Source organism: Streptomyces sp. 8L (assembly GCF_020176795.1).
Lineage (GTDB): Bacteria > Actinomycetota > Actinomycetes > Streptomycetales > Streptomycetaceae > Streptomyces.
Genome location: NZ_JAIUKE010000017.1, coordinates 1 through 51,441 on the forward strand (window position 1 = coordinate 1; position 51,441 = coordinate 51,441).

43 protein-coding genes and 5 pseudogenes are annotated in these 51,441 nt (G+C 73.2%); 26 read left to right on the top strand and 22 right to left on the bottom strand.

The window, feature by feature from the left end; translation table 11 throughout:
* Both LCE31_RS02385 and LCE31_RS02390 read right to left on the bottom strand, forming a co-directional pair.
* Window positions 1–525, bottom strand: a pseudogene (locus LCE31_RS02385) (M56 family peptidase); the annotation flags it as partial.
* Window positions 526–666: 141 nt separating this feature from the next.
* Window positions 667–1,308, bottom strand: a complete 642-nt coding sequence (locus LCE31_RS02390) for a DUF5134 domain-containing protein (RefSeq protein ID WP_225012288.1) — start codon at window positions 1,306–1,308, stop codon at window positions 667–669.
* A 347-nt stretch (window positions 1,309–1,655) separates the two neighbouring features.
* Here LCE31_RS02390 and LCE31_RS02395 point away from each other — a divergent pair, with 347 nt between their 5' ends.
* Complete coding sequence (locus tag LCE31_RS02395; protein ID WP_225012248.1) at window positions 1,656–2,924, top strand: glycoside hydrolase family 71/99-like protein; 1,269 nt, start codon at window positions 1,656–1,658, stop codon at window positions 2,922–2,924.
* Window positions 2,925–3,056: 132 nt separating this feature from the next.
* Here the strand turns inward: LCE31_RS02395 and LCE31_RS02400 are convergent, their stop codons facing one another.
* Window positions 3,057–5,429: an ROK family protein gene (locus tag LCE31_RS02400; protein WP_225012249.1), complete on the bottom strand. Its 2,373-nt coding sequence runs from the start codon at window positions 5,427–5,429 to the stop codon at window positions 3,057–3,059.
* Entirely contained in the window at window positions 5,422–8,706 is a 3,285-nt protein-coding gene (locus LCE31_RS02405; RefSeq protein WP_225012250.1) for an alpha-mannosidase, read from the bottom strand. The genes LCE31_RS02400 and LCE31_RS02405 overlap by 8 nt, the downstream gene beginning before the upstream one ends.
* 76 nt (window positions 8,707–8,782) lie before the next feature.
* Between LCE31_RS02405 and LCE31_RS02410 the strand changes: the two genes are divergently transcribed.
* Together LCE31_RS02410 and LCE31_RS41490 are read left to right on the top strand one after the other, a co-directional pair.
* Window positions 8,783–8,971, top strand: a complete 189-nt coding sequence (locus LCE31_RS02410; protein ID WP_225012251.1) for a hypothetical protein — start codon at window positions 8,783–8,785, stop codon at window positions 8,969–8,971.
* Window positions 8,972–9,023: 52 nt separating this feature from the next.
* Window positions 9,024–10,097: pseudogene (locus LCE31_RS41490) on the top strand (IS630 family transposase).
* A 34-nt stretch (window positions 10,098–10,131) separates the two neighbouring features.
* Here the strand turns inward: LCE31_RS41490 and LCE31_RS02425 are convergent.
* Together LCE31_RS02425 and LCE31_RS02430 are read right to left on the bottom strand one after the other, a co-directional pair.
* Window positions 10,132–10,725, bottom strand: coding sequence for a short chain dehydrogenase (locus LCE31_RS02425; RefSeq protein ID WP_225012252.1), 594 nt, complete (start codon window positions 10,723–10,725; stop codon window positions 10,132–10,134).
* Window positions 10,722–11,183 carry a nuclear transport factor 2 family protein gene (locus LCE31_RS02430; RefSeq protein ID WP_225012253.1) on the bottom strand — a complete coding sequence of 154 codons (462 nt, stop codon included), beginning with the start codon at window positions 11,181–11,183 and terminating at the stop codon, window positions 10,722–10,724. Before LCE31_RS02430 ends, LCE31_RS02425 begins: the two co-directional genes overlap by 4 nt.
* 105 nt (window positions 11,184–11,288) lie before the next feature.
* Between LCE31_RS02430 and LCE31_RS02435 the strand changes: the two genes are divergently transcribed.
* The gene (locus LCE31_RS02435; RefSeq protein ID WP_225012254.1) at window positions 11,289–12,212 is read left to right on the top strand and encodes a LysR family transcriptional regulator; all 924 of its coding nucleotides are present in this window, start codon (window positions 11,289–11,291) and stop codon (window positions 12,210–12,212) included.
* Between the two features lie 94 nt (window positions 12,213–12,306).
* Here the strand turns inward: LCE31_RS02435 and LCE31_RS02440 are convergent, their stop codons facing one another.
* From LCE31_RS02440 to LCE31_RS40740, 4 genes are all read right to left on the bottom strand, one after another.
* Window positions 12,307–13,389: a Gfo/Idh/MocA family protein gene (locus tag LCE31_RS02440; protein ID WP_225012255.1), complete on the bottom strand. Its 1,083-nt coding sequence runs from the start codon at window positions 13,387–13,389 to the stop codon at window positions 12,307–12,309.
* The gene (locus tag LCE31_RS02445; RefSeq protein ID WP_225012256.1) at window positions 13,374–14,033 is read right to left on the bottom strand and encodes a ThuA domain-containing protein; all 660 of its coding nucleotides are present in this window, start codon (window positions 14,031–14,033) and stop codon (window positions 13,374–13,376) included. Before LCE31_RS02445 ends, LCE31_RS02440 begins: the two co-directional genes overlap by 16 nt.
* Window positions 14,030–15,325, bottom strand: a complete 1,296-nt coding sequence (locus tag LCE31_RS02450) for an enolase C-terminal domain-like protein (RefSeq protein ID WP_225012257.1) — start codon at window positions 15,323–15,325, stop codon at window positions 14,030–14,032. Before LCE31_RS02450 ends, LCE31_RS02445 begins: the two co-directional genes overlap by 4 nt.
* 484 nt (window positions 15,326–15,809) lie before the next feature.
* The gene (locus LCE31_RS40740; protein ID WP_225012258.1) at window positions 15,810–16,595 is read right to left on the bottom strand and encodes an IclR family transcriptional regulator; all 786 of its coding nucleotides are present in this window, start codon (window positions 16,593–16,595) and stop codon (window positions 15,810–15,812) included.
* Window positions 16,596–16,794: 199 nt separating this feature from the next.
* Here LCE31_RS40740 and LCE31_RS02460 point away from each other — a divergent pair, with 199 nt between their 5' ends.
* The 5 genes from LCE31_RS02460 (at window position 16,795) to LCE31_RS02480 (ending at window position 21,675) form a co-directional block, all read left to right on the top strand.
* Window positions 16,795–18,204: an ABC transporter substrate-binding protein gene (locus tag LCE31_RS02460; protein ID WP_225012259.1), complete on the top strand. Its 1,410-nt coding sequence runs from the start codon at window positions 16,795–16,797 to the stop codon at window positions 18,202–18,204.
* A complete protein-coding gene (locus LCE31_RS02465; RefSeq protein ID WP_225012260.1) occupies window positions 18,201–19,199 on the top strand; it encodes a carbohydrate ABC transporter permease in 999 nt (332 codons plus the stop codon). Before LCE31_RS02460 ends, LCE31_RS02465 begins: the two co-directional genes overlap by 4 nt.
* Entirely contained in the window at window positions 19,196–20,086 is an 891-nt protein-coding gene (locus tag LCE31_RS02470; RefSeq protein ID WP_225012261.1) for a carbohydrate ABC transporter permease, read from the top strand. The genes LCE31_RS02465 and LCE31_RS02470 overlap by 4 nt, the downstream gene beginning before the upstream one ends.
* The gene (locus LCE31_RS02475) at window positions 20,086–20,928 is read left to right on the top strand and encodes an NAD-dependent epimerase/dehydratase family protein (protein WP_225012262.1); all 843 of its coding nucleotides are present in this window, start codon (window positions 20,086–20,088) and stop codon (window positions 20,926–20,928) included. Before LCE31_RS02470 ends, LCE31_RS02475 begins: the two co-directional genes overlap by 1 nt.
* 135 nt (window positions 20,929–21,063) lie before the next feature.
* A complete protein-coding gene (locus LCE31_RS02480) occupies window positions 21,064–21,675 on the top strand; it encodes a GNAT family N-acetyltransferase (RefSeq protein WP_225012263.1) in 612 nt (203 codons plus the stop codon).
* 123 nt (window positions 21,676–21,798) lie between these two features.
* On the opposite strand, the gene LCE31_RS02485 is transcribed toward LCE31_RS02480, so the two are convergent.
* On the bottom strand, window positions 21,799–22,449 hold the full coding sequence (locus LCE31_RS02485; protein WP_225012289.1) for a glycerophosphodiester phosphodiesterase: 651 nt from the start codon (window positions 22,447–22,449) through the stop codon (window positions 21,799–21,801).
* A 289-nt stretch (window positions 22,450–22,738) separates the two neighbouring features.
* Here LCE31_RS02485 and LCE31_RS02490 point away from each other — a divergent pair, with 289 nt between their 5' ends.
* From LCE31_RS02490 to LCE31_RS02500, 3 genes are all read left to right on the top strand, one after another.
* The gene (locus LCE31_RS02490; protein ID WP_225012264.1) at window positions 22,739–24,160 is read left to right on the top strand and encodes a DUF6421 family protein; all 1,422 of its coding nucleotides are present in this window, start codon (window positions 22,739–22,741) and stop codon (window positions 24,158–24,160) included.
* A 70-nt stretch (window positions 24,161–24,230) separates the two neighbouring features.
* A complete protein-coding gene (locus tag LCE31_RS02495; protein ID WP_225012265.1) occupies window positions 24,231–25,070 on the top strand; it encodes an SDR family NAD(P)-dependent oxidoreductase in 840 nt (279 codons plus the stop codon).
* Entirely contained in the window at window positions 25,040–26,152 is a 1,113-nt protein-coding gene (locus tag LCE31_RS02500) for a threonine aldolase family protein (RefSeq protein ID WP_374118382.1), read from the top strand. Before LCE31_RS02495 ends, LCE31_RS02500 begins: the two co-directional genes overlap by 31 nt.
* Window positions 26,153–26,506: 354 nt before the next feature.
* On the opposite strand, the gene LCE31_RS02505 is transcribed toward LCE31_RS02500, so the two are convergent.
* Window positions 26,507–27,232, bottom strand: coding sequence for a lysophospholipid acyltransferase family protein (locus tag LCE31_RS02505; protein WP_225012266.1), 726 nt, complete (start codon window positions 27,230–27,232; stop codon window positions 26,507–26,509).
* A gap of 223 nt (window positions 27,233–27,455) precedes the next feature.
* On the opposite strand from LCE31_RS02505, the gene LCE31_RS02510 reads away from it, so the two are divergent.
* From LCE31_RS02510 to LCE31_RS02535, 6 genes and pseudogenes are all read left to right on the top strand, one after another.
* A complete protein-coding gene (locus LCE31_RS02510) occupies window positions 27,456–27,785 on the top strand; it encodes a thioredoxin family protein (RefSeq protein WP_225012267.1) in 330 nt (109 codons plus the stop codon).
* Window positions 27,782–28,327, top strand: coding sequence for a flavin reductase family protein (locus tag LCE31_RS02515; protein ID WP_225012268.1), 546 nt, complete (start codon window positions 27,782–27,784; stop codon window positions 28,325–28,327). The genes LCE31_RS02510 and LCE31_RS02515 overlap by 4 nt, the downstream gene beginning before the upstream one ends.
* Window positions 28,328–28,511: 184 nt before the next feature.
* Window positions 28,512–29,297 carry an electron transfer flavoprotein subunit beta/FixA family protein gene (locus tag LCE31_RS02520; protein ID WP_225012269.1) on the top strand — a complete coding sequence of 262 codons (786 nt, stop codon included), beginning with the start codon at window positions 28,512–28,514 and terminating at the stop codon, window positions 29,295–29,297.
* A gap of 90 nt (window positions 29,298–29,387) precedes the next feature.
* Window positions 29,388–30,350, top strand: coding sequence for an electron transfer flavoprotein subunit alpha/FixB family protein (locus LCE31_RS02525; RefSeq protein WP_225012270.1), 963 nt, complete (start codon window positions 29,388–29,390; stop codon window positions 30,348–30,350).
* Between the two features lie 205 nt (window positions 30,351–30,555).
* Window positions 30,556–30,828, top strand: a pseudogene (locus tag LCE31_RS41495) (DUF6986 family protein); the annotation flags it as partial.
* Between the two features lie 178 nt (window positions 30,829–31,006).
* Window positions 31,007–32,017 (top strand): annotated as a pseudogene (locus LCE31_RS02535) (DUF6986 family protein); the annotation flags it as partial.
* Window positions 32,018–32,047: 30 nt separating this feature from the next.
* Here the strand turns inward: LCE31_RS02535 and LCE31_RS02540 are convergent.
* The gene (locus LCE31_RS02540; RefSeq protein ID WP_263631332.1) at window positions 32,048–33,034 is read right to left on the bottom strand and encodes a LacI family DNA-binding transcriptional regulator; all 987 of its coding nucleotides are present in this window, start codon (window positions 33,032–33,034) and stop codon (window positions 32,048–32,050) included.
* Between the two features lie 222 nt (window positions 33,035–33,256).
* On the opposite strand from LCE31_RS02540, the gene LCE31_RS02545 reads away from it, so the two are divergent.
* Complete coding sequence (locus LCE31_RS02545; protein ID WP_225012272.1) at window positions 33,257–34,216, top strand: ROK family protein; 960 nt, start codon at window positions 33,257–33,259, stop codon at window positions 34,214–34,216.
* A gap of 118 nt (window positions 34,217–34,334) precedes the next feature.
* On the opposite strand, the gene LCE31_RS02550 is transcribed toward LCE31_RS02545, so the two are convergent.
* Window positions 34,335–34,715, bottom strand: a complete 381-nt coding sequence (locus tag LCE31_RS02550; RefSeq protein WP_225012273.1) for a hypothetical protein — start codon at window positions 34,713–34,715, stop codon at window positions 34,335–34,337.
* Window positions 34,712–34,915: a hypothetical protein gene (locus LCE31_RS02555; RefSeq protein WP_225012274.1), complete on the bottom strand. Its 204-nt coding sequence runs from the start codon at window positions 34,913–34,915 to the stop codon at window positions 34,712–34,714. The genes LCE31_RS02550 and LCE31_RS02555 overlap by 4 nt, the downstream gene beginning before the upstream one ends.
* 159 nt (window positions 34,916–35,074) lie before the next feature.
* Between LCE31_RS02555 and LCE31_RS02560 the strand changes: the two genes are divergently transcribed.
* Window positions 35,075–36,109 carry an NUDIX hydrolase gene (locus LCE31_RS02560; protein ID WP_225012275.1) on the top strand — a complete coding sequence of 345 codons (1,035 nt, stop codon included), beginning with the start codon at window positions 35,075–35,077 and terminating at the stop codon, window positions 36,107–36,109.
* Between the two features lie 326 nt (window positions 36,110–36,435).
* On the opposite strand, the gene LCE31_RS02565 is transcribed toward LCE31_RS02560, so the two are convergent.
* Complete coding sequence (locus LCE31_RS02565) at window positions 36,436–37,818, bottom strand: dipeptidase (protein WP_225012276.1); 1,383 nt, start codon at window positions 37,816–37,818, stop codon at window positions 36,436–36,438.
* Window positions 37,819–37,977: 159 nt separating this feature from the next.
* Between LCE31_RS02565 and LCE31_RS02570 the strand changes: the two genes are divergently transcribed.
* The 3 genes from LCE31_RS02570 to LCE31_RS02580 all read left to right on the top strand — a co-directional run bounded on the left by LCE31_RS02570 (window position 37,978) and on the right by LCE31_RS02580 (window position 41,480).
* Complete coding sequence (locus LCE31_RS02570) at window positions 37,978–39,303, top strand: geranylgeranyl reductase family protein (RefSeq protein ID WP_225012277.1); 1,326 nt, start codon at window positions 37,978–37,980, stop codon at window positions 39,301–39,303.
* Window positions 39,304–39,480: 177 nt separating this feature from the next.
* A complete protein-coding gene (locus tag LCE31_RS02575; protein ID WP_225012278.1) occupies window positions 39,481–40,818 on the top strand; it encodes a sensor histidine kinase in 1,338 nt (445 codons plus the stop codon).
* Window positions 40,815–41,480, top strand: coding sequence for a response regulator transcription factor (locus LCE31_RS02580; RefSeq protein WP_225012279.1), 666 nt, complete (start codon window positions 40,815–40,817; stop codon window positions 41,478–41,480). The genes LCE31_RS02575 and LCE31_RS02580 overlap by 4 nt, the downstream gene beginning before the upstream one ends.
* Window positions 41,481–41,583: 103 nt before the next feature.
* Here LCE31_RS02580 and LCE31_RS02585 read toward each other — a convergent pair whose 3' ends face one another.
* Window positions 41,584–42,888: an MFS transporter gene (locus LCE31_RS02585; protein WP_374118383.1), complete on the bottom strand. Its 1,305-nt coding sequence runs from the start codon at window positions 42,886–42,888 to the stop codon at window positions 41,584–41,586.
* Window positions 42,889–42,962: 74 nt separating this feature from the next.
* Between LCE31_RS02585 and LCE31_RS02590 the strand changes: the two genes are divergently transcribed.
* Together LCE31_RS02590 and LCE31_RS02595 are read left to right on the top strand one after the other, a co-directional pair.
* Window positions 42,963–44,180, top strand: coding sequence for an ROK family protein (locus LCE31_RS02590; RefSeq protein WP_225012281.1), 1,218 nt, complete (start codon window positions 42,963–42,965; stop codon window positions 44,178–44,180).
* A gap of 450 nt (window positions 44,181–44,630) precedes the next feature.
* A pseudogene (locus LCE31_RS02595) lies at window positions 44,631–44,901 on the top strand (SHOCT domain-containing protein).
* 114 nt (window positions 44,902–45,015) lie between these two features.
* Here LCE31_RS02595 and LCE31_RS02600 read toward each other — a convergent pair.
* On the bottom strand, window positions 45,016–45,543 hold the full coding sequence (locus LCE31_RS02600) for an ATP-binding protein (protein WP_225012282.1): 528 nt from the start codon (window positions 45,541–45,543) through the stop codon (window positions 45,016–45,018).
* A gap of 254 nt (window positions 45,544–45,797) precedes the next feature.
* On the opposite strand from LCE31_RS02600, the gene LCE31_RS02605 reads away from it, so the two are divergent.
* Window positions 45,798–47,021 carry a PLP-dependent cysteine synthase family protein gene (locus LCE31_RS02605; protein WP_225012283.1) on the top strand — a complete coding sequence of 408 codons (1,224 nt, stop codon included), beginning with the start codon at window positions 45,798–45,800 and terminating at the stop codon, window positions 47,019–47,021.
* Between the two features lie 100 nt (window positions 47,022–47,121).
* Here LCE31_RS02605 and LCE31_RS02610 read toward each other — a convergent pair whose 3' ends face one another.
* The 4 genes from LCE31_RS02610 to LCE31_RS02625 form a co-directional block, all read right to left on the bottom strand.
* Complete coding sequence (locus LCE31_RS02610; RefSeq protein WP_225012284.1) at window positions 47,122–47,595, bottom strand: SRPBCC family protein; 474 nt, start codon at window positions 47,593–47,595, stop codon at window positions 47,122–47,124.
* A 63-nt stretch (window positions 47,596–47,658) separates the two neighbouring features.
* Window positions 47,659–49,629: a hypothetical protein gene (locus tag LCE31_RS02615; protein ID WP_225012285.1), complete on the bottom strand. Its 1,971-nt coding sequence runs from the start codon at window positions 49,627–49,629 to the stop codon at window positions 47,659–47,661.
* A gap of 178 nt (window positions 49,630–49,807) precedes the next feature.
* The gene (locus tag LCE31_RS02620) at window positions 49,808–50,251 is read right to left on the bottom strand and encodes an SRPBCC family protein (protein WP_225012286.1); all 444 of its coding nucleotides are present in this window, start codon (window positions 50,249–50,251) and stop codon (window positions 49,808–49,810) included.
* The gene (locus LCE31_RS02625; protein WP_225012287.1) at window positions 50,248–51,090 is read right to left on the bottom strand and encodes a DeoR/GlpR family DNA-binding transcription regulator; all 843 of its coding nucleotides are present in this window, start codon (window positions 51,088–51,090) and stop codon (window positions 50,248–50,250) included. The genes LCE31_RS02620 and LCE31_RS02625 overlap by 4 nt, the downstream gene beginning before the upstream one ends.
* Window positions 51,091–51,441 lie beyond the last annotated feature (351 nt).

Sequence of the window (51,441 nt, forward strand, 5' to 3'; positions counted from 1 at the left end):
GGCCTGGCGGCGACGCCGCGCCGCCGGCGGATCCCCCGGGGGGGGGGCGGCGCCGCCCCCCCCCCCGGCGGGGGGGGGGCCCCCCCCCCGCCCCCCCGGGGGGCCCCCCCGGGGCCCCCCCCCCGCCAGGACGGGGGAGCGGACCAGCAGTTCCCCGCGCCGCTGCCTGCGCCTGCTGCGGGAGCGGTGGATCTCGCGGGTCAGCATCGCGGCCGTCCACAGCCCGCCGCTCGCCAGTACGATCGCGAGCGCGGCGGACCAGGTCCTGTGGCCGTCCAGCGCGTAGGCGCGCACGACGCCCTGCGGCGCGCTCGCGAAGACCTGCCCCCTGACGGACGCCCAGGTGGCGGCGGCGCTGAAGACCATCGAGAGCGCGAAGCTCAGCAGGACCGCGGCGACGACGCACTGCCAGACCCACAGCGCCACCACCGGCTCGCGCTCCCGCCAGTCGGTCCGCGCCAGCAGTCGCGGCGCCACGACGGCGGCGAGCGCCCCGAGCAGCACCAGCGCCAGCGAGACCATCATGGCCCCAGCCTATGAGGGCCGCGCCGCCGCGGATAAGGGCACGGACGGCAAGTGACGCAGGACACGTCCGCCGTCCCGCGTCCGGCGCGGCGCGGCAACTCCCGCGTCACGCAAGGGAGTCCCCGCTCCCGGGCCGGCGCGTCACAGCGTGAGGAGCATGGCCAGCATCGCGGTTCCCATGGACAGGCGGCACGCGAGCGCCAGCTCGGGCCGGTCGGCCCAGCGCTCCCCGGCCCCCGGGGGAGCCGTCCCGCAGGGGAGAGGCGCCGCACCGCCGGGGGCGCCCGGGCCTCCCGCTCCCGTGCCGGCGGCCACCGGCATCAGCCTGGCTCCCGCCCACAGCACGTAGCCGGCGAAGTAGAGCAGCAGCAGCCCCGTGACCAACGGCGATCCGACCGTCGCGCCCGCCATGCCCGCCATGCCGCTCATTCCGGCACGGCCCGCAGGGACAGCCGCCATCGCCCACGCCATGTAGGCCATGGCCGCCATGCCGAGCAGGTGGTGCAGGTGGTGGCCGGGGCGCCCCCGGCTCAGCGCCAGCGTCCCGCAGGCCGCGACCGCACCCGCGCCGAACACCGCCGCGTATGCCGTCCAGACCCAGCCGGGCGGCGCGAGGACCGCCGCCGGTACCGCCATCGCCGCCATGCCGAACCCCATCAGGGCCTCCCCGCGCGCGGACACGCGCCGCGCGGGCGTCGCGCTGCGGGCGCGGAGCACGCAGTACGCCCCGGAGGCCGCGCACAGCGCGACCAGCAGCCAGCTCACCAACAGCGGCGCGTGCACCCCGGCCGAGCCTCCCTCGACATGTCTGCGGTCCTGGCGGACGTTCCAGGGAGAGCTGCCCTTCCGGAGCGGCGCGCACACGCGCACACCGAAACCTCAAGGGGCGTGCCGGACGGCGCGCCCACCCCGCTCGTCCCATTCCGTAACAAACGGAAATCGTCAAAGAATTAGGCTGACAGGGCCCTGAATTCCTCTGCCGATTCCGCTCGTTCCGCGTCTTGTGCCGGGCTCCGTGCCCGACTACGTTGCACGGGCGTCCCCTTGGGAGCCGGGTTGCCGCCTGAAAATCCCCCCACTCCTATGGATATTCGCATTCACTGGCAGAATTCGACCGGAGGAACGCATCGGTGAGTATTTCAAGACGGCACGTCATCGCGTCCGCGCTGGGTGCGAGCGCGGCCCTCGGCCTCGGCGCCGCGCAGCAGGCCGCCGCGGCGGCCACCGCTCCGGACGCCGGGGCGGTCCCCGCCGCCTCGGGCCCCGGCGACGTGGTCGGGAAAGTCTCCGTCGGGTATCAGGGGTGGTTCGCCTGCATCGGCGACGGAGCCCCGATCAACAGCTGGTGGCACTACAGCCAGAACGGGTCCCAGGCGCCGTCGCCCAGCAATACGACCATCAAGTCGTGGCCCGACGTGAGTGAATTCAGCAACACCTATCAGACCGCCTACGCGAACCTCAATGGCGGGCAGCCCGCGAAGCTTTTCTCGTCATGGGACCAGCGGACCGTCGACACGCACTTCCTGTGGATGCAGCAGAACGGCATCGACACGGCCGCCCTCCAGCGGTTCAACCCCAACAGCCCCGAGGGGCCCACGCGTGACGGAATGGCCCAGAAGGTCCGCCAGTCCGCCGAGGCCAAGGGCCGGAAGTTCTACATCATGTACGACGTGAGCGGCTGGACCGCCATGCAGTCCGAGATCAAGACGGACTGGACGAACAAGATGAAGGCGCACACGGCGTCGTCCGCGTACGCCCACCAGAACGGCAAGCCGGTCGTCTGTGTCTGGGGCTTCGGCTTCAACGACGCCAACCACGACTTCAGCGCCGACGCCTGCCTCGATGTCATCAACTGGTTCAAGGGCCAGGGCTGTTACGTCATCGGCGGCGTCCCCACCCACTGGCGCACCAACTCCGACGACTCGCGGGCCGGGTTCTCGGGCGTATACCACGCCCTCGACATGATCTCCCCCTGGATGGTCGGCAGGATCGGCACCATCGCGGACGTCGACAACTTCTACGCCAACGTCCAGACGCAGGACCTCGCCGACTGCCAGGCCAACGGCGTCGACTACCAGCCCTGCGTCCTGCCCGGCGACCTCCAGGAACGCCAGCGCGCCCACGGCGACTTCATGTGGCGGCAGTTCTACAACATGTGCCGCCTCGGCGCCCAGGGCATCTACATCTCCATGTACGACGAGTTCAACGAGGGCAACCAGATCGCCAAGACCGCCGCCAACGCGGCCGGGGTACCGTCGGGTTCCGGCATCTACGCGCTCGACGAGGACGGCACGTCCTGCTCGTCCGACTACTACCTGCGCCTCACCGGCGACGGCGGACGCATGCTCAAGAAGCAGATCGGCCTGACCGCGACGCGGCCCACCCCGCCGACCGCCTGACGCCCCGCGCACGACGCACGGGCCCGGCCGGCGCCGGCCGGGCCCGCGCCCCCCCCCCTACGCCTCCGGGCGGGCGGGGGGCGCGAAGCCCGCGCTCTCAGGTCCCGCGCCCCACACGGACGGGCCGCCCGCTCAGCCGTACGGCGTCGCGCTCCGCACCGTGCGCCCCTGGCGCCCCCGCAGCCTCGGCGTGAACGTCGCATGGAAGATCGTCGACGCCGCGCCCACCGCCGCGGCCTCCGCACTCAGCACCGACGGCTCCACCTCGACCCGGCGCAGCCGCCTCGCCGTCGGGAACGCGTTGACCGCCCTGCCGATCTCCTGCAGGTAGAAGTCCGCCACATCCTCCGTGTAGAACGGCCCGCCGAGCACGATCAGATCGATGTCCAGCAGGTCCACCAGGCCCAGCGCACCGCGTCCCACCGCCCGTGCCACCTCCCGCACCGCCGCCTGCGCCGCCGCGTCACCCGCCGCGGCGGCCCGGCCCACGGCCAGGTACGCGGCCGTCGAGCCCCCGCCGGGCGGCGCGGGCCGCATCCCGCCGTGCGCCGCCAGGTCCGGCACCGACACCGGGGGATTGCACTCGGGCAGCAGCTCCGGCCTGCCGTCCGCACCGACCCGGCCCAGCGCGATCGCGCAGAGCTGGCCGAACTCCCCGGCGTTCGCGCTGACTCCGCGGTACAGGTCGCCGTTGAGGTAGAGGCCGGTGCCCACGCCCGTACCGAGATAGAGGTACGCGAAGTCGCGGGCCCTGCGGTCCCTGCCGATCCACCGCTCTCCCGCCGCGGCGGCCGTCGAGTCCTTCTCCATCAGGACCGGGCAGGGGAAGTGGTCCTTGAGGAGGTACAGCAGCGGCAGGTCGTCCCATGCCGACATCAGCGGCGGGCCGAGCACCGTGCCCGAGGCGATGTCCACGGGGCCGGGGACGGCCACCCCGATGCCGAGGAACCCGTCAGGCCGCACCCGTCCGCGGGCCTGCGCCAGCGTCTCGCGCCCCAGCGAGGCCACCCGCTCCACGAACGCGGCCGGCTCGATGTCGGCGGTCACCGGCCGCGTACGGGTGCAGACGATCGCGCCGTCCAGATCGATGACGACCGCCGTCAGCACCTCCGGGTCGATGTGGATGCCCAGCGCGTGCGCCGCCGTACCGGACAGCCTGACCGGCGTACGGGGCTTGCCGGAGGTGGCCCGCCGCTGGGCGTCCTCGATGAGGATGCCCCGGTCCAGCAGCGAGCGCGCGATACGCGACACCGACTGCTGGGTGAGGCCGGTGCGGTGCGCGATCTCGCCGCGGGTGATGGTGCCCGACAGCCGTACGGTCTCGATCACGACGCACTCGTTGAAGGAACCCAGGTCGATCTGGTTGACCCCGCTCCACGACTGGCTCCGCGACGCGTCCCCGGCGCGCCCCGCGCCCAGATGCCCGGCCACGCTCTCCCGCAGCCAGCGCACCGCGGGGCGCCCCCGGCCCGGCGCGCCCGGCGGGTCCTGCGCGTCCGCGCCCTCCGTCCGGGCCCGTGCGTAGCGCTCCAGCGCGGTCGCCAGGTCGAGGTACACGCGGCGCGACGACTCGGGGTGGCTGGTCGAGTCGAGCGCGATCATCGCCCGCAGGAAGCTGCGGTGTCCCGCGCGTGCGGGCATGCCGTGCAGGCTCACACGGCCCGTGTCGGCGGCAGTCGCGGAGGCGAGCGGGCGCGCCGGGGCGGAGCCGTCCGGACCGCCCCCGCCGTCCGCGGTGTGCCAGAGCGTCACCGCGTGGAGGGCGAGGTCGGGGTGGCGCCGGCGCGCCTCCGCCAGATACGCCGTCAGCTCCCCGTCCGCGTCCGCCGCCCCGCCGGGACCGTCCGGGCCGCCGTCCCCCGCGCCGCCGGACGCTCCGTCACCGGGGAGCGGTGCCGCTGTCGCGAGGGCCGCGTCCAGGGCGCTGTCCAGCCGCGCCAGGACGTCCGCACCGATCACCGAACCGGCGGCCGCCGGCGAAGCGGGCGCTCTTCTGGTGCCGACCAGCAGTACTCCGCGCCGTACGTCCACGTACAGGCCCATCACCCAGACGTCCCCGGCCGGCAGCGGCGGCCGGGTCGGCACGCAGGGCGCGGACGACTCGTCGGGGCCCAGCCGCCAGCGCCGCCGCACCCCCGCCACCGTCGCGTGCGAGAGGCCGAGGTCGCGGGCGAGCGCGCGGGAGGCGCCGCTGCCGCCGGGCGCAAGCAGTGATCTGGTGATGATCTCCGCCTCGTCGACGGTCGCGGGCCGCCCGGTGCGCGGCCGGTGTGCGAGCCCCTCGATCCCGGCGCTCGTCCAGCGCTGCCGCCAGGCGCCCACCGTCTGCCGCGACACACCGAGGCGCCGCGAGATCTCGGCGTCCCGCAGCCCGTCGGCCGCCAGCAGGATCACCCGCGCCCGGATCGCCAGCGGACCGCCGGTCTCGGCCCAGTCGCGCAGCACCGCCCGGTGCTCTGACGGCAGGAGCTCGGATCTGGCACCGCCGACGCGCGGCTCAGGCATCGCCCGTCCCCGTCCCGCCGTTCCCCGCCCGGTCGTTCTCCGCCCGGCGCTGTCCCGCTGGCTCGTCGGCACGTACCAGCCGCAGGGTGCGGATCTCGAAGGGCCGCAGAGACAGCTCCACCGCGTTCTCCCGCAGGGGCAGTTCACCGCACGGCCGCTCCAGCAGGTCCGTGACCTCCGCGCGCGCCACAGGGAAGGCCGCCGTGAGCGTCGTACGGGCCCGGCCGCCGCGTGCCTCGTAAAGGCGTACGACGACATCACCGCGACGGTCGTCGGCCAGCTTCACCGCCTCCACCACCACGTCCTCGCCGCTCACCGCCACCAGCGGCGGCCACCCGGGGTCGGGGCCCGGCCGCAGCGGCAGGTTCACCGCGTATCCCTCGCCCAGCGCGTCGGCGACCGAGGCGCCCGGCCGTACCGTGTGGCGGAAGCGCTGCGGCCCCCGGTCCGCGTGCGGGTCGGGCGTACGGGCCGACCGCAGCAGTGTCAGGCGCACCGTCGTGGTGGTGCCGCCGTCCCCCCGGGTGCGGCACGACGCGTCGTACCCGTAGCCGCAGTCGCCCGCGAACGCGACACCCCAGTCGTGCTCCCCGGCGTGCAGCCAGCGGTGCGCCCACCGCTCCACGCCGGCCCCCGGTGCGGCGCCCGCCGGGCGGGTGGGGTGGGCGGTGTGCCCGAACTGGATCTCACCCGTGGTGTGTTGTGCGCGCACGTCCAGCTCCCATCCGCAAGTGAGCACCGTGTCCCGCTCGCGCCAGTCCGCCTCCGTCTCGACCGTCAGCGCCCGGGCGCCCGCCGCGAGCGACAGCCGCTGCTCGACGGTCGAGGCGCCGGTGGTGTGCACGACCCGCACCGCGGCGAGCAGCGGACCGCGCTCGACGACCTCGACCGGGCCGGCCCGGCCCAGATCACACGGGGGCGCCCCGCACCGGCCGTCCCTCTCATGGGCGCCCCAGCGCGGCGGATCGTCCCGCCACAGCTGGAGCAGGTTCCCCGCGCCGCCCGGCGCGATCGCGTCCCGGCCGCCGGCCGACTCCACCGCGGACCGCACAAGACCCCGGCCGTCCACGGCCACCCGCAGCAGCCCGTTGTCCAGCACCACCGATCCGTCCGGCTCCTCCGCGACGTGGACCAGGGCGGGCTCGTCGAGTGGTGTCACCACCCGGCCTGCGCCGAGGGCGGGGGCCTCGGCGAGCACCGCGATCCGCCCGTCCGAGAGCGTCTGGCCGCCGCCCGAGCGCGCGTGGACCGCCGTGTCCAGCCTCTCGTCGACCACCACGACCTCGCGGCGCGACAGCGGCCCCGCGTTGAACACCGCCGCTCCGGCGACGGCGGGCCGCGCGCCGGGTCCCGCGGTGGCACGGCCGATCAGCCGTTCGAGAGCCCGGTGGACCCGGTCGTGGGCCAGTTCGGCCTCCTCGTGCACCCAGGCGATCGAGGTGCCGCCGAGGACGGGCGCGGACTGGAGCCGCAGGACCTCCCGCCAGAGCGCCTCCAACTCCTCGTACGGGTAGGGGACATGGTCGAACACCGCCGCCGTGGCCGACCACAGCTCGGCTTCGCGCAGCAGGGACTCGGCGCGCCGGTTGCCGCGCTTCGTACGGGCCTGACCGGTGTACGTGCCCGGGTGCGTCCCCGGGAACAGCTCGCCGCGCAGGACGGGGGCGCCCCGGGCGGGGCGTTCCCCGGGCCCGTCGGCGCGGCCGGAGCCGGGTGCGCCGTGACCGGGGGCCGCGGCGCCGTGTGCCTCCTGGGCGCCGCGGGTGTCGCACTCGCCGTACTCCCGCAGGGCGTCCCGAAAGAACCGGGCCGGGTGCTGGAGCACCACTCGCGGTGAGCCCTCCAGATCGGCGAGCCTGCGGGTCCGTTCCAGCATCGAGGGCGTGGGACCGCCGTCGCCGCCGAACGGCGCGAGCGATGCCGTGGTGTCGCCCTTGTCGGCGAACGCGGCCACGGCGGCAGCCAGTTCACCACCGGTGAGTGAGGAGTCCGACCCGTCCACACCCGGTGGCAGCGGCGGCACATGGGTGAACACCCGGGTGCCGTCCAGCCCCTCCCACCAGAAGGTGTGATGCGGAGGCAGGCCGGCCTCCGCACCACCCGGCGGCTGCCGTGCGAGCAGCCACCGCGCCCCCGCGAGCGCCGCGAGCTGCGGAAGCGCCGGGCTGATCCCCGAGGCGCCGCCGAACCACACGCCGTCCGTCTCGGCGCCGAGCTCCTCGCGGCAGAACCGCATGCCGAGCACCAGTTGCCGCGCCAGCGACTCGCCTCCGGGCAGCACCCCGTCGGGCTCCGCCCACATCCCGCCCGCCGGGACCCAGTTGCCGTACGCCACCGCTTTCCTGATCCGCTCGAAGACATGCGGATGGGTGTCCTTCATCCACGCGTGGTGGTGCGGCGCACCGGCCGCCACCACCAGTTCCGGGTACTCCTCCGCGAGCGTGGCCAGACCGCTGAAGTCGCGTGCCGCCTTGCGCACGGACTCGCGGTGCGGCCACAACAGCCCCCGGTTCGGGGCCGGGTGGCCCACCGCGGCGACGGTGTGCGCCGACGCGTACGCCCCGCGGGCCAGCACCGGTGCGAGGAGGCTGCGGGCCACCGCAGCCGTGCCGGGCACGTCCCGCGGGTCGACGGCGTCCACGGCGTCTTCGAGAGCCCGCAGGATCTCGTGCCGGCGCGGGAGTTCGGGGGGCAGCGCCCGCATCAGGCCGTCGAGGACGTCGACATCGTGCAGCAGGTGCCACACGTCCTCGTTCCGCACGACGAGATCGGCGCGCACCAGCCGGTGCAGGGGGTCGTTCCCGACGGTGACGGGGGAGCCGTAGCGGCTGCCCGCGCCGGTCGCCGCGTCGATACGGGGGGTGGCGGCGGCCTCGACCAGCAGCCGCACCCGTTCGCCGCCGCCCGCCGCCGCCGTGACGTTCACCGTGTCCTCGCCCGACCGCAACCCCGTGAGCGGCGTGCCGCGTTCGTCGTGGACGAGGCCCTCGGCGCCGTCGCCCAGGTCGAGGACCGCGTCGACCCGGCGGCCCGCCCAGCGCGCCGGTATCTCGGCTGCGAGGCTGAACCAGGTGGTGGACCAGGGCGCGCCCCACCGGCCGCCCGGCGCGAACGGCGCGTACGAGGCGCGCAGGGCCGTCCCGACCGGCACGGGCTCGCCCGCGATGTGCCAGGCCCCGATGTCCAGGGGGAGCCGTTCGGGACGCAGGGCGTGGCGCAGGCGGTCGGCGAGGAAATGGGAGATCCGTGCCTCCCCCGACGAGATCCGGTCCAGCATGGCGGCCCCTCCTGTCCCAGCTTTTCCGCCATGTAAAACCAAGAGTGTTATCAAGTCAACGTTCTCTCCTGATCCCTTGTTCTGGCAGGTGGAAGCGGCAGGTCAGACGTTTGTCAGGCTAATTGATTTCCATTTCGCGAGGCTTATGGAAAATAAGAGCACTGACATTGTGGGTACGCAGAAACCCGCCGATGCCGACGGCGGTCGGCGCTTCCGCATAAAGACGGCGCTTTCGCGCAAGGGAGTACTGAACGTGATCGGGTGATGTCGGGCTGTTCGCCGGACAGCGTGCTCGTCGCCTCGGTAGTTCTGGTGTCGTGAGATATCCGCAGGGTGGCGGCTTGACCGACGCCGATAGGGCCGTACGGGAGCGGGTCCGGCTTCAGGCCGTGGCTTGCTTCGAGAGTGGGACGAAGAACCGGGAGGGTCGCTGCCGCGTTGCGGGTCTCGGAGCGGTCGGTGGAACGCTGGCGACGCCAGTGGCGCGAGAACGGCCATGCCGGGGTGGCGTCAAAGGGGTCACCAGGTCGACCTCGGCTGTTCGACGCTCAAATGGCCACGCTAGAGCGTGAGTTGGAGTGTGCGCCGCTGGCACACGGGTGGGCCGACCAGCGATGGACCCTGGCTCGGGTGAAGACGATGATCGGCCGACCGTTCCACGTCTCCTAACCTCGTGGAGGGCACGTGGCGTTTGCTTCGGCGCTACGGCTGGTCCTGGCAACAGCCCGCCCGACGCGCGATCGGGCGTGACGACGACGCGGTGGAGCTCTGGAAGCGGGAGGTGTGGCCGCGGGTAAGAGCACCGCGGCGGCGAACGGCGCCTGGGCGGTCTTCGAAGACGAGGCCGGCCAGTCGATGACGCCGCCGCGCGTCAGGACGTGGGGTCACAAGGGCAGCACTCCGGTCATCCGGGTGCGCGGACGGGGGTCGGGCCGTGTGTCGATGGCGGGCATGACCTGCTACAAGTCTGGTGAGCGGTCCCGTCTGATCTAGGCGATCCGCGAGTACAGGGGCCGCAAGGAAGAGCCGAAGGGCTTCGGATGGAAGGACGATCGCGACCTGGTCATCCGTGCCCGTACACAGCTGGGCGGACCGATCGTTCTGGTGTGGGACAACCTGCGCATGCACCTGGTCGCGCCGCTGAGGGAGTTCTTCGGAGCGAGCGCCGAGTGGCTCACCGTGTTCCAGCTACCGACCTAGGCACCAGACCTCAACCCGCAGGAGGCGTCTGGTCCCTGGTCAAACGCGACATTGGTAACCTCGCCGCCGCGGACCTCGGCCAGGTCATCCGCGCTGTGAAGCGCAAGCTCAAGATGGTGCAGTACCAACCGGAGGTGATCGACGGCTGTCTGGCGGGCACGGGCCTGACCATGCGCGAGCCGGTTCCGTAGCGATGTCCGGTTCGTTTGCCGACACTCCGGTCGGTCAGCGGGGCGAAGGGGTCAAGGTCTGGCCCTGCATCTGTCCTATGACTGCCTTGATGTAGGCGTGGGCGACGACTCCAACCGGTGTGCCTCCCCTGGGGTCCAGACCGAGCTTTTCGAGCGTTTCCGTCACCCATCCTGGGCTGACGACGTTCACTCTCAGCCCGCGGGGCAGCTCGATGGCCGCGGCCCGGACGAACGCCTCCAGTCCGGCGTTGACAAGAGCGCCGAACGAGCTGCCCGGGGTGGGCTCCTGAAAGATGCCGCTGGTGAGGGTGATGGATCCTCCGTCCCTCACGTGATCCACCGACCGGCGGAGCAAGGCCACCTGTCCCAGCAGTTTGCCTTTCAGTCCGAGAGTGAACGCGTCGTCCGAAGGTGATGCCAGTGGGGTCAGCTGACCGCTGGCTGCGCAGCAGATGACCGCGTCCACTGTGCCGACGGTGGCGAAAAGGACGTCGAGGGAAGCCGGTATTTCCAGGTCGACCCGTGTGCTGCCGTGGCGTGAAGCCCGTATCACCTCATGCTCGGTACCCAGAACGTCTGCTACCGCACGGCCGATGGTGCCGGTCGCCCCGATCACGAGGATCTTCATGCTGATTCCTTCTGTCCTTGGGCGAGACGGGCTGGAAGGGGGGTTAGCGGGAAGTTGGCCCAGACGTAGGTGTCCATCTGGTGTTGGTCACCGCTGAGGTTGTCCACTCGATCGACCTGGCCGTCGGCGTCGAAGTGCCACACCAGCGCCCATATCGTGTCGACTTGGCCCACGCCTTGGGTCGTCCAGCCGCGGTGGATGTCGACGACGTACTCGCCGTTGCTGCCGACGAATATGGGTTCGGCCTGGAAGCCCGCCTTGCCGAGTTGGTGGAAGAAGCTGACCACTTCGTCGAGTCCGCGCTTGGTGCCCGAGAGCGGGTGGTGGCCCGGGATGGTCCACTCGATGTCCGGACCCAGCACCGCGCTCATCGCTGTGACGTCGTTGGCAGCATAGGCAGAGAAGAAGTGATTGATGGCTTCGATCTTGGGGTCGGGCACAACTTCACTCATCGTCATCTGGTTGCTCCCCGTAGGCTCGGTACCGGGCTGTCCCGATCGCGTGATCAACGCTCTCAGCAGCCCGCCGTAGGCGTCCAATACCTGCTTCCATAACCTGGCGGCATGGACGTCGACACCCGCTTGCTGCGGTACTTCGCCATGGTGGTCGAGGAAGGCAACCTCACGCGGGCCGCTGCACGGCTCTACATCTCTCAGCCCGCGCTGACGAAACAGATACGGCAGCTGGAAGCACAGCTGGGGGTGAAGCTGTTCGTCCGTTCCCGCGCCGGGATGGCCCCTACCGAGGCCGGTGAGGCTCTGGCCACCCATGCCGGCGCCGTGCTGACCGCTTGGGAGAACGCGCTGCGCGTCACCCGGGCCGTAACGACCCGGGCCACACGCACGCTACGGGTCGGTTTCGTGGCCAGCGCCGCCAACGAGTACACGCAGCTGATCATCGCCGACTTCGCCCGACGGCGCCCCGGCTGGCGGGTCCAGATGCGGCAGACCGAATGGACCGACCCCACCGCCGGACTGGCGATCGGCGACGTTGACGTGGCGCTGCTGCGCCTGCCAGTGCCAGCCCAGAGCGGCTTCGACGTCGAGGTGCTGCTGATCGAGCCACGGTGGATAGCTCTGCCTGCGGGGCATTACCTCGCGGGGGAGGACCGGATCCGGTTCCAGGATCTGTACGACGAACCGTTTGTGGCGACTCCTGCCGAGTCGGGGGAGTGGCGCGACTACTGGCTCGCGGCCGACGAGCGCGAGGATCACCCGGTGCGAATCGGCGCGGTCGCGCACCACCCCGATGAATGGCTCAACGCGATCGCCCACGGCCAGGGCATCAGCCTCACCCCCGAGGCGACCGCCCGCTTCTACCAGCGCCCCGACATCGTTTACCGGCCCGTTACGGGCGTCAGCCACAGCCTAATCGGTGTCGCCCGGCCCCATACCCAACGGGACGACGCGGTCGATGCCTTCGTCCTCAGCTGCCGTGCCGTATGCAGAGCCGGCAGCCTCGCGGCCAGCCTGACAATGGACAGCTGACCACGACCAAACCGACATGACTCATTCAAGTTCAGTAGTCACCGCACGCTCCGGCCCCCGGACGCCCGGCGCCCGTCTCCGCGTGCTCGTACGCTCACACCGTCCGCACGGCCTCCGGCCGTTCGCAGGTGCTGCCGACGGGGAGGGCGCGGCCCTCGCCTGCCGCGTCGAGCAGGGTGAGCATCACGTCAAGGACGTGGCGCGCCAGTTCGGCGGACGCGCGGTGCGGACGGCCCGTCGCCAGGGCGTCGGAAAGGTCGGCGAGTCCCGTGCCGCGACCGCCGTCCGGGTAGCCGGCCGAGACCGGCAGCGTCTCCCAGGAGCCGCCCGCGGCGAACAGGTCGACGGCGCCGTCGAAGCCGTTCGGGTCCGGCACGGACAGGGACCCCTCCGTGCCGTGGACCTCGATGCGCGGCAGCCGGGCGGCGTGCACGTCGAAGCTCATCACCAGGGTGGAGAGCGCGCCGTTCGCGTGCTCCAGCACACCGGTGACGTGGGTCTCCACCTCGACAGGGAACGCCGTGCCCGCCCGGGGGCCGCTGCCGACGACGCGCTCCGCGCGCGGACGGGACGAGGCACCGGTCACCCTGACGACCGGGCCCAGCAGATGGACCAGCGCCGACAGGTAGTACGGGCCCATGTCGAGCAGCGGCCCGCCACCCGGCCGGTAGTAGAACTCCGGGTCCGGATGCCAGCGTTCGTGCCCCGCCGTGGTCATGAACGCCGTCGCCGCGACGGGCCTCCCGATGAGCCCGTCGTCCACGGCCCTGCGGGCCGTCTGCGTACCGGTGCCGAGGACCGTGTCGGGCGCGCAGCCCACCCGCAGCCCGGCCGCCCCGGCGGCGCGCAGCATCGCGTCCGCCTCCTCGCGGGTCGCGGCGAGCGGCTTCTCGCCGTAGACGTGCTTGCCCGCGGCGAGCACCGCGGCCGCGACCTCCGCGTGCACGGCCGGGATCGTCAGGTTCAGGACGGCGTCGACGTCGTCCCGTACGACCAGGTCGGCGAGCGAGTCGGCGACGGCGGCACCGGGCACCCGGTCCGCCACCGCCTTGGCGCGGGCGGCGTCCAGGTCGGTGACAGCGGTCAGGACAACGTTGTCCAAGCGCTCCAGCGTGTCGAGATAGGCGCCGCTGATCTTGCCCGCGCCCACCATGCCGATCCTCAGCGGCTCGCCCACAACAGGCCCCTCTCGGTGAGTGTGCGTACCTCGGGTACGTCGAAGTCGTCGGGCTTGTGGCCGATGGTGGACACGAAGACGCGCCCCGCCTCCACCGTCCTGGTCCACACCGCGGGCATGGTGACGGCATGCGGGCGGCGCTCGTCCGGCTCGAACTCGGTGGTCGCGAGCACGTCGATGTCCCCGTCGGTCGCCATCCAGTACTTCTCGGTGTGCACCCGGAAGTCGCTGAGGCCCGAGATGACGGGGTGGTCGGCGCGCTCCTTCACCAGCGTCACCGCGTGGTCCGAGAAGCCGTGCGGGTGCATCAGGAACTGGCCGCCCGTCAGCAGGGTGTACTCGATGTCGCCGCGGAAGGCGTCCACGATCCCGCCGTGCCATCCGGCGAACCCGGTTCCCGCGCGCACGGCCGCGGCCAGTCCCGCGCGCTGCTCCCCGGTGATCTCGCCCATCGTCCAGCACTGGACGACCAGATCGGTCGCGGCGAGCCTCGCGGCGTCCTCGTAGACGGCGAGGGTGTCGGAGATCTCGACCTCGTAGCCGTTGTCGCGGAGGAAGGGCAGGAACAGGTCGGTGATCACCACCGGCTCGTGTCCCTCCCAGCCGCCACGGACGACCAGGGCACGTTTCGGTTCGGTGGTCATGCGCGTTGCACGCTCCCATCGGTGTTGCGCAACAGAGCCCAGCGGTCGTGCTGGAGCGGTTCGGGTACGGGGTACCGGGCGGCGGCCGCCTCGTCGAAGTCCACGCCGTGCCCCGGTGTCTCACGGGGCGAGAGCCCGCCCGCGGAGGCGGTGATCGTACCGGGGAAGACCTCGTGGACGGCGGGCTTGAAGACGGCGGCCTCCTGCACGCCGAAGGCGTGCGAGCTGATGTCCATGGCGAGAGTGGCCGCCTGGGCCACCGGGCTGACGTCGGCCGGCCCGTGCGGGGCGAGCCGGACACCGCGCAGTTCGCAGTACACGGCGAGCTTGCGAGCCGGGGTCAGACCGCCGAGGGTGGGCACCCGGATGCGCGCGAAGTCGATCGCGGGTCCCTCGGCGCCGTCGAGGAGCGGCAGGAACTGGGCGATGTCGTGGAAGAGTTCGCCGACCGCCAGGGACACGGGGGAGGTCTTGCGCAGCGCGGCGAAATGGCCCGCGTCCTCGGGCGCCAGCAGGTCCTCCACGAAGTACAGGCCCGCGCCCTCGACCCTGCGCAGGAACTCCCGTGCCTGCCGTGGGTCGAGCCGCTCGTGTACGTCGTGCAGCAACTCGACCTCGTCGCCGACCCGTTCGCGCACCGCGGTGAGCACCGGCGGGACGGTGCGCAGATAGGCGGCGGAGTTCCACGGGACGGCGCGTCTGCGGGCGGCCGCGGGGTCGTTCGCGCCGCCGCCCGCCGCGCCGTAGGTGTCGGCACCGGGCACGGCGGCCTGGATGCGGACGTGCCGGTAGCCGCGTTCGGCCGCGGCGGTCACCTTGTCGGCGATCTCCGCCGCGTCCGCGCCGTCGACATGCGTGTAGGCCTCGGCGTAGCGCCGGACCCGGCCGCCGAAGAGCTGGTGGAGCGGGACTCCGAGGCGCTTGGCCTTGAGGTCCCACAGGGCGACGTCGACGCCGCCCAGTGCGTTGCCGGTGACGGAACCGCCGCGCCAGTAGGCGCTGTTGAGCATGAGACGGTGGATGTCCTCGATGTCGTCGGGGTCGCGCCCGACGAGCATCGGCGCGAGGTAGTCGTCGAGGACGGAGCGCACCGCGAGCGTGCGCTGCGGGTCGCTGGCACAGCCCAGGCCGTAGAGGCCCGGATCGTTGGTCTCGACGCGGACGATGAGGTGGGGACAGCCGTGCGGGGCCGTCAGGAAGGTACGTACGGCCGTGATGCGGACCTTGGCGCCGCGCTCCTCGGCCCAGGGAGCGGGCGCGAGGACCTCGGGGCAGGCATCAGGCTGAGTCATGCACACTCCAGCGCGTACAGGTAAACGGATGATGTGCTGCTACTTGAACGTATGGAGGTGAGGATTAATTTGTCAATGACCTTACCGAATAGGCTGGTGCGTGTCTGCCCCGCGGCAACGGCCGGCGGGGGTGCGCGCACTGTTCGCGCCGCGGAGACCGCTCGGGCTGCTGGGGCCGCGAGCCGCGCGAAGCTGCCGGGCTGCCGGGGTCGCGCGGAGCGCCGGGGTCGCGCTGACCGTGGGGAGGCCGCCGGGTTGCTTGGGGCGCCGGTGGCGCCGGGGCGCGCGGACCGCCCAAACGGCTCGGGCCGCCGCGAGGTTGCCGACGTCGCTCACACGACCGGGACTGCCGGGGTCGCTCGAGCCGTAAGAGGCCGCCAGGACCGCCTACGCCGCGCGGACCGCCGAAACGGCTCGGGCCGCCGGGGTCGCTCGGGCCGCCGCGAGGTTGCCGGCGTCGCTCGAACCCCCGTGCCCGGCGCGGTCAGTGCTGCCCGATGCGCTTGAGCAGGGTGCGCAGCGAGTGCGCGGCCTCGGTGACGAGTTGGGTGATTTCGCGCGCGCGGGCGTCGTCCATGCGGCTCCTGGGCGCGGAGCAGCTGATCGCGTCGTCCGCACCGTGCCCGCTGCCGAGCGCGACCGCGACGCACCGGATGTCGGCGGAGTTCTCCCCGTCGTCCATGGCCCAGCCGCGCAGTCTGGCCTCGGCGAGCTGTTCCAGCAGCTGGTCGGGGTCGGTGACGGTGTCGGGCGTGAGCCGCTCCAGTGGCCAGTCGAGCCGCATGCGCACCTCGGCCGCGTCGTACTGGGAGAGCATCGCCTTGCCGAGGGCCGTGGCGTGCGCCGGCAGCCTGCGGCCGACCGCCGAGTACATCCGCAGGGCGTGCCGCGACTCCCGTTTCGCCAGGTAGACGACGTCCGTTCCGTCGAGCCTGCCGAGGTGCACCGACTCGCCCGTCTCCTCCGCGAGCGCGTCGAGCACGGGTCCCGCGAGCCCCGTGACGTCGTCGCTCTCCAGATACGCGGTGCCCGTGAGCAGGGCCTTGAGGCCGAGGCTGTAGCGGGTGCCCGACTGGTCCAGGTCCACCCAGCGGTGCGCCTGCATCGTGCGCAGGATCGCGTGCAGGCTGCTCTTGGGCACGGACAGGGCCGACGCCATCTCGGCGAGCGACAGCTTCGCCCCTTCCGCGCCGAGGAGTTCGAGCACCTTCAGGACCCGGGCGGCCGACTTGACCTCCTCGGGACCCCGTTCCCGCGCTGCTGCTGCCACCGATTCCACGGCACCTCCGCATCCCCGCGACCGGCGCCCCTCGGCGATCCGGTTCCGCCCGATTCTCCACTTCGTCTTGACGCTATATCACCACGACCATAAGTTCAGTCACTCCAACACCATTCGGCCTTCTGAACGCCGAACCCATGACCGATGGCGATGTTCATCGTCATCGACGGCTGAACCTGAGGTAGGGGCGATGCGCATCCCATTTTCACGGAATGTCCGGCTCGCGGCGATCGCCGGGGCGACCGCGCTGTCACTGACCACCCTGTCCGCCTGCGGCGCCGGCAGCTCCGGCTCCGGCGGGAGCGGCTCCAAGACCCTGGAGATGTGGACCTTCAAGCAGTCGCACGTGGCCGCGCTGCGCAACGCCGCCAAGGCGTTCAAGAAGCAGACCGGCATCACGGTCAACGTGGACGCGTACACGCCGGACGACGCCTTCAGCACCAAGGTGCAGAGCTCGGCCAAGTCCGGCGGCCTGCCCGATGTTCTGGAGACCCACTCGGACGGCGACGACCGCGTCTTCGGTGCGGCGGGCATCACGAACGACATCGAGGACCAGTACAAGGGCGACTGGCTGGACTCGATCCAGCCCGCCGTGCGGAACTCGGGACGCGTCACCGACCCCGTCTACAAGACCGCCCAGAACCCCGAGTCGAAGGACCACGGGATCAAGAAGGGCGCCCGCTACAGCGTCCCGCTGACCGTCGGCACGTTCGGCATCGTCTTCGCCAACAAGCGGATGCTCGCCGCCGCGGGCATCACCAGGCCGCCCGCCACCTGGGAGGAGTGGATCGCCGACCTGAAGGCCACCACAGGGAAGAACCCCAGGACCGGCGGGCTCTCCCTCGGACTCCAGGTGGCGGCGACCGGTCTGACCTGGCTGCTCCAGCCCATGGCCTTCGCCGACCTCGGCAAGCAGGGCTACATGGACCTGTTCCTCAAGGACAAGTCCAAGGACTTCAGCTCCCCGAACGGCATCAAGGTGCTGGACAAGTACAACGAGCTGACCCCGTACTGGATGCCGGGCACCCAGACCCTCACCATCGACCAGGGCGACCAGGCGCTCGCCCAGGGCAAGTCGGCCTTCGACGTCGGAGGAACGTTCACCCTCGCCTTCCTGGAGCAGAACGGGATGAAGGACGACAACATCATGGCCTTCCCGCTGCCCGAGCCGAAGGACGCCAAGGTCAAGGACATGGCGCTCGGTCCCATCGCGCTCACCAGCATGAGCGTCACCTCCACCAGCAAGCAGCCGGACAACGCCCTCAAGTGGATGCGGTTCCTCTCCGGGCCGAAGGTCGCCGCCCAGTTCGCCAAGGACTCCAACGACCTGCCCGCGGCCCAGCTCGGCGCGGAGTCCGCGAGCGTCCTCGGCCCGACGCTCACCGCGCTGCAGAACAGCTTCAAGGGCACCCCGGAGACGACGTACGACCCGAACAACGGCGGTGTCGACTTCCGCGCGCCGGGCTACGAGCAGGACGACGCCGGCGCCGCGCTCGCCGACCTGACGCCCCTCAAGCGCACATCGGTGAAGGCGACCGCGGACCGGCTGAGCCAGATCAACCAGTCGGCCTGGTCCAAGGCCGCGGCGGCGCAGAAGTGACCACCGCATCGCACCGGGCACCGACCGGTGCGGCGGGCGCGGCCCCCCCCCCGCCCCCGGCCGGGGACGGGGCCCCCGACCGCGGGCCCCGGCGCCGCCAGAAGGTCTACGAGGCGCTGACCGGCTACGCGTTCATCGCCCCCGCCGTCGTCCTGTTCTGCGTCATGGGCCTGTACACCGTCGGGTACGGCTTCCTCCTGTCGTTCGCCACCTGGAACGGCTTCGCGCCCCACTGGACCTGGTACGGCCTGGGCAACTACGCCGACCTGCTCTGGCGCGACCCCGTGTACGCGCCCCGGGTCCACCACGCGGCACTCAACACCCTCTGGGTGATGATCTTCACCCCGCTGCTGACGGTCCTGGTGTCCTTCCCCCTGGCCATCCTGCTCAACCAGGCCAAGCGCCTGCAGGGAATCCTGCGCTCCGTGTACTTCCTGCCCTATGTGACCAGCGGGGTCGCGATCGCCTTCGCCTGGCAGTACATCCTCCAGCCGGACGGCGCGGTCAACTTCCTGCTCAAGTCCCTCGGGCTCGGGTCGCTCAGCCAGCCCCAGGGCTGGCTCGGCAACCCGACGACCGCGCTGCCCACCATGATCGTGGTGACGGTGTGGGGCGCGGTCCCGGTCTCCATGCTGCTCTATCTGACCGGTCTCCAGGGCATCGACCGCAGCCTCCTGGAGGCCGCCCAGCTCGACGGCGCCGGCTGGTGGCGGACCACCACCGCCGTGATCTGGCCGCTGGTCCGCCCGATCACCGCGATCATCGTGCTGCTCGGGCTGCGCGAGTCGCTCCAGGGCTTCCAGTCCTTCCTGGTGATGACCAACGGAGGACCCGGCGACCACACCAACGTCCTCGGCCTGGAGGCCTACCGGCTCGCGTTCCTCAAGGACCTCGCGCCCACCCTCGGCCTGTCCAGCGCACTCGGGTGGCTGCTGTTCGCCGTCGCCCTGATCCTGGCCCTGATCAACCTGCGAGCGCTCCGGAGCACGTCATGACAACGCTGACCCTCGGCAGGGCACCCTCCACGGCCTCCGCACCGCCCGGCGCCGGGGCCGCGCGCACCCGCAAGATCGTCGCCAGGACCGTCGTCGGAGTACTCCTCACGCTGTACGGGCTCGTCAGCGTGTACCCGTTCCTGTGGATGATCTCCGCCGCCTTCAAGAACAGCGTGGAGGTCACCCGGGGCGGCCACCTGATCCCGCAGCACCCCACGCTGGACACGCTCATCGACACCTGGAACAAGCTGCACTTCTTCGACTTCTTCCTCAACAGCGTGCTGGTCACGCTCTATACGGTCGTCCTCACCGTGGTGATCTACGCGGCGGCCGGCTACGCCTTCGCCGTGCTGCGCTTCCCGCTGCGGGGCTTCTTCCAGAAGCTGTTCGTATCACTGCTGTTCGTACCCGGCATCACGGTGATGCTGCCCATCGTGGTGCTGGAGAACAAGCTCGGCATCCTCGGCACCCATCTCGGGCTCCTCCTGCCGTTCGTCAACGGCGGGGCCCCGCTGTCCATCCTGCTGATGACGGGTGCCTTCCGCTCCGTGCCGCACGAGCTGCGGGACTCCGCGCGCGTGGACGGCGCGGGCGAGCTGCGCATCTTCGCCCGGGTCTATCTGCCGCTGGCGCAGCCCGCGTTGATCACGGTGGCACTGCTGACCGCGATCCCGACCTGGAACGAGTTCCTGCTGACCCGCGTCTCGCTGTCGGACAAGTCGACCTTCACCCTGCCGCTCGGCCTCCAGACCCTGTCGTCGGAGAATGTGCCCCACTACAACAACCTGATGGCAGGTGCACTGATCGTGGTGATCCCGGTGATCGTCCTCTTCCTCTGTCTCCAGCGGTACTTCGTGGGCGGCCTCGTCGGGGCGGTGAAGGGCTGATGCGCGTCCTGGTCACCGGAGCCGCGGGCCACATCGGCGGCCACGTGCTCGACGAACTCCTTGCCGCGGGGCACGCGGTGGTCGCGACGGATCTCGTACCCGTCGAGGACCCACGCCTCGAGCGCGTGCACACCGGCGACCTCCAGGACGCGGAGCTCGTCGCCGAGGCCATGGAAGGCGTCTCGGCGGTCGTACACCTGGGCGCCATTCCGCACCCCAACCTGCCCGACGCCAGTGCGCTGTTCGCCGCCAACTGCCTCACCGCGCACCGGGTGCTGGACGAGGCGGGCCGCACCGGCGTGCGCCGGGTGGTCGCCGCCTCCAGCCTGTCCGCGCTCGGACTCGCCTGGGCGCCCACCCCGCAGTCCCCGCGCTACGTACCGCTCGACGAGGAGCATCCCGTCGCCGCGCAGGACCCCTACGGCCTGTCGAAGGCCGTGCTGGAGGAGATCGCGCGCGCCACCCACCGGCGCTACGGCACCGACGTGGTGTGCATGCGCCTCCCGTTCGTGGGGGCGGGTGAACGCCTCGCCGAACACCTCACCGAGGTGGCGGCCGACCCCGGTGGCCGCAACCCCGGCGAGCTGTGGGGCTGGCTGGACACCAGGGACGCGGCGGAAGCCATGCGCCGGGCCCTCGATGCGGATCTCCACGGCTGCCACGTCATCAATGTCGCCGCGGCGGACACCGCGTCCCCCGTGCCCACCGCGGAGCTGCTGGCGCGCTACCACCCCGGTGTGCCGGCCTTCGCCGAACTGCCGGGACACACCGGGCTGTTCGACGTCGGCGCATGCGCCGAGCTGCTCGGCTTCGTACCGTGGCGCGGCTGGCGCGAGCCGTAGGTGGCGCCAGGTGCGGGGTGCGGCAGTGCGTGGCCGGGCGCGGGGGCGTAACCGCCGGGAGCCGCCCGGTCACCCACGGCGGGGCGTTAGGCTCGTACGTCGCGCCGTATCCCCCGCAGGAAGGACCACCACCCCATGGACCCGCAGACCGGCCCGCTCACCTACCGCGACGCCACCCCGGCCGACGTGGACACCCTGGTGGGCCTGGTCCAGTCCGCCTACCGCGGCGACGCGAGCAGGGGCGGCTGGACGACCGAGGCGGACCTCCTCCAGGGGCAGCGCACCGACCCGCGCGGGGTGCTCGATGTGATCGAAGCGCCGCACAGCAGGATCGTCGTCGCGGAGCGCGACGGCGCGATCGTCGCCTGCTGCCAGCTGGAGGACCGTGGCGAGGGCGTGGCGTACTTCGGCATGTTCGCGGTGCGCCCCGGCATGCAGGGCGGCGGCCTCGGCCGGCGGATCATCACCGATGTGGAACGTATCGCCCGTGACGAACTGGGCGCGCGCGAGATGCAGTTGACCGTCATCTCGGTACGGGAGGAGCTGATCGCCTGGTACGAGCGGCGCGGCTACCGGCGTACGGGTGTCATGACGCCCTTCCCCTACGGCGACGAGCGGTTCGGCATACCCACCCGAGCCGATCTCCAGTTCGAGCTGCTGGTCAAGCCGCTCGCCGAGGACGCGTCCGTAACGGCCCGCACGAACGCCCCGGCCGGTCCGGCGGCGGCGTCGCAGGCGACGCGCTGACGCGCCGCCCGGGGGCGCGGGCCGCCGGGCGTACGCCACGGCGTACGCGTCGCGGCATGCCGGCGCCTCACGTACCGGCTCCGCGCCCCGGCATGCCGGTGCCTCACCTACCGGCTCCGTGTCTCACGCGTCGGCGCGGGTCGCCTCGCGGATCTCCGGGCGGTCCGTCGTGACCCCGTCCAGCCGGAATGCCCGCGCCAGGCGCAGATGATCCGGTGTGTTGACGACCCAGCCGAGCACCCGCAGCCCCTCGGCGTGCGCGCGCTCCACGACCTCCAGGGTCAGCCGGCGGATGTTGAGCGCCAGGGTCGCCGCTCCGACGGCCTTGGCCCGGTCGACCACGTCCCCGCCCCAGCGGCTCGCGATCAGCACCGTCCGTACACCGGGCACCAGCCGCGCGATCTCGGCGACCGCCTCGTCGTGGAACGACGACACCTCCACCCGCTCCACGAGTGACCGCTCGTGCATGACCGCGGCCAGGGCCCGTGCCGCCGCCGCGTCCTTGATCTCCGCCTGGATCGGCGAGGCGACCGCGTCCAGCACCTCTTCGAAGACGGGCACCCGCTCGCCGCCGCCCGCGTCCAGCTCCTTCAGCTCGGCGAGGGTCAGCTCCGCGATCTGGCCGCTGCCGTCCGTCGTGCGGTCCACAGCCGTGTCGTGCATGACGACCAGCGCGCCGTCCTTGCTCAGGTGCAGGTCGAGTTCGATCGCGTCCATTCCCGCCCGCTCGGCGCGCAGGAACGACCGCAGCGTGTTCTCGGGCTCGACGCCCATCACACCTCGGTGGCCAATGGTGGGGATGGTCACGGCTCTCTCGCTTCCGTCGACGGCGCCCGCGCCCGGCTCCGGCCCGGGCCGCGTGACCGGCAGCCTAACGGGCACACGTTCCACCAGGGACTGTCCCCACCGGGGCTGCGGATGTAAGCCTCCATCCCGCTCGACGCAGCAAAATCCACGGCGATACCGGGGTTGGAGCAGGATAATTTGCGATCCCGGCCTTGTGGTGGAGAACCGTTCACTTATACGGTGTCCTTACGCGAGGTTCTCCCGTGGAGGAAGTGACATGACGGAAATTCTTGTGCCGGGCACCGGCTCGACGGCCATATCCGACGCGGCGAGGGTGGTCGACCACCCGGCGTGGCCCGAACTCAAGAGCGCCGTCGAAGAGATCAGGCCCTGGCAGTCCAAGGACGGCTCCGTCGACTTCGACGCGGAGGGCGCCCCCACCCGCCAGGCCGCGGAGGCGGCCGTCGAGCGGGTCGTCGCCGCCGTCGAGCGGCTCTCGCCGCTCCTGCCGCACGACACCGCCTACCACGAGGCGCTCGTGGCCGACCTGCGCGCGTGGGCCGACAGCGCCTTCGGCGTGCCGGACTTCCTCGACTCGCTGCTGGCCTTCCAGCCCGCCGCGAACCGCGCGGACGGCCTCCAGCACCTCGCCGTCTTCCCGATGTACACGCAGAACGGCAACCCCGACCGCAACCTCGAGGCGGTCGTACTGCGCATGGTGTGGCCCGACTGGCTGGCCGAGCTGGAGCGCACCCGCTACGACAACCCGCTGTTCTGCGGCATCACCTTCGAGGACTTCACCGCCGGATACGACACGAACTCCGCGGTCTTCTTCCCCGAGACGATCGCCGTGCGCGAGGTCCCCGACCGCTTCAGCTGGGGCGGCATCTTCTGCGACCGCGAGGCCGCCCGCTTCCGCCGCGTCTCCGCCGCCGCCGTCGACCTGCTCGGCATCGAGCTGCCGGACGACGTCCGCGCCATGCTCGACGACCAGGAGCGCTGCATGCAGGCGTTCGTGCTGTGGGACATGGTCCACGACCGTACGCACAGCCACGGCGACCTGCCGTTCGACCCCTTCATGATCAAGCAGCGCCAGCCGTTCTGGATGTACGGCCTCGAGGAGCTGCGCTGCGACCTCAACGCGTTCCGCGAGGCCGTCGCGCTGGAGGCGGAGGGGCTCCCGCAGGGCCGCGACGTGCAGATCGCGATGCTCTTCGACCGCCTGTTCCGCTTCCCCGTCACCGGCTCGCGCGTCAAGAACTACGACGGCCTCGGCGGCCAGCTCCTCTTCGCCTACCTGCACCGGCACGACGTCGTGCGCTGGACGGACAACACGCTCCACATCGACTGGGACCGCGCTCCCGAGGTCACCAAGAAGCTCTGCACCGAGATCGAGGACCTGTACCGCGCGGGCATCGACCGCCCCAAACTGGTCCACTGGTTCGCCGCGTACGAGCTGGTCTCCACCTACCTCTCCCCGCACCCCGGCTCCCGCTGGAACAAGGGCCCCGACGCCCTCGACCTGACCCAGCCGCCGCGCAAGCTCGTGGACGAGGTGCTGCCGGACGAGTTCCCCCTCAGCATGTTCTACGAGGCTCTCGCCAAGAAGCTGAAGAACGTGGTGGCGTCCACCAAGGGCATCACCGCCGCTTCGGCCGAGCGGCCGGCGGCCCCCGCGGGCGAGCGGGCCGCCGCGTGAGCGGTGCACCCGGAGCACGGCGCACAACGGCACGGACGGCCACACGCGGGCGGAACTCAAGGGGAGCGCGATGACCAGCGACAGCACACCGGCCACCGGGGCACCGGGCACTTCCGGCACCCCCGGCCTCACGGAGAGCGTCGCCGCGCCCGCGGTGCCCTCCCTCGACGGCACCGTGATCGCGGTCGCGGGCGCCGCCGGACCCGCGGGCCGCGCCACCGTGCTGCGGCTCGCCGCGGCGGGCGCGACCGTGGTCGCCGCCGACGCCGACGAGGACCGCCTCGCCGAGGTCGTCGAGGCCGCCGCGTACGCGGGCAGCACCAAGGTCACCGGCGCCACCGTCGACCTCCTCGACGCCGCCGCGACCCGGGCCTGGGCCGAGCGCGTGGAGAAGGAGCACGGCAAGGTCGAGGGACTGGTCCATCTCGTGGGCGGCTGGCGCGGCGCCAAGACCTTCGGCGAGACCGACCTCGCCGACTGGGACCTCCTGGACAAACTCCTGGTGCGTACGCTCCAGCACACCAGCCTCGCCTTCCACGACGCACTGCTGCGCAGCGGCCGAGGACGGTTCGCCCTGGTCAGCGCCGCGGGCGCGACCAAGCCCACCGCGGGCAACGCCGCCTACGGCGCGGCCAAGGCCGCCGCGGAGGCCTGGACGCTCGCCCTCGGCGACTCCTTCCGCAGGGCCGCGAAGGCGGGGGGCGACACCGAGCCGCGCGCGGCGGCTGCGATCCTGGTGATCAAGGCACTGGTGCACGACGCGATGCGCGCCGAGCGCCCCGATGCGAAGTTCGCGGGCTTCACGGACGTCAGGGACCTGGCCGAGGCCGTCGCCGGACTCTGGGACCGGCCCGCACAGGAAGTGAATGGACACCGTCTGTGGCTGACGCCCGAACCGAACCGACCCTGAACCGGACGCCGGCGGGCGAGACCGATGCCCGCCGTCATCACGACCCCGCGCTGCGCGGCTTCGCCAGCGACAACTACGCGGGCGCGCACCCGGAGGTACTCGCGGCCCTCGCCCTCGCCAACGGCGGCCACCAGGTCGCCTACGGCGAGGACGAGTACACCGCCCACCTCCAGACCGTGGTCAGGAGCCACTTCGGCGCCGGCGCCGAGACCTTCCCGGTCTTCAACGGCACCGGCTCCAACGTCGTCGCCCTCCAGGCCATGGTGGACCGGTGGGGCGGCGTCATCTGCGCCGAGAGCGCCCACATCAACACCGACGAGGGCGGCGCCCCCGAGCGCGTCGGCGCGCTCAAGCTGCTCACGGTCCCGACGCCCGACGGCAAGCTCACCCCCGAGCTGGTCGACCGGCAGGCCTTCGGCTTCGACGACGAGCACCGCGCCATGCCGCAGGTCGTATCGATCACGCAGTCCACCGAGTACGGCACGCTCTACACGCCCGACGAGATCAGGGCCCTGTGCGCGCACGCCCACGAGCGCGGCATGACGGTCCACCTGGACGGCGCCCGTATCGCCAACGCCGCCGCCGCACTCGACGTACCGGTACGGGAGTTCACCACCGACGCGGGCGTGGACGTCCTCTCCTTCGGCGGCACGAAGAACGGCATGGTCTTCGGCGAGGCCGTCATCGTGCTCAACCCCGGCGCCGCCCGGGCCGTGAAGCGGCTGCGCAAGCTGTCGCTCCAGCTGCCCTCCAAGATGCGGTTCGTGTCCGTGCAGCTGGAGGCGCTGCTCAGCGGTGATTTGTGGCTGCGCGGCGCCCGGCACGCCAACGCGATGGCGCGCCGCCTCGCCGAGGGGGTGCGCACCGTGGACGGCGTGGAGATCATCTACCCGGTGCAGGTCAACGGCGTTTTCGCGCGGCTGCCGCACGACGTGGCCGTACGCCTCCAGAAGCAGTTCCGCTTCTACTTCTGGGACGAGGCGAACAGCGAGGTGCGCTGGATGTGCTCGTTCGACACCACGGAGGACGACATCGACGCCTTCGTGCGCGCGATCGGGGAGGAGATGGCCCGCGAGGCATGAGCCCGTGCCTCACGCGGGGGACGGGGCCGGCGCCCTCGTCCCCCGCTCCAGCCGTCGAGGTGGGCGGCCCCGGCGCGCACAGGGGAGGGGGGGGGGGGCGGGGGGGGGGCCCCCCCCCCGCGCCCCCGCGGCGCCGGGGGGGGCCGGGCCCCCCCCGGGGGGCGCCGGGGGCGGGGGCGGGGCGGCGCGCGCCCGCGCCCAACTCCCGGCCTCAACCGGGCTGTAGATGCTCTCCCCCCGCCCCCCCCCCCCCCGCCCCGCCCCCGCGCCCCCCCCCCCGGCCGGGGGCGGGGGGGGGGGGGGGGGGGGCCCCGCGGGGGCCCCCCGCCCCTGAGCCGCGTCGCGCCGGGTCGCTCAGGCCCCTGCCTGGCGCGCCTCGGCGGCGGTCGGCGCCGTACCGCCCAGGTGCGCCGGCAGCCACCAGGAGTCCGACGGGTCCTTCGGCCGCCCCGGGTAGGCGCGCTGCGCCGCTTCCAGCATCTCCTGCACCCGCTCGCGCAGCCGCCGGGTGATCGGGCCCGCGTACTGGCCCGCGGGCGCATCGAGGCGCTCGCCCACGCGTACGGTCACCGGGATGTGGCTGCGGCGGAAGTTGCGCGGCCTGCCCTTGGTCCACAGCCGCTGCGAGCCCCACAGCCCCATGGGGATCAACGGCACCCCGGCCTCCTGGGCGAGGCGTACCGCGCCGGTCTTGAAGCTCTTGAGCGTGAACGACGGCGAGATGGTGGACTCGGGGAAGATCCCGATGATCTCGCCGGAGCGCAGCGACGCCAGCGCGTCCGAGTACGCCTTCTCGCCCTGGTCCCGGTCGACGGGGATGTGCTTCATGCCGCGCATCAGCGGGCCCGACACCTTGTGCCGGAAGACCGACTCCTTGGCCATGAACCGCACCAGGCGCTTCTGCGGCAGCGCGGACAGGCCGGCGAAGACGAAGTCGAGATAGCTGATGTGGTTGCTGACGAGAACGGCGCCACCGGCGCGCGGGATGTTCTCGCAGCCCGCCACGTCGACCTTCACGTCCAGCGCAGCGAACACCGACCGGACAAAGCCGATGACCGGCCGATAGACGAGCTCTGGCATCTGGTGGGACCCTTCTTCTTCGGCGTGTCGGGCCGATCGTGCCCGATGAGCGGGGTCATGACCAGCCTCCTCGGCAGTGGGGCGCGAGATACTTGTCACGTCCAGCCCGTAATTGCCCCTTACACGGAATAATCGCAGGCCGCGTGCGCGCTGCGCCGTGGTGGGTAGGTATCCGCCGTCCGGGTGGGCCGGGCGGCGGGACAGCTTCGGGTGGGAGGCCACGGTGGAGGGGCAGCACGGCACAAGGGCGCTCGGCGCCGCCGAGCTCGGGACCGGACTGGGGGAGCGGGCCACCCTCGTGCACTTCTCCAGCGCCTTCTGCCGCCCCTGCGTGGCCACCAGGCGCACACTCGCCGAGGTCGCCGCCATGGTCGACGGCGTGACGCACGTGGAGCTCGACGCCGAGACCCACCTCGGCCTCGTACGGGATCTGTCGGTGGAGTCCACCCCGACGGTCCTGGTGCTGGACGCCGGGGGCCGCACGGTCCGCAGGGCGGCCGGCCTGCCCCGCCGCGCCGACGTGATCGCCGCGATCGGCGAGGCGGTCAAGTGACGGCGGCGTACGGGGTCGGCACCCCCAGGGCCGGCGGGGCACCGGCCTCTCCGGAGCTCCTGCGGTCCGTCTTCCGCCGCCACGCGGCCGGCGTCGCCGTGATCACCGCGCGGGGCGCGGACCCCGTGGGGTTCACCGCCACCTCCCTCACCTCGGTCGCGGCCGACCCGCCGATGGTGTCCTTCGGCGTGGCCTCCTCCTCTTCCTGCTGGCCGGTGCTGGCGGGCGCCCGCCATGTCGGCGTGCACATCCTCGGCGAGCACCAGCACGAGCTGGCGGCGACCTTCGCACGCAGCGGCGCGGACCGGTTCGCGCCGCCGACCTCATGGAGCGCGGGGCCCGAGGGCGTACCGCTGCTCGACGGCGTGCTCGCCTGGCTGGTGTGCCGGGTGGAGGCCCGGGTGCCAGCGGGCGACCACCGGATCGTCGTCGCACGGGTCGTCACCGGCGATCCGGGCGGCACGGGCGATCCCGGCGGCACGGGCGGTCCGCTCCTCTACCACCAGGGCGGCTTCCACAGCCTCGGTCCCGTACGCGATTGAGGTCACAGTTCCAAGCGCTTGCTCAGCGGGAAGCAGGTGGGTGAGAGTGTCCGTACTGGCGAGTAATATTTACGCCGTGGCGGCCGGTCGCCGAGGCCGAACCACGGTGTGAACGGGCGCATATGCTTGCATTCAATCAAGGCAGCCCGTTAAGGACGACGGACAGACGTGCAAGGGAGCTGGCGTGAGCTTGAGGATCGTTGTCTGTGTGAAGTACGTGCCCGACGCCGCCGGCGACCGGAGCTTCGCGGACGACCTCACGGTCGACCGCGAGGACGCGGACGGTCTGCTGTCGGAGCTGGACGAGTACGCCGTCGAGCAGGCGCTGCAGATCGCCGATGATGCCGACGACGCCGAGATCACCGTCCTGACGGTCGGTCCCGAGGACGCCAAGGACGCGCTGCGCAAGGCCCTTTCGATGGGCGCCGACAAGGCCGTCCACGTCGAGGACGACGACCTGCACGGCACCGACGCGGTCGGTACCTCGCTGGTCCTCGCCAAGGCCATCGAGAAGACCGGCTACGACCTGGTCGTGTGCGGCATGGCCTCCACCGACGGCACGATGGGCGTGCTGCCCGCGATGCTCGCCGAGCGCCTGGGCGTCCCCCAGGTGACGCTGCTGTCCGAGGTGTCCGTCGAGGACGGCACCGTCAAGGGCCGCAGGGACGGCGACGCCGCCACCGAGCGGCTGGAGGCGCGGCTGCCCGCCGTCGTGTCCGTGACGGACCAGTCGGGCGAGGCCCGCTACCCCTCCTTCAAGGGCATCATGGCCGCGAAGAAGAAGCCGGTCGAGTCGCTGGACCTGGGCGACCTCGACATCGACACGGACGAGGTCGGCCTCGAAGGGGCCTGGACCGCGGTCGACGCGGTGGCCGAGCGCCCCGCCAGGACCCAGGGCACGATCGTCAAGGACGAGGGCGAGGGCGGCAAGCAGCTCGCTGCCTACCTGGCGGAGCAGAAGTTCGTCTGACCCCGCCCCGCGGACGCCGGGCCCATCCGGCGCCGCGGCCGCAACGCGCCCCCCAGCCGCCGTACTTCACATTCGCAGGAGAGCAGTCCCATGGCTGAAGTTCTCGTCTATGTCGACCACGTGGACGGTGCCGTCCGCAAGCCCACCCTCGAACTGCTGACGCTGGCCCGCCGCATCGGCGAGCCCGTCGCCCTCGCGCTGGGCGCCGGCGCCGAGGCCACCGCCGCCACGCTGGGCGAGCACGGCGCGGTACGCGTCCTGACCGCCGATGCCCCCGAGTTCGCCGACTACCTCGTCGTACCGAAGGTGGACGCGCTCAAGGCCGCGTACGACAGTGTGTCGCCCGCCGCCGTGCTGCTGCCCTCGTCGGGCGAGGCCAAGGAGATCGCCGCGCGCCTCGCGGTGCGCATCGGCTCCGGGCTCATCACGGACGCCGTCGACCTGGAGGCCGGCGCCGACGGCCCGGTCGCCACGCAGTCCGCGTTCGCCGCCGCGTACACCACCAAGTCCCGTGTCTCCAAGGGCACTCCGGTCATCACCGTGAAGCCCAACTCGGCCCCGGTCGAACCGTCGGCCGCGGCCGGTACGGTCGAGCCGCTCGCCGTGTCCTTCGGTAACACCGCCACTGGCACGAAGGTCGTCTCGCGCGAGCCGCGCGAGTCGAGTGGCCGCCCCGAGCTGACCGAGGCCGCCATCGTCGTGTCCGGCGGACGCGGTGTGAACGGCGCCGAGAACTTCGCGATCATCGAGGCGCTCGCCGACTCGCTCGGCGCGGCCGTCGGCGCCTCGCGCGCCGCCGTCGACGCCGGCTGGTACCCGCACTCCAACCAGGTCGGCCAGACCGGCAAGTCGGTCTCCCCGCAGCTCTACATCGCCTCCGGCATCTCGGGCGCGATCCAGCACCGGGCCGGCATGCAGACCTCGAAGACCATCGTCGCCATCAACAAGGACGCGGAGGCGCCGATCTTCGACCTGGTCGACTTCGGCATCGTCGGCGACCTGTTCACCGTCGTGCCGCAGCTGACCGACGAGGTCAAGACCCGCAAGGGCTGACCCCGCGCAGGACACACACAGGGCCCGGGGCCCGGCGGTGCGCGGACACCGCCGGGGCCCGGGCCCCTGCTGTACGCGGGCCGGGCCCGGGGCCGCAGCCGTCGGGTGACGCGTCGTTGACGGTGCCGCCGCCGCACACTACGGTCGGAGTGTCGTTCAACAGAATGTTGAAGTCGGGCGCGGCGGCGACACAGGGAGCGGGTTCATGGCACAGCAGGCGGAGCACGTCGTCACCAGCCTTCCGGACAGCGTGAGGAAGGAGCTCGACACCGCCCTCGCGCCCGTCGACGCGGAACTCGCGGCCCGCTACCCGGGCGACCCCGGCAACCGGCAGCCCGTGCACACCGTCTACGTACCCGCCGACGCCCTCACCGCAGCCACCCCGCGCGAGTGGGGCGCCGCCGCGATCGCCGCACTCGACGAACACGCCCCCGACGCCCGTACGTTCGCGCGCGCGGTGGGCCTCGGCGACGACCTCGGGGGCCGGGGGGGGGCCCCCCGGCGCCCCCCAACAGCCCCCGGGGGGCGGGGGGGGGGCCGGGGGGCCGGGGGGGGGCGGGCGGGGCCCCCGCCCCCCGCCCCGGGGGGGGGGGGGGGCGGGGGCGCGCGCCCCCCCCCCCCCCCCCCGCGCCCCCCCCCCCCCCCCCCCCCCCCCCGCCAAACTCGCCCGCGAGCCCGTCGAGGACCTCCGCATCGACTTCGAGGACGGCTACGGCACCCGGCCCGACGCCGAGGAGGACGAGGCGGCGGCCCGCGCCGCGCGCCTGGTGCGCGAGGCGTACGGGAACGGAACGGCCGTGCCCCGCACGGGCATCCGGATGAAGTGCCTGGAGGCGCCCGTGCGCGACCGGGCCCTGCGCACCCTGGACGTGTTCCTCAGCGGGCTGCTCACGGCGGACGGCCCGCCGCAGGGCCTGCTGGAGGGCCTCGTCATCACACTCCCCAAGGTGACCTATGCCGAGCAGGTCGCGGCGATGGCACGCGTCCTCGGCGCCTTCGAGCGCACCCACCGGGTCCCCCCGGGGCGCCTCCGGTTCGAGATCCAGATCGAGACCAGCCAGTCGATCCTGGGCGCCGACGGCACCGCCACCGTCGCCCGGATGATCCACGCGGCGGACGGCCGCGCCACCGGACTCCACTACGGCACCTTCGACTACAGCGCCTGTCTCGGCGTCAGCGCGGCCGACCAGTCGAGCGACCACCCCGCGGCCGACCACGCGAAGGCCGTCATGCAGGTCGCCGCGGCGGGCACCGGCGTCCGGGTCTGCGACGGCTCCACCAACGTCCTGCCGGTCGGCACCCGCGCCCAGGTCCACGAGGCCTGGCGGCTGCACTACCGGCTCACCCGGCGCGCCCTGTCCCGCGCGTACTACCAGGGCTGGGACATGCACCCGGGACACCTGCCCACCCGCTACGCGGCCGTCTACGCCTTCTACCGCCGGGGCATGGCCGCCGCGGCCGGGCGGCTCGCCGCCTACGCCTCCCGCACCGGCGGCGGCGTGCTGGACGAGCCCGCCACGGCGAAGGCGCTCAGCGGCCAGCTGCTGCGCGGCCTCGACTGCGGCGCGCTCGACGCCGCCGAGGTCACGGAGCTGACCGGGCTCGACCGAGCCGGTCTTGAGGCGTACGCGTCGCCCCGGCGCGGCGACCTCACCGCCGCCTCCTGAGCGAGAACAGCGCCTGCCCGAGCGTAACCCTCAGTCGGCCGGAGGCAGTTCGCCCGAACCGCGGGTGATCAGCCGGGTCGGCAGCACCACCCTGGACGGCGCGTCCGCCGCGCCGTCCAGACGGTGGAACAGCCGCTCCGCCGCCGTACGCCCGAGGGCCGCCGCGTCCTGCGCGACCACCGTCACGCCCGGGTCCAGCAGATCCGCCAGCTCGATGTCGTCGAAGCCGACCAGCGCGACCGGGCGGGACCGCCCGGCCAACACCCGTACCGCCGTGACCGTCACGCGGTTGTTGCCCGCGAAGATCGCGGTGACCGGCTCCGGCGCGTCGAGCATCGTGACGACCGCCTCCCGCACTCGCTCCGGGTCGGTGGTGCCCAGGGCGATCCAGCCGGGCTCGATGACGAGGCCCGCGTCCGCCATCGCCGCGCGGTAGCCGCGCAGCCGCTCGGAAGCGGTGTGGATGACGGACTGGTCGCCGATGAAGCCGATCCTGCGGTGCCCGTGCGCGACCAGGTGGGTGGTGCCGGAGCGGGCGCCGCCGAAGCTGTCGGACAGCACGGTGTCCGCGTCGATCCGGCCGGCCGGCCGGTCCACGAACACGGTGGCGACGCCCGCCTTGATCTCCGGCTCCAGATAGCGGTGGTCGTGCCCTGCGGGCACCAGGATCAGGCCGTCGACCCGACGCGCGCACAGCGCCAGCACCAGTTCCTGCTCGCGCTCGGGGTCCTCGGCGCTCGACCCGTTGATCAGCAGCGCGCCGTGTGCCCTGGCGACTTCCTCGACGGCGCGGTTCAGCGGACCGTAGAAGGGGTCGGCGAGGTCCTCGATCACCAGCCCGATGCTGGCCGTACGGCCCTTGCGCAGCACCCGCGCGGAGTCGTTCCGCCGAAAGCCCAGCGCCTCGATGGCCTCCTGCACACGCCGCTCGGTGTCCGGGGTGACACCGGGCTCGCCGTTGACGACGCGGGACACTGTCTTGAGGCCCACGCCGGCACGCGCCGCGACATCCTTCATGGTGGGCCGGGTGCCGTAACGCGGTTCCGGCGGGAGGCGGCGGGAGGATTCGGCCACAGTGCGCTGTCCTGTCGTCGGGTCGGTTTGCCTTGAAGGGCCCTGGCGACGAGCATAGGCCCTGGACAACGTTGTCAGGTGAATGGAGACTGTTCACCTGAGTCGCAGGTCCCCTCCCGTCTGCCGCGCAGCGGGCCCGTATCGATCCCTGGAGACCACACACCGATGCATACCGACCACGTCGCCGCGCTCGACATCGGCGGCACCAAGATCGCCGGCGCGTTGGTGGACGGCAAGGGCGGCATCCTCGTGCGCGCGCAGCGGCCGACTCCCGTGACGGACAGCGGCGAGCGGATCATGGGCGCGGTCGAGGAGGTCTTCCGCGAGCTGATGGCCGACCCCCTCTGGGGCAGGGCCACGGCCGTGGGCATCGGAAGCGCGGGCCCGGTGGACGCGACCGCGGGTACGGTCAGCCCGGTCAACGTGCCGGGGTGGCGCGGCTTCCCGCTCGTGGAGCGGGTCCGCGCGGTGGTGGGCGGACTCCCGGTCACCCTCGTCGGCGACGGCGTCGCCATCGCGGCGGCCGAGCACTGGCAGGGCGCCGCACGCGGCCACGACAACGCGCTGTGCATGGTGGTCTCCACCGGTGTCGGTGGCGGTCTGATCCTGGGCGGGGCGCTGCACCCCGGCCCTTCGGGCAACGCGGGCCACATCGGCCACATCAGCGTCGACCTCGACGGGGACCTGTGCCCGTGCGGCTGCCGCGGCTGCGTCGAACGGATCGCCAGCGGACCCAACATCGCGCGCTGGGCGCTCGGCGCGGGCTGGCGGCCGGGCCCGGACGGCGACGCGACCGCCGCGGCGGTGGCCGCCGCGGCGGCGGACGGGCACCCGGTCGCGATCGCCGCCTTCGAACGGGCCGCCCAGGCCCTGGCCGCCGGCATCGCGGCCACCGCCACGCTGGTCGAGATCGACATCGTGGTGATCGGCGGCGGCGTCGGCAAGGCGGGCGAGGTGCTGTTCGGCCCGCTGCGCCGCTCGCTGCGGGACTACGCGACGCTCTCCTTCGTCCAGGGAATCCAGATCGTGCCCGCGATGACGGGGACGGACGCGGGCCTCGTCGGCGCCGCCGCGGCCACGGGCCTGGGCAGCAGGGACGGCGACACGGCGGCGGTCGGCGGCTGAGCGCGGGCCGCCCTGCCGGGGTGCCGCGCGTTCGTCGGTCTCACCGGGCAGGGTCGGCCGGGGTGCCGCGCGCTCGTCGGTCTCGCCGGGCAGGGCCGGAGGGCGCCGGCCGTCGGCCTCAGCCGGTCGTCTGGCAGGCCGAGCGGGCGCTGCCGCGGAACTTCACGCACACCTTCGTACCGCTGCCGAGGTTCCGGCTCGGCCAGGTGTGGATGAGGGCCTTGCCCGAGCGGGTCGCCGTCGCGGTCGAGTCGAGCCGGCCGCGCAGATAGAGCGAGACGGATCGCGACGCCATGCCGGCGGGCGGATTGGTCCAGATTCCGGTGACGGAGTTCGTGGCGCCCTGGCCGTCGAGCCTGATGCAGATCTGCGGGCCGGAGAAGTCGTGCGTGCAGGCGCTGCTGTCGGCGGCGGCGGGCGCGGTCGCCGCCGCGAGCGCGCCCCCGGCGAGCGCCATGACGAGCACGACGGGCGCGCCCGGGGCCCTGCCGGCTCTCACGCGCCCGTCCCGGCGCCGGGCCCGGTCTGCTGGGGTACGACCACGAGGAACAGATCCCGGTCGAGGTCCATCACGACTTCGGCTGGGGTGCCCTCCTCGCGGCACGCGCGGGCGAACTCCTCCGCGGGCAAGCTGCCGCGCGGTCCGCCCGCGGGAAACCCCTGGAGCACGGTTCTGGCGGCTGTGCGAGGCCTTGCCACACTTCTCACATCGCTATCCAACGATGCCCCAGGGCAAAGCGTTACGGTGCGCGTTGGTGCGTGAGGTTCGGGCCAAGGGTTTCCGTGGGAGGTAGTTGAGGGGAATCCGCTGGAGGTTGCGCAGCGGGCAACGGGCAGAGAAAAAAGGGGGATCGATCCGTGATCATCTGGATCAACGGCGCGTTCGGAGCAGGCAAGACCTCGGTGGCGCGCGAACTGGTCGACCTGATCCCGAACAGCACCCTGTACGACCCCGGAGTGGTCGGCGCGGGGCTCGGGTGCCTGCTGCCGCAGAAGCGGCTGGCAGAGGTGGACGACTACCAGGACCTGCCGATGTGGCGGCGGCTTGTGGTGGACGCCGCCGCCGCCCTGCTCGCGGAGGTGGGCGGCGTACTGGTGGTGCCGATGACCCTGCTCAGGCAGGAATACCGTGACGAGATATTCGGCGGCCTCGCGGCCCGCCGCATCGCCGTCCGGCATGTGCTCCTGACAACGGATGAAACGATCCTGCGTGCCCGGATAGCGGACCGCGAACAGGACGAGGACGACCCCGAGCGCCGCGAGCGCGCGCGTCGCTGGCGCTACGAGCACATCGAGCCCTACGTCTCCGCCCTGGGCGGCTGGCTGGAGCAGGACGCGCACACGGTCGACACCACGGGCCTGACGCCCGAGCAGGCGGCGGCGCGGCTGGCGGCGGAGCTGCACAGCGGCGCCGCCCCGGTGCGCGACATCGTGATGACGCCCGAGCCGACGGCGGAGACCCTCGCGTCCGGGGTGCTGCTGTTCGACGAGGCGGGCCGGGTGCTGCTCGTCGACCCGACGTACAAACCGGGCTGGGAGTTCCCCGGCGGTGTCGTGGAACGCGGCGAGGCGCCCGCCCGCGCGGGCGTCCGCGAGGTCGCCGAGGAGATCGGGGTCGAACTCGACGAGGTGCCCAGTCTCCTGGTGGTCGACTGGGAGCCGCCGAACCCGCCCGGCTACGGGGGCATGCGGCTGCTGTTCGACGGCGGGGTGCTCCCCGCGGCCACACGCATCCTGCTGCCCGGCTCGGAGCTGCGGGCCTGGCGCTTCGTCACGGAGGAGGAGGCCGGGGAACTGCTGCCTCCCGCCCGGTTCGCCCGCCTGCGCTGGGCGCTGCGGGCCCGGGAGCGCGGCGGGGTGCTGAACCTGGAGGCGGGCGTTCCGGTGGGCTGACCGCCCGCAGGAGCGGTCGCCCGGGCGCTGGCCCGCGGCCGCCGTTGCGGTCGGACGCGGCCCCGGGCCGGGAGCGGGACCTGCCGCGCGACCGTGTCCCGTGTCCCGCGCGCCGCCCGCCCGTGAGCCGGGGACCGTCCGCGCCCGCCCGCGAGCCCGGAGCCGTACGAGCCCGGAGCCTACGAGCCCGACATGCCGCCCGTACGGGCCGCACGGTCACGCCCGTACGGGCACAGCCACACGACCGCCGGGCCGTACGGGCGCTCCGCGTGGCCCGGGCCCGCCCGGAGGCGGCCGGAGAACCGGGCTGTGGAAGGCGTCGGACGTCAGGCGTCGTGCGACGTCGCGTACCGGCGCAGGAAGTGTGCCTCCGCCACCGAGAGGCGGCGCAGCTCCTCGGGGTCCACGCTCTCGTTCACCGCGTGGATGCGGGCCTCGGGCTCGCTCAGGCCGATGAGCAGGATCTCCGCGCTCGGGTACAGGCCGGCCAGCGTGTTCGTCAGGGGGATCGAACCGCCCTGGCCCGCCGTCTGCATCTTCTGGCCCGGGTACGCGACCGCCATCGCCTCGGCCATGGCGGTGTACGCGGCGCTCGACGTGTCCGCGCGAAACGCCTCGCCCCGCCCCAGGTCCTCGATCTCCACCCGGGCGCCCCATGGCACGTTCCGCTCGATGTGCGCCGTCAGCAGCTTCGCCGCCTCCGAGGTGTCCTGGCCCGGCGGAACCCGCAGGCTGATCAGCGCGCGGGCACTCGCCTGCACGGACGGCGTCGCGCCGACCACCGGCGGGCAGTCGATCCCGAGCACGGTGACGGCGGGGCGCGCCCAGACGCGGTCGCCCACCGAACCCGAGCCGATCAGGCCGACCCCGTCCAGCACACCCGCGTCGGCCCGGAAGTCGGCCTCCTCGTAGGTGAGACCCGGCCAGTGCGCCTCCGAGGACAGTCCGTCGACGGTCGTGGAGCCGTCCTCGGCGCGCAGCGAGTCCAGCACCCTGACGAGCGCCGCGAGCGCGTCCGGCGCGGCACCGCCGAACTGGCCCGAGTGCAGGTTGCCCGCGAGCGTGTCGACGCGGACGGAGAGCATCACCATGCCCCGCAGCGTCGCCGTGACCGTCGGCACCCCGGCGCGGAAGTTGCCGGTGTCGCCGATCACGATCGCGTCCGCGGTGAGCAGATCGGGGTGCTGTTCCGCGTACTCTTCGAGCCCGCTCGTGCCCTGCTCCTCCGAGCCCTCGGCGATGAACTTCACCGTCACGGGCACTCCGCCGTCGGCCTTGAGCGCGCGCAGCGCGAGCAGGTGCATCAGCACCCCGCCCTTGCAGTCGGCGGCGCCCCGCCCGTACCAGCGCCCGTCCCGCTCCGTCAGCGTGAACGGCGGCGAGATCCAGCGCTCCTCGTCCAGCGGCGGCTGCACGTCGTAGTGCGCGTACAGCAGGACCGTCGGGGCGCCCTCAGGTCCAGCCAGCCGTCCGTAGACGGACTTGGTGCCGTCCGGGGTGTCGAGCAGGGCCACGTCCTCGAAGCCCTCCGCCCGCAGCGCGTCCGCGATCCATCCCGCGGCGGCGTCGCACTCGCTCTTCGGATACTGCGCGGGGTCGGCGACCGACGTGAACGCGACGAGTTCCGAGAGTTCGGCCTTGGCCCTCGGCATGAGAGAAGCGACGGTTTGTGCGAGTGGATCGAATTCCGGCATCGGGTCCGTGGTCATGGGCACGCTCCTGAAAGGTGGCACGTTGTACGGGTGGCTGCGGTCGGTTCACATGGGCCGATGGCAGGATGATCCTCCCACAGCGGGTTCGGGACGCCCGCGCCGTAGGATGCCGTTCGTCAACAGAGCAACACGCCAAGTCGGGAGCAGAAGCACACCGTGAGCAGCGAGAACGCAGACGCCGGCCTGGAGAACGACGAGCCGGTGTGGGATGTCGTCGTGGTCGGCGCAGGACCTGGCGGAGCGTCCGCGGCCTACGCCGCCGCGGTCGCGGGCCGCCGGGTGCTGCTTCTGGAGAAGGCGGAGCTGCCCCGCTACAAGACCTGCGGCGGCGGAATCATCGGACCTTCGCGTGACGCACTGCCCCCCGGCTTCGAACTGCCGTTCAAGGACCGGGTCCACGCGGTGACGTTCTCGCTGAACGGCAGGCTGACCCGCACACGCCGCTCCAAGCGGATGCTGTTCGGCCTCATCAACCGCCCCGAGTTCGACGCGAGCCTGGTCGAGTACGCGGAGAAGGCGGGCGCCGTGCTGCGCACGGGGGCCGCGGTCTCCCGCGTCGAGCAGCACGGGCCCGCGGTGCCCGACCGCCGTACGGTCGCCGTGGTGCTCACCAGCGGTGAGACGGTCCTGGCGCACGCGGTCGTCGGCGCCGACGGCAGCGCCAGCCGGATAGGCGCCCATGTCGGTGTGAAGCTGGATCAGGTCGACCTGGGCCTGGAGGCCGAGATCCCGGTGCCGCCCACCGTCGCGGAGGACTGGAAGGGCCGCATCCATCTCGACTGGGGCCCGCTTCCTGGCAGTTACGGCTGGGTGTTCCCCAAGGGGGACACCCTCACCGTCGGCGTGATCTCCGCGCGCGGTGAGGGCGGCGCGACCAAGCGGTATCTGGAGGACTTCGTCGCACGCCTCGGTCTGGCCGGGTTCGAGCCCGCCGTCTCCTCCGGCCACCTCACCCGGTGCCGCAGCGAGGACTCCCCGCTGTCCCGGGGCCGGGTGCTGGTCTGCGGCGACGCCGCCGGCCTCCTGGAGCCGTGGACCCGGGAGGGCATCTCGTTCGCACTGCGCTCGGGCCGTCTCGCGGGGGAGTGGGCGGTTCGGATCGCCGAGGCCCACGACGCGGTGGACGCCCGGCGCCAGGCGCTGAACTACGCGTTCGCCATCAAGGCGGGCCTCGGCGTGGAGATGGCCGTCGGGCGGCGCATGCTCTCCGTCTTCGAGCGCCGCCCCGCCCTGATCCACGGCGCGATCACCTCGATCAGGCCCGCGTGGAACGCGTTCGCCGACATCGTGCGCGGCTCCACCACCCTGGCAGGACTCGTCCGTACGCACCCGCTCGCGCGCCGCGCGCTCAACGTGCTGGACCGCGGGCAGGAGGCGGCGCGCACGACGGACGCCGTGGCGGCGCCCGAGCCCGCGGACGGAGAGACGGCGGCCATCGGGGTGCACGAGACGGACCACAGGAGGGCCGGCTCCCCCGAGTGACGGGCGCCGGTCCCGGGAGGGCCGCCGGGTGGCTCGGCCTCCCGGCCCCGTGCGCACGGCACCCGCGGCCGTCATCGCCGTACTCCCCGCGCCGGACGTCCGTACTCCCCGCGGAGTACGCCCGCGGGCGCCGGACGGCGGACGCCAAGGGCACCGCGCCCGGTCTAGCGTGACCGTATGGAAGCGCAACGCGCCCCGCACCGGGGCAGGGGACCGCGTCGCGGGCACGAGCGCAGGCCGCACGGCCCCGGACGGGTGCCGGGGCACGGACCCGGACGCGGCAGGGGCACCGGGCCGCGGTTCGTGCCCGGCTGGGCGGCCGACGACCTGGGCGTCAGGCTCCCGGTCCGCTCGACGGTGGCGGCCACCGTCCTCGTGCTGGTCGGCACCTCGTTCTCCGCCCACGGCCAGCCGCACCGCACGGGCCTCGACGCGGGTGCGTGGCTGCTGCTCCTCCTCGCGTGCCTGCCGCTGGTGCTGCGGTTCCGCCATCCGGTCACCGTGCTGTACGTGGTTGTCGGCGCGGTCCTCGCCTACGTGGCGGCCGGCTACCCGTACGGGCCCGTCTTCCTGGCCCCCGCCGTCGCCGTGTTCGCCGCCGTCGTCACCGGCCACCGCTACCCCGCATGGGGCGCCGCTGCCGCGCTGTGGACGGGGCACGCCCTCGTCGTGCACTGGCTCTACCGCCGGCTGCCGCCGCCCGGCGGCCCCCCCGCGGGCTGGGCAGGCGAGACGGCGGTGGCCGCCTGGACGCTCGTCCTTCTCGCGCTCTCCGAGCTGCTGCGCGTGCGGCGCGAGCAGTGGACCAGGGAACGCCGGGCGCGTGCGCAGGCGGAGACGCGCCGCAGGGACGAGGAGCGGCTGCGCATCGCGCAGGAGCTGCACGACGTCCTCGCCCACTCCATCTCCGTGGTCAACGTGCAGGCCGGTGTGGGGCTCGCGCTGCTCGACTCCGACCCGGAAGCGGCGCGTACGGCGCTGTCGACGATCAAGACGGCCAGCAAGGAGGCGCTCGGCGAGGTGCGGCAGGTCCTCGACGCGCTGCGGACGCCGGGCGACGCGCCTCGTGCCCCCGCCCCCGGCCTCGACCGGCTGCCGGAACTCGTGGAACAGGCCGCGAGCGCCGGGCTCACGGTCGCGACGGAGGTGGTGGGCACCCCCTTCCGGCTGCCGCCCGGCACGGACCTCGCCGCGTTCCGCCTCGTGCAGGAGGCGCTCACCAACGTCGTACGCCACTCCGGCTCCCGTACCGCCGACGTACGCATCGGCTACCGGCCGGGCGCCGTCGACCTGCGGGTGGACGACGCGGGCCCGGCGACGGGCGCGGACGCGGGCGGCAGCGGCAACGGACTCACCGGCATGCGGGAGCGGGCCGCCGCACTCGGCGGCAGAGTCGAGGCGGGGGAGCGGCCGGACGGCGGCTTCCGGGTGCGTGCCGTCCTGCCCGTGGAGAACCCCGCACGCGACGCGCCGACCGCCCCCGCTCCGCCCCGATGCCCTCAGGAGAGACCGTGATCCGTGTCCTGCTCGCCGACGACCAGTCGCTCGTACGGGCCGGCTTCCGCGCCCTGCTGGACGCGCAGCACGACATCGAGGTGGTCGGGGAGGCCGCCGGCGGTGAGGCCGCCCTGCGCCAGGTGCGCGATGTGCGCCCCGACGTCGTCCTGATGGACATCCGGATGCCGCTGCTCGACGGGCTGGCCGCGACGCGCGCGATCACCGGTGACGCCGTGCTCGACGGCGTGAAGGTCGTCATGCTGACCACCTTCGAACTGGACGAGTACGTCTTCGAGGCCCTTCGCTCCGGCGCCTCGGGCTTCCTCGTCAAGGACACCGAGCCGGACGAACTCCTGCGCGCCGTAAGAGCGGTGGTGGCGGGCGACGCGCTGCTCTCGCCGGGCGTGACCCGCAGGCTGATCGCGGAGTTCGCCTCCCGCTCCAAGACGCCGGTGGACACCGGGAGCCTCGCGAACCTCACCGACCGGGAGCGGGAGGTGATGGCGCTCGTGGGCATCGGCCTGACGAACCAGGAGATCGCGCGCCGCCTGGTGGTCAGCCCCCTCACCGCGAAGACACACGTCAGCCGCACGATGGTGAAGCTCGGGGCGCGGGACCGCGCCCAACTCGTCGTCCTGGCCTACGAGACGGGTCTTGTGCGCCCCGGATGGCTCGGCTGAGGCGGGCCCGCGCCCGCGTGCGTACGCCGCAGCCAGGCCGCCACGGCCTTCAGCAGCCGGGCGACGAACACCGGGGCCGCCGCCCCCTGTCCGGCAAGGGGGTTCAGGTGCGGACAGAGTCCCTGCCCGCGTCGCGGCCCGTGTAGCCGAGGACCGCGGCGAGCGCCGCGAGGACGCTGACCGTGGTGAGTGCGACGGGCATCGACAGCCAGTCGGCGAGGAAGCCGATCGCGGGCGGCCCGGCCAGCATGCCCCCGTAGCCGAGCGTCGAGGCCACGGCGACGCCGTTCGGGCCCGAGAGGGCGCCCGCGCGCCCTATCGCGACGGGGAAGATGTTGGCCAGGCCGAGGCCCATCACCGCGAATCCGGCGAACACCAGCCAGGTGACGGGCGCGAGCGCGCCGACGAGCATGCCGGCCGCCGCCGTCAGGCCGCCGACCACCAGGGTGCCCGTCTGGCCGAAGCGCTCCTGGACGGCTGTGCCCGACAGGCGGCCGATCGTCATCGCGAGCGCGAAGGCCGAGTAGCCGAGGGCCGCGAGGCCCGGCGCCGCACCCAGGTCCTGTGTCAGGTGCAGGGCGCTCCAGTCGGACATCGAGCCCTCCCCGTACGCCGTGCAGCAGGCGATCACACCGAACAGCACCACCACACCGCCCGTCCGGGGCCGCGCGGCCGTCGCGGCGCCCTGGCGGGCGCGACCCGGGGCCGGCCGTGGCGCGGGCGCGGGTCCCGGTGCGGCTGCGGGTGCCGCGGGTTCGGGACCGCGCAGCAGGAACGGCGTCAGCACCGCCGTGGCGACCAGCGCGATCGCCGCGAGGATGCCGAGGTGCACGGCGGGGGAGAGGCTCCCGGCGACGAGCCCGCCGAGTGCCGCGCCGAGCATGCCGCCCAGGCTGTAGACGGCGTGGAAGCTGGAGATGATGGGCCGTCGCAGGGCGGCCACGAGGTCGACGGCGACCGCGTTCATCGCCACGTTCAGACCGCCGTACCCGACTCCGAAGACCACGAGCACCAGGCCCAGTGCGAGCGCGGAGTGGGCCTGGGCGGGCAGGGCGACCGAGAGCGACAACAGCGCCGAGCACCCGGCCGTGACCGGGCGGGCGCCGAAGGCCTTGCACAGCCGTCCGGTCAGCGTCATGGTCACCACGGCGCCGGCCGACACCCCCAGCAGAGCGAGCCCCAGGGCGCTCGCCGAGGCGTCGGCCTGGGCCTTGACGGCCGGGATGCGGACGACCCAGCCCGCGAAGACGAACCCGTCGAGCCCGAAGAACAGGGTCACCGCCACGCGTAGCCGGGATAGATGGCGACGGTGTTCCGCCGCGGCCGGCGCCGGGCCGCGGGCCTCGGGAGCCGCGGGAGGGGGGACGGGCTCTATGGCGTTCGTCACGGGTTTGTTTATATCCGGCACAAAAGCAGCATAGGGACCCTCACGGAAGCCGACAAGGGCCCGACAGACGCAACGGATCATGGGAGACTCGGCGCATGAACGGCAAGGCGGCCCCGATCCGCACGCGGCTGGAGCGCGGCAGGAGCGCACTCGGCCCCGCGCTCGAACTCGTGCACACCGGGCGTGCGCCCACCCGTGCCGTCCTCACCTCCGAGCTGGGCGTCACCCGCGCCACCGCGGGCGCGGTCGCGGCGGAACTGGAGGCGCTCGGCCTGATCAGGGTCGACTCCAGACCCGGCGCGGGTGCCGGGTCGCAGGGCAGGCCCTCGCACCGGCTGTCCGTCGACGAGGCGGGCCCGGTGGCACTGGCCGCGCAGGTGCACTCCGACGGCTTCCGGGTCGCGCTCGTCGGGCTCGGCGGCCGTATCGTCGCCACCGCCGCGGGCCGCGGTGTGGTCGACGCGGACCCCGCCCGGGTGCTCGGCGACGCCGTCGCCGCGGGCGAGGCCCTGCTGCGCGAGGGCGGCAGGCGGTGCGTGGGCGCGGGCCTCGCCGTACCGTCGGCGGTCGCGGAACCCGAGGGCACCGCCCTCAACCCGCTGCACATCGCGTGGCACGCCGGCGCGCCCGTCCAGGAGATCTTCGTGGAGCGGGTGCGGGCCGCGGGACTCGACGGCCCGGTCTTCACCGGCAACGACGTGAACCTCGCGGCACTCGCGGAGCACCGGCACGGCGCGGGACGCGGCGCGGACAACCTGCTGTGCGTCGCCACCGGGCACCGCGGCGTGGGCGGCGCGCTGGTACTGGGCGGCCGCCTGTACACCGGCAACGCGGGGCTCGCGCTGGAGGTGGGGCACCTCACGGTCAACCCCGAGGGCCGCCCCTGCTATTGCGGCGGCCGGGGCTGCCTCGACGTCGAGGCGGACCCGCTCGCCCTCCTCACCGCCGCGGGCCGCGACCCCGGCCCGGAGACGAACCTGCTCCAGCAGGCCGTCGCGCTGCTGCGGACCGAGTACGGCGACCCGGCGGTGCGGTCCGCGGCCGAGCGTCTGATCGACCGTCTCGGTCTCGGCCTCGCGGGCCTGGTGAACATCCTCAGCCCCGACCGCATCATCCTCGGCGGCCTGCACGGCGAACTGCTGGCGGCCGACCCCGACCGGCTGCGCGCCGTCGTCGCCGACCGGAGCCTGTGGGGCCGTAGCAGCAGTGTGCCGGTCCTCGCCTGCGCCCTGGCCCACAACAGCCTGGTGGGCGCGGCCGAGGTCGCCTGGCAGCCGGTGCTGGACGACCCGCTCGGCGCGCTCGCCGCCTGACGGACGGCGGCGGGCGGGGCGCCCGTCCGGCGCCTGCGGTGATCTTCCCGGGCCGGCCGCAGGGGCGGTCGGACGTCACGCACCGTGTTCGCCGCCGGTTGCTCCCTCGGAGTGAAGAATCCGGTCCCTGATCCACGGACGGCCGCCCTCACGGGGCAGCCGCGCACCACGTTCCGCTCACGGTTCCGCTCACGCGACAGGCACGCGGCAGCCCAGGCCGCATCGGTGCAGACACAGACGCTGGCGCTCGCGTAGAGGGAGCCGGGGACGAAGGGCGCCGCTCCGGCGAGCGTGCATGAGCCGCCGGGCGTCCGCGCCGCGCCGCCGCGTACTCCCGGGGAGGTATGCGAGGTGCCGCTGGCCGTACGACGACGGGGGCGCGCCCGCGCGGGAGGCTCGGAGGTGTCGGAAAGGACCGCGGACTCGCGGTGACACCAGGAGTTGAGCCCCATGCACACACTCGCATCGCACGACGGCGGGCCCGGCCCGTTCATCCTCTTCGTCCCGCTCGTCTGGGCCGCCGTATTCGCGGCCGTCTTCACCGTCGTCAGGCGGGCCCGGGGGGCCGGGGGGCCGGGGCGGCTACGACGAGCGGTCCCCGATCGCGATCATCGGCCGCAGGTTCGCCTCCGGCGAGATCGACGAGGACGAGTACTGGCGCAGGCTGTCCGTACTGGACGAGCAGTTCGGCCGGCGGAACGGCAAGAGCGCCGCGCTGTGAGGCGCAGGCGGGGGCCGGACGGTGCTCGGCGCCGCCCGGCCCCCGCCGCGTACGGCCGGGTACGCGCGGCACGAGCCGGCCGGCCCACTTCCCCAGCGGGTACCGGCCGCCCGCTCAGCCCATGACGGCCGACCGGGCCGTGGCATGCCCGTACTCCAGGATCACCGCTTCGAGGTTCGCGGTGTCGAAGGGGCCGTCCGTCGCCGCCCCGTAGACGGGGCAGTGCGACGAGAGCGCCGCGATCGTGCCCTGGGGTGCCGGCAGGGTGAACCACACGCTCTTGCCGCCCGCGCTCTGGCTCACCCCCCAGCTCTGGCTGACCGCCGCGATCAGAGCGAGACCCCGGCCGCAGGTGTCGTAGGTGGCCGCGTCCGTGAGCTTCGGCATGCGCGGGTCGTGGTCACTGACGGAGACCGTGAGGCGGTTGAGCAGCAGCTCGACGTCGACGGTGCACCGCTTGTCCGGCTGGGCGTGCCGGACGACGTTGGTCAGCAGCTCGGTCACTCCGAGTGCCGCGTGGTCGATCAAGGGATCGAGGCGCCAGTTGCGCAATTGCGCCGAGATGATTCTGCGGACCTGTCCGATCCGCGACGGCAGGGCATGGAGCTCCACCGTGCAGTGCCTGCTGTGCTGGCTGGTCACGGCTGCGACTCCCCGAATTGAGGTCCGGAAGAAGCGTGATTCTTGCGCCGGCTGCCGGCTCGCGATCCGGCCGCCGTCGAGGTCCGGCGTGGCTGGTTCGCAGCGTCACCGCCGTTCCACCCTGAGTGAGGTGGCATCAGCCTCACCCCGCAGGGTGGGCGCCGCAACTCGCGGCGGGCCGCGGTCCCGTCGGCGGGCCGTCTTATGGCTACCCAAAGTGAGCGTTTGGCGGAGGGCTGCGGTTCACTTGGGGCATGGCCGAGCACCCCCTTCCTCCCGTCCCGCACACCGCGGCCTCCCGCGCCGACACCCCGGTCGACCGGACCGCGGTGGCCCCCGCACCCGCCTGCCCCCGCTTCCGGGGGACCGAGGACACCGTCGATGTGGACCGCAGCGACCCCGCGTACCGGGAGTGGCTCAAGGAGGCCGTACGCCGGGTGAAGGCGGACGCGAACCGCTCGGCGGACACCCACCTGCTGCGCTTCCCGCTGCCCGACCACTGGGGCATCGACCTGTATCTGAAGGACGAGTCAACCCACCCCACCGGCAGCCTCAAACACCGCCTGGCGCGCTCGCTGTTCCTCTACGGGCTCTGCAACGGCTGGATTCGGCCCGGCCGTCCCGTCATCGAGGCGTCCAGTGGCTCGACCGCCGTCTCCGAGGCCTACTTCGCGAAGCTGATCGGTGTGCCGTTCATCGCCGTCATGCCCCGCACCACCAGCGCCGAGAAGTGCCGGCTGATCGAATTCCAGGGCGGCAGCTGCCACTTCGTGGACGACCCGCGGACCGTGTACGAGCAGGCGGCACACCTCGCCGCGACCGGCGGGGGGCACTACATGGACCAGTTCACCTACGCGGAACGCGCCACGGACTGGCGCGGCAACAACAACATCGCGGAGTCGATCTACGAGCAACTCCGTCTGGAGCGCTACCCGGAACCCACGTGGATCGTCGCGACCGCCGGTACCGGCGGCACCTCGGCCACCATCGCGCGCTACGCGCACTACATGCAGTACGACACCCGGGTGTGCGTGCCCGACCCGGAGAACTCCTGCTTCTTCGACGGCTGGACGCACGGCGACACCGACGCGTGCAGCGATCGGGGCTCCCGCATCGAAGGCATCGGCAGACCCCGGATGGAGCCGAGCTTCATCACCGGGGCGATCGACCGCATGATGAAGGTGCCCGACGCGGCGACCGTGGCGGCGGTCCGCGTCCTGGAGCGGCTGGCCGGCCGGCGGGCGGGCGGCTCCACGGGCACCGGCCTGTGGAGCGCGCTGCGGATCGTCGCCGAGATGATCGAACGCGGTCAGCGCGGCAGCGTCGTCACGCTGATCTGCGACGGGGGCGACCGCTATCTCGACAAGTACTACTCGGACGCCTGGCTCGCGGCGCAGGGTCTGGACATCGGCCCCTACACGGCGACGCTGGACCACTTCCTGCTGCACGGCACCTGGCCCGGCGGAGCGGGCGCCTGACCGCCGCCGTCCGCCCGCCCGCGCCCGGCGTCGCGCCGTCCGCCCGCGTCGCGCCGGCCGTCCTCTCGCGCCCCGCGTCGCGCGGGCCGCGCCTCGCCGCTCAGCGCCTCGGCAGGCTCAGCCGACGGTCCAGGGCGCGCATCGAGACGCGGAAGTTGCGGGCGAGCGCGGGGCGGGCCGCCCGTACGAGCGCCCGGTACAGCGCCGCGCCGTCCGTCGCGACCGTCCAGCGCACCCGCGTCCCCGGCGCGGCGGCCACGAGACGCCAGTCCTCGATGAGCGCGGACATCCCCGGGGCGTTGGTGCGGTCCGTGCGGTACGCGTAGTGCGTGGTGGGGCGCGCCGCGAGCACCGTCTCCCAGAACTGCCCGCCGCCCGTCAGCCGCACCTGCCTGCCCTCGGGCGTCCTGGCCACCGCGACCAGACCGGAGAACCAGTCGGGCCAGTCCTCAGCGCGGTCCGCCAGCTCCCGGTACACGACCTCGGGGGACGCGCCGAGCGCGGCGCCGAACGTGAGGCGTACGGGCGCCGACTCCACGAAATCCAGTTCCACCGGGTGTATTCGTCGGACCACGGCCCCTCACATCCCACCGGTCGGACGGCCCGGGCGCGCGGCCCGGCGACCGGGCGGCGCCCCTCAAGAGAGGGGTTCCACCGAACCGACCCCTTGAAGCGTGCCGCCGGTCGCCAGTCGCGCCGACAGCTCCACCGCGCCGCCCCGGGGAGCCCGTACCGCCAGGGTCGTCGCCCCGGCGTGCGCCCGCACCGCGCCCGTCGCGGTGATCGCGGTGACGGCGCGGCTTCCCGCGGCCAGCAGGTACGGGTGGCCCGCCGCCGACCTCCAGCGCAGCCCCGCCACCACGTTCTGGCCGAACCTGCTGCACAGGGCCGTGTTCTCCGCCTTCGCAACGAACGTGCCCCGGGCCGAGGCCGTCGAAGAGGGGCCCTGGAACTGCACCATGACCCGGCCGGGGCCGCTCCAGGTGTCGGCGCGCGAGCACACCCAGGTCGCCCGCCCGCCGTGCTCGGGCAGACTCTGCTCGGCGAACGCCCAGTTGTTCACGGCCTTGACGCCCGAGCCGCGCAGTTCGGGCAGGGCACAGGCGGTGCGGGCCCAGCTGGTGAGCGCGGGCCCCGACGTCGCTTCCCGCGGCTGCCGCGCGGGCGCGCCCGGCCCCGGCGGCGGCGTGTAGGTGAGATGGGCGGGGGAGAGGCCCCCGAGGTCGGTGAGGAGGAACGCGTGCTTCTCCGCGATCTTCTCCGACGACCGCAGCTGGAGCACCGGCCACGAGCCGCAGGAGGCGCCCGCCGCCGGGTCGGCCACCGGGTCCGTGACCCCGTCCGCCGCCACACGCACGGTCCGCGCCCGGGTGTCGGGACGCAGCAGATCCCTGCCTGCGGTCTTAGCGACCCAGGGCGCCAGCAGATACCGCACCGAGCCGGGCGAGCGGCTCACCACGAGCGCCGCGTCCGTCGTCACGTCCCCGTCGTCGGCCCGCGACACGTCGAGCGCCGCGGCGCCGCCCCCGCCGGATACGGGCTCCGCGTAGCGCGCCACCCGGCCCCCGTCGTACAGCAGCACCACGGCGGCCCCGTCCGTGTCGCCCGCGAACAGCAACCGCGGGGACCGGTCGGGGGGCGCCGTGTCCGTACCCGGCGCCGCCGTCACCGCGACCCGGCGGTCCGGCGCGGCGCGCCCGCCCCACGCGGCCAGCGCCCGGCCGATCAGGGCCGTGTCGTGCGCGCGTCCACCGCGGGCCGGCCACACCGTGAAGTCCATCCGGGACGAGTCCGACCAGTCGCCGGCCGGTGCTCGGACCACCCGCCGCGGGTCGAGCGCGCCTGCGGCAGCCGCGCTGCCCGCGGGGCCCGCCGCGACGACCGCGGGATCGCCGGGCCGCGCGTCCGACAGGGCCGCCGACACCAAGGCGCCCCCCAGGGTGACGGCCACCGCGATCCTTCCCAGCCTCCTGTGCTGTCGGCGGCGCAGCAGGTCCGCCGGCCGGGTCTGCACCGTGCAGGGGTCGAACTCCGCGGCGGTGAGCAGCTCCTCGGCCCTGCCCTCCTGCCCGGCCGCGAGGCGGTCCGCCGTGCGCAGCGCCTCGTCCGGCGCGTCCGCGCCGGCGTCGGCGAGCAGCGCGAGCACCTCGGACGGCGGCAGCCGTTCCAGCACCCGCAGGGCGAGCGCGGCCCGTGCCGCCGCGTCGACCGCCGACAGGGCGCGGTCCAGGCCGAGTTCGTCCGTACCGCCCGCGCGCGGGAACAGCCTGAGGCCCGCCACGAACGGCAGTCCGCCGCCCACGGCCCGCAGCGCCGCCCCGCGCAGCGGCGAGCGCCGCTCGTGGGCCAGCGCCGCCGCGAGGACCTCCTCGCGCACCCAGGCGTAGGCCCGCTCCCGCCCGATCCGGACGGTGCCCCGGGCGCGTGGCAGGGAGCGCTGGACGGTGCGGTGCGCGGCCAGCACCCGGCGATGCCTGCCGAGGGCGGGCGGCAGGGTCAGATAGGCCAGGCGGACCAGGCGCGGATAGTGCTCGACGAGGACGGCCTCCGCCTCGTCGGTGCCGGGGGCGGTGCCCGCGAGGGCCGGGTCGGTGCGCTGTGTCGGCATCGGGGGCTGTGCCTTCCGCAAGTGCAGTGCTGCTGGTGCCACTCGGAGGGCCCAACGAAGCCGCTGGTGCCGCTCGGAGGGCCCAACGAAGGGATCATGCGAAGGTCGCACAAGGGAGAGCGGGGACGTCAGTTCGGCCGTGTACCAAAAGGGTGGGGCGTCGGCCGCGAAGCGGGCCTCAGCGCCGGTCCGTCCGCAGAAGGTGGTCGACCTCGCGGCCGAACATCAGCCGCCCCGCGTCCGCCGTCACCCCGTCGAAGAGCCGCGGCAGCGCGGCGACCCGGACCTCCTCGAGCCAGGTCACCCGGGTCTTCCCGGCTTCCGCGCGCACCCGGATCTCCGCCCAGCCCGTGACGACCCTGCCGCGCTTCTCCAGCCGGCAGCGGCCCGCCCGCCCCTCGGCCGGCGGCTGCCACACCACGATCTCCATCGGATCGTCGAACCCGGCGGGCCCGAGTCCCGTACGGGCCACGATCACCGTGCCCGTCCTGGTGGGTCCCGGCGTCCGTACCGACATCCGGGTCAGCGGCACCCGGGCCGCGTGCGAGGGCCAGTCCGTCATCCGCCGCCAGGCCTCCCCGACGCCCAGCGCCGGCGTGCGCTCCACCCGGAAGGCCGTCATCCGGTCTCCGGCCCCTCGCCCGGACCCCCCGCGACCACCAGGCCCGAGAGCCGCTCGGCGATCTCCTCGCGCGCCGGGCGGGACAGGCCCGCGTCCGTCACCAGTGTGTCGACCTGGTCCAGCGTCGCGAACGAACTGAGCCCCACCGTGCCCCACTTGGTGTGGTCCGCGACCACCACCACGCGCCGGGCCGCCTGGACGAAGTGCCGGTTGGTCTCGGCCTCCGCGAGGTTCGGCGTCGAGAGCCCCGCCTCCACCGAGATGCCGTGCACCCCGAGGAACAGCACGTCGAAGTGGAGCGAGCGGATCGCCTGGTCGGCGACCGGCCCCACCAGCGAGTCCGACGGCGTCCGCACCCCGCCCGTCAGCACGACCGTCGCGGCCCCCGCCCGGTGGCCGCCGAGCGGCGTCGCCGGCTGAGCCGCGTGGAAGACGTCCGCGACGCGCACCGAGTTCGTCACCACCGTCAGATCCGGCACGTCCACCAGGTGCTGCGCCAGCGCGTACGTCGTCGTGCCGCCGGACAGCGCGATCGCGCTGCCGGGCACCACGAACTCGGCCGCCGTCCGCGCGATGTCCTCCTTCGCGGTCAGCTCCAGCGCCGACTTGGCCTCGAACCCCGGCTCGTGGGTGCTCGCGTCGGCGACCGGCACCGCACCGCCGTGCACCTTCGCCACCACGCCCTGGCGGGCCAGGATGTCGAGGTCCCGTCGGACCGTCATGTCCGAGACGCGGAGCGTACGTGTGAGCTCGTTGACGCGGACCCCGCCGCGCCTGCGTACCTCGTCCAGAATCAGCGCGCGGCGCTGTTCGGCGAGGAGGTTCCGGCTGTCGCTCACCGCCCGGCTCCGTCCTTCCCCTTCGGTCCCGTCTCCGCCCGGTTCCCGGGGCGGCGCGCGGCGCTCTGCCGCCCCGTCGCCCGGGGTTGTCGCGGATCTGCAACATCCTCGCACGTGCCGGCCGGTGTGGGACGGCGGGCAGCGGGAAACCATTTCGCGCGGGCGGAGGATTTTCCGTGGATACCGGGCCGAGGCGGCGCGTGATTGGTGATGCTTGGGCCGACAAGGCGCTCCGAGGCCCCCACCCGGGCCGTCCGCGCGCCCGGTTCCGGCCGTCCGCGAGGACGCGGGACCGCCGCGCCACGTCGGCCGTCCGCCCTGCCGTTCGTCCCCTTCCGCACCGCTCTCCCG

Coding starts and splice junctions, on each gene's coding strand:
- LCE31_RS02400 (WP_225012249.1), bottom strand. CDS start 5,429: ATGCCTGAGCCGCGCGTCGGCGGTGCCAGATCCGAGCTCCTGCCGTCA.
- LCE31_RS02405 (WP_225012250.1), bottom strand. CDS start 8,706: ATGCTGGACCGGATCTCGTCGGGGGAGGCACGGATCTCCCATTTCCTC.
- LCE31_RS02425 (WP_225012252.1), bottom strand. CDS start 10,725: ATGAAGATCCTCGTGATCGGGGCGACCGGCACCATCGGCCGTGCGGTA.
- LCE31_RS02430 (WP_225012253.1), bottom strand. CDS start 11,183: ATGACGATGAGTGAAGTTGTGCCCGACCCCAAGATCGAAGCCATCAAT.
- LCE31_RS02435 (WP_225012254.1), top strand. CDS start 11,289: ATGGACGTCGACACCCGCTTGCTGCGGTACTTCGCCATGGTGGTCGAG.
- LCE31_RS02445 (WP_225012256.1), bottom strand. CDS start 14,033: ATGACCACCGAACCGAAACGTGCCCTGGTCGTCCGTGGCGGCTGGGAG.
- LCE31_RS02450 (WP_225012257.1), bottom strand. CDS start 15,325: ATGACTCAGCCTGATGCCTGCCCCGAGGTCCTCGCGCCCGCTCCCTGG.
- LCE31_RS02460 (WP_225012259.1), top strand. CDS start 16,795: ATGCGCATCCCATTTTCACGGAATGTCCGGCTCGCGGCGATCGCCGGG.
- LCE31_RS02470 (WP_225012261.1), top strand. CDS start 19,196: ATGACAACGCTGACCCTCGGCAGGGCACCCTCCACGGCCTCCGCACCG.
- LCE31_RS02475 (WP_225012262.1), top strand. CDS start 20,086: ATGCGCGTCCTGGTCACCGGAGCCGCGGGCCACATCGGCGGCCACGTG.
- LCE31_RS02480 (WP_225012263.1), top strand. CDS start 21,064: ATGGACCCGCAGACCGGCCCGCTCACCTACCGCGACGCCACCCCGGCC.
- LCE31_RS02485 (WP_225012289.1), bottom strand. CDS start 22,449: ATGGGCGTCGAGCCCGAGAACACGCTGCGGTCGTTCCTGCGCGCCGAG.
- LCE31_RS02490 (WP_225012264.1), top strand. CDS start 22,739: ATGACGGAAATTCTTGTGCCGGGCACCGGCTCGACGGCCATATCCGAC.
- LCE31_RS02495 (WP_225012265.1), top strand. CDS start 24,231: ATGACCAGCGACAGCACACCGGCCACCGGGGCACCGGGCACTTCCGGC.
- LCE31_RS02505 (WP_225012266.1), bottom strand. CDS start 27,232: ATGCCAGAGCTCGTCTATCGGCCGGTCATCGGCTTTGTCCGGTCGGTG.
- LCE31_RS02525 (WP_225012270.1), top strand. CDS start 29,388: ATGGCTGAAGTTCTCGTCTATGTCGACCACGTGGACGGTGCCGTCCGC.
- LCE31_RS02540 (WP_263631332.1), bottom strand. CDS start 33,034: ATGAAGGATGTCGCGGCGCGTGCCGGCGTGGGCCTCAAGACAGTGTCC.
- LCE31_RS02545 (WP_225012272.1), top strand. CDS start 33,257: ATGCATACCGACCACGTCGCCGCGCTCGACATCGGCGGCACCAAGATC.
- LCE31_RS02565 (WP_225012276.1), bottom strand. CDS start 37,818: ATGACCACGGACCCGATGCCGGAATTCGATCCACTCGCACAAACCGTC.
- LCE31_RS02575 (WP_225012278.1), top strand. CDS start 39,481: ATGGAAGCGCAACGCGCCCCGCACCGGGGCAGGGGACCGCGTCGCGGG.
- LCE31_RS02590 (WP_225012281.1), top strand. CDS start 42,963: ATGAACGGCAAGGCGGCCCCGATCCGCACGCGGCTGGAGCGCGGCAGG.
- LCE31_RS02605 (WP_225012283.1), top strand. CDS start 45,798: ATGGCCGAGCACCCCCTTCCTCCCGTCCCGCACACCGCGGCCTCCCGC.
- LCE31_RS02615 (WP_225012285.1), bottom strand. CDS start 49,629: ATGCCGACACAGCGCACCGACCCGGCCCTCGCGGGCACCGCCCCCGGC.
- LCE31_RS02620 (WP_225012286.1), bottom strand. CDS start 50,251: ATGACGGCCTTCCGGGTGGAGCGCACGCCGGCGCTGGGCGTCGGGGAG.